The 57671-nt window shown below is 67.0% G+C and carries 50 protein-coding genes, 4 tRNA genes and 1 pseudogene (2 of these 55 running past the window's edge); 30 read left to right on the top strand and 25 right to left on the bottom strand.

Going from position 1 to position 57671, the window contains the following annotated elements; all coding sequences use genetic code 11:
* The 4 genes from MHEC_RS01185 to MHEC_RS01170 form a co-directional block, all read right to left on the bottom strand.
* Window positions 1-900, bottom strand: the 5' portion of a protein-coding gene (locus tag MHEC_RS01185) for a DUF7159 family protein (protein ID WP_201399412.1). 645 nt of this gene lie to the left of the window's left edge; 900 of the gene's 1545 nt are visible here — the first part of the coding sequence; the start codon lies at window positions 898-900; its stop codon lies beyond the left edge, outside the window.
* A 177-nt stretch (window positions 901-1077) separates the two neighbouring features.
* Window positions 1078-1168, bottom strand: a tRNA-Ser gene (locus MHEC_RS01180).
* A gap of 29 nt (window positions 1169-1197) precedes the next feature.
* Window positions 1198-1656 (bottom strand): nucleoside deaminase, encoded by a 459-nt coding sequence (locus MHEC_RS01175; protein ID WP_048892046.1) that lies wholly within the window; start codon window positions 1654-1656, stop codon window positions 1198-1200.
* Window positions 1653-2174: a tRNA adenosine deaminase-associated protein gene (locus tag MHEC_RS01170; protein ID WP_048892045.1), complete on the bottom strand. Its 522-nt coding sequence runs from the start codon at window positions 2172-2174 to the stop codon at window positions 1653-1655. Before MHEC_RS01170 ends, MHEC_RS01175 begins: the two co-directional genes overlap by 4 nt.
* Before the next feature lie 125 nt (window positions 2175-2299).
* Between MHEC_RS01170 and MHEC_RS01165 the strand changes: the two genes are divergently transcribed.
* Entirely contained in the window at window positions 2300-3244 is a 945-nt protein-coding gene (locus tag MHEC_RS01165; protein WP_235434823.1) for a prephenate dehydrogenase, read from the top strand.
* Here MHEC_RS01165 and MHEC_RS01160 read toward each other — a convergent pair.
* The 5 genes from MHEC_RS01160 to MHEC_RS01140 are packed head-to-tail and all read right to left on the bottom strand — an operon-like array spanning window position 3207 to window position 7360.
* Window positions 3207-3812, bottom strand: a complete 606-nt coding sequence (locus tag MHEC_RS01160; RefSeq protein ID WP_071700215.1) for a putative glycolipid-binding domain-containing protein — start codon at window positions 3810-3812, stop codon at window positions 3207-3209. The two genes, MHEC_RS01165 and MHEC_RS01160, sit on opposite strands and share 38 nt — an antisense overlap.
* A gap of 54 nt (window positions 3813-3866) precedes the next feature.
* Window positions 3867-4619, bottom strand: coding sequence for an ABC transporter permease (locus MHEC_RS01155; protein ID WP_048892043.1), 753 nt, complete (start codon window positions 4617-4619; stop codon window positions 3867-3869).
* Window positions 4616-5302: an ABC transporter permease gene (locus MHEC_RS01150; RefSeq protein ID WP_048892042.1), complete on the bottom strand. Its 687-nt coding sequence runs from the start codon at window positions 5300-5302 to the stop codon at window positions 4616-4618. The genes MHEC_RS01155 and MHEC_RS01150 overlap by 4 nt, the downstream gene beginning before the upstream one ends.
* A gap of 2 nt (window positions 5303-5304) precedes the next feature.
* The gene (locus MHEC_RS01145; protein ID WP_048892041.1) at window positions 5305-6399 is read right to left on the bottom strand and encodes an ABC transporter ATP-binding protein; all 1095 of its coding nucleotides are present in this window, start codon (window positions 6397-6399) and stop codon (window positions 5305-5307) included.
* A 19-nt stretch (window positions 6400-6418) separates the two neighbouring features.
* Complete coding sequence (locus tag MHEC_RS01140; RefSeq protein WP_048892040.1) at window positions 6419-7360, bottom strand: ABC transporter substrate-binding protein; 942 nt, start codon at window positions 7358-7360, stop codon at window positions 6419-6421.
* Window positions 7361-7472: 112 nt separating this feature from the next.
* Here MHEC_RS01140 and MHEC_RS01135 point away from each other — a divergent pair, with 112 nt between their 5' ends.
* Complete coding sequence (locus MHEC_RS01135; RefSeq protein ID WP_048892060.1) at window positions 7473-7826, top strand: LapA family protein; 354 nt, start codon at window positions 7473-7475, stop codon at window positions 7824-7826.
* A 3-nt stretch (window positions 7827-7829) separates the two neighbouring features.
* On the opposite strand, the gene MHEC_RS01130 is transcribed toward MHEC_RS01135, so the two are convergent.
* Together MHEC_RS01130 and MHEC_RS01125 are read right to left on the bottom strand one after the other, a co-directional pair.
* Window positions 7830-8438, bottom strand: coding sequence for a histidine phosphatase family protein (locus MHEC_RS01130; protein ID WP_048892039.1), 609 nt, complete (start codon window positions 8436-8438; stop codon window positions 7830-7832).
* A 250-nt stretch (window positions 8439-8688) separates the two neighbouring features.
* Entirely contained in the window at window positions 8689-9372 is a 684-nt protein-coding gene (locus MHEC_RS01125) for a class I SAM-dependent methyltransferase (protein WP_048892038.1), read from the bottom strand.
* 46 nt (window positions 9373-9418) lie between these two features.
* Here MHEC_RS01125 and MHEC_RS01120 point away from each other — a divergent pair, with 46 nt between their 5' ends.
* The 6 genes from MHEC_RS01120 to MHEC_RS01095 all read left to right on the top strand — a co-directional run bounded on the left by MHEC_RS01120 (window position 9419) and on the right by MHEC_RS01095 (window position 14639).
* Window positions 9419-9874 carry a MarR family winged helix-turn-helix transcriptional regulator gene (locus tag MHEC_RS01120; protein ID WP_053094019.1) on the top strand — a complete coding sequence of 152 codons (456 nt, stop codon included), beginning with the start codon at window positions 9419-9421 and terminating at the stop codon, window positions 9872-9874.
* A gap of 65 nt (window positions 9875-9939) precedes the next feature.
* A complete protein-coding gene (locus MHEC_RS01115; protein ID WP_048892036.1) occupies window positions 9940-10980 on the top strand; it encodes a phosphotransferase family protein in 1041 nt (346 codons plus the stop codon).
* A gap of 1 nt (window position 10981) precedes the next feature.
* The gene (locus MHEC_RS01110; RefSeq protein ID WP_048892035.1) at window positions 10982-11746 is read left to right on the top strand and encodes an SDR family NAD(P)-dependent oxidoreductase; all 765 of its coding nucleotides are present in this window, start codon (window positions 10982-10984) and stop codon (window positions 11744-11746) included.
* Window positions 11747-11761: 15 nt separating this feature from the next.
* On the top strand, window positions 11762-13069 hold the full coding sequence (locus MHEC_RS01105; protein WP_048892034.1) for an acyl-CoA dehydrogenase family protein: 1308 nt from the start codon (window positions 11762-11764) through the stop codon (window positions 13067-13069).
* Complete coding sequence (locus tag MHEC_RS01100) at window positions 13066-13668, top strand: TetR/AcrR family transcriptional regulator (RefSeq protein WP_048892033.1); 603 nt, start codon at window positions 13066-13068, stop codon at window positions 13666-13668. The genes MHEC_RS01105 and MHEC_RS01100 overlap by 4 nt, the downstream gene beginning before the upstream one ends.
* A complete protein-coding gene (locus MHEC_RS01095) occupies window positions 13668-14639 on the top strand; it encodes an NADPH:quinone oxidoreductase family protein (RefSeq protein WP_048892032.1) in 972 nt (323 codons plus the stop codon). The genes MHEC_RS01100 and MHEC_RS01095 overlap by 1 nt, the downstream gene beginning before the upstream one ends.
* A gap of 94 nt (window positions 14640-14733) precedes the next feature.
* On the opposite strand, the gene MHEC_RS01090 is transcribed toward MHEC_RS01095, so the two are convergent.
* The 7 genes from MHEC_RS01090 to MHEC_RS01060 all read right to left on the bottom strand — a co-directional run bounded on the left by MHEC_RS01090 (window position 14734) and on the right by MHEC_RS01060 (window position 19468).
* Window positions 14734-15177, bottom strand: a complete 444-nt coding sequence (locus MHEC_RS01090) for a lipoprotein LpqH (RefSeq protein ID WP_071700218.1) — start codon at window positions 15175-15177, stop codon at window positions 14734-14736.
* A gap of 261 nt (window positions 15178-15438) precedes the next feature.
* Window positions 15439-16938, bottom strand: coding sequence for a sensor histidine kinase (locus MHEC_RS01085; protein ID WP_048892030.1), 1500 nt, complete (start codon window positions 16936-16938; stop codon window positions 15439-15441).
* Window positions 16916-17620, bottom strand: coding sequence for a response regulator transcription factor (locus MHEC_RS01080; protein ID WP_048892059.1), 705 nt, complete (start codon window positions 17618-17620; stop codon window positions 16916-16918). Before MHEC_RS01080 ends, MHEC_RS01085 begins: the two co-directional genes overlap by 23 nt.
* A 153-nt stretch (window positions 17621-17773) precedes the next feature.
* A complete protein-coding gene (locus tag MHEC_RS01075) occupies window positions 17774-17929 on the bottom strand; it encodes a DUF6131 family protein (RefSeq protein WP_099869396.1) in 156 nt (51 codons plus the stop codon).
* Window positions 17930-17999: 70 nt separating this feature from the next.
* Window positions 18000-18158: a DUF6131 family protein gene (locus MHEC_RS01070; RefSeq protein ID WP_099869398.1), complete on the bottom strand. Its 159-nt coding sequence runs from the start codon at window positions 18156-18158 to the stop codon at window positions 18000-18002.
* A complete protein-coding gene (locus MHEC_RS01065; RefSeq protein WP_048892029.1) occupies window positions 18155-18406 on the bottom strand; it encodes a hypothetical protein in 252 nt (83 codons plus the stop codon). Before MHEC_RS01065 ends, MHEC_RS01070 begins: the two co-directional genes overlap by 4 nt.
* Before the next feature lie 138 nt (window positions 18407-18544).
* Window positions 18545-19468 carry a class I SAM-dependent methyltransferase gene (locus MHEC_RS01060; protein ID WP_048892058.1) on the bottom strand — a complete coding sequence of 308 codons (924 nt, stop codon included), beginning with the start codon at window positions 19466-19468 and terminating at the stop codon, window positions 18545-18547.
* Between the two features lie 106 nt (window positions 19469-19574).
* Between MHEC_RS01060 and MHEC_RS01055 the strand changes: the two genes are divergently transcribed.
* Window positions 19575-19922 carry a nuclear transport factor 2 family protein gene (locus MHEC_RS01055; protein ID WP_048892057.1) on the top strand — a complete coding sequence of 116 codons (348 nt, stop codon included), beginning with the start codon at window positions 19575-19577 and terminating at the stop codon, window positions 19920-19922.
* Between the two features lie 176 nt (window positions 19923-20098).
* Complete coding sequence (locus MHEC_RS01050) at window positions 20099-21097, top strand: phosphotransferase family protein (RefSeq protein ID WP_048892056.1); 999 nt, start codon at window positions 20099-20101, stop codon at window positions 21095-21097.
* A 268-nt stretch (window positions 21098-21365) separates the two neighbouring features.
* On the opposite strand, the gene MHEC_RS01045 is transcribed toward MHEC_RS01050, so the two are convergent.
* A tRNA-Arg gene (locus MHEC_RS01045) sits at window positions 21366-21438 on the bottom strand.
* Window positions 21439-21483: 45 nt separating this feature from the next.
* Window positions 21484-21572 (bottom strand) — tRNA-Ser (locus MHEC_RS01040).
* Window positions 21573-21701: 129 nt separating this feature from the next.
* Here MHEC_RS01040 and MHEC_RS01035 point away from each other — a divergent pair.
* The 4 genes from MHEC_RS01035 to lipE all read left to right on the top strand — a co-directional run bounded on the left by MHEC_RS01035 (window position 21702) and on the right by lipE (window position 25554).
* Window positions 21702-22784, top strand: coding sequence for a pyridoxal phosphate-dependent aminotransferase (locus tag MHEC_RS01035; RefSeq protein WP_048892055.1), 1083 nt, complete (start codon window positions 21702-21704; stop codon window positions 22782-22784).
* On the top strand, window positions 22781-23260 hold the full coding sequence (locus tag MHEC_RS01030) for a DUF4334 domain-containing protein (protein ID WP_048892028.1): 480 nt from the start codon (window positions 22781-22783) through the stop codon (window positions 23258-23260). Before MHEC_RS01035 ends, MHEC_RS01030 begins: the two co-directional genes overlap by 4 nt.
* A gap of 86 nt (window positions 23261-23346) precedes the next feature.
* Window positions 23347-24171 carry a crotonase/enoyl-CoA hydratase family protein gene (locus MHEC_RS01025; RefSeq protein WP_048892054.1) on the top strand — a complete coding sequence of 275 codons (825 nt, stop codon included), beginning with the start codon at window positions 23347-23349 and terminating at the stop codon, window positions 24169-24171.
* A 129-nt stretch (window positions 24172-24300) separates the two neighbouring features.
* Entirely contained in the window at window positions 24301-25554 is a 1254-nt protein-coding gene (lipE, locus tag MHEC_RS01020) for a lipase LipE (protein ID WP_048892053.1), read from the top strand.
* 113 nt (window positions 25555-25667) lie between these two features.
* Here the strand turns inward: lipE and MHEC_RS01015 are convergent.
* Window positions 25668-25754: transfer RNA gene (locus tag MHEC_RS01015), tRNA-Ser, on the bottom strand.
* Window positions 25718-26185, bottom strand: a pseudogene (locus tag MHEC_RS01010) (MarR family winged helix-turn-helix transcriptional regulator). The gene MHEC_RS01015 and the pseudogene MHEC_RS01010 overlap by 37 nt, the downstream one beginning before the upstream one ends.
* Window positions 26186-26250: 65 nt before the next feature.
* Between MHEC_RS01010 and MHEC_RS01005 the strand changes: the two are divergent.
* A complete protein-coding gene (locus MHEC_RS01005) occupies window positions 26251-27228 on the top strand; it encodes an NAD(P)H-quinone oxidoreductase (protein ID WP_200902189.1) in 978 nt (325 codons plus the stop codon).
* Between the two features lie 57 nt (window positions 27229-27285).
* Here the strand turns inward: MHEC_RS01005 and MHEC_RS01000 are convergent, their stop codons facing one another.
* On the bottom strand, window positions 27286-28482 hold the full coding sequence (locus tag MHEC_RS01000) for a cysteine desulfurase-like protein (RefSeq protein ID WP_048892027.1): 1197 nt from the start codon (window positions 28480-28482) through the stop codon (window positions 27286-27288).
* A gap of 108 nt (window positions 28483-28590) precedes the next feature.
* On the opposite strand from MHEC_RS01000, the gene MHEC_RS00995 reads away from it, so the two are divergent.
* The 15 genes from MHEC_RS00995 (at window position 28591) to embB (ending at window position 52167) form a co-directional block, all read left to right on the top strand.
* Window positions 28591-30567: a DUF6541 family protein gene (locus tag MHEC_RS00995; protein WP_048892026.1), complete on the top strand. Its 1977-nt coding sequence runs from the start codon at window positions 28591-28593 to the stop codon at window positions 30565-30567.
* Window positions 30568-30586: 19 nt separating this feature from the next.
* Window positions 30587-31105, top strand: a complete 519-nt coding sequence (locus MHEC_RS00990) for a bacterial proteasome activator family protein (protein ID WP_048892025.1) — start codon at window positions 30587-30589, stop codon at window positions 31103-31105.
* Between the two features lie 10 nt (window positions 31106-31115).
* On the top strand, window positions 31116-31934 hold the full coding sequence (gene wzt / locus MHEC_RS00985; RefSeq protein ID WP_048892024.1) for a galactan export ABC transporter ATP-binding subunit Wzt/RfbE: 819 nt from the start codon (window positions 31116-31118) through the stop codon (window positions 31932-31934).
* Window positions 31931-32839: a galactofuranosyltransferase GlfT1 gene (gene glfT1 / locus MHEC_RS00980; RefSeq protein WP_048892023.1), complete on the top strand. Its 909-nt coding sequence runs from the start codon at window positions 31931-31933 to the stop codon at window positions 32837-32839. Before wzt ends, glfT1 begins: the two co-directional genes overlap by 4 nt.
* Complete coding sequence (gene wzm / locus MHEC_RS00975) at window positions 32836-33666, top strand: galactan export ABC transporter permease subunit Wzm/RfbD (protein ID WP_048892022.1); 831 nt, start codon at window positions 32836-32838, stop codon at window positions 33664-33666. Before glfT1 ends, wzm begins: the two co-directional genes overlap by 4 nt.
* Before the next feature lie 69 nt (window positions 33667-33735).
* On the top strand, window positions 33736-35010 hold the full coding sequence (locus tag MHEC_RS00970; RefSeq protein ID WP_048892021.1) for a hypothetical protein: 1275 nt from the start codon (window positions 33736-33738) through the stop codon (window positions 35008-35010).
* Window positions 35011-35251: 241 nt separating this feature from the next.
* A complete protein-coding gene (locus MHEC_RS00965; protein WP_048892020.1) occupies window positions 35252-35734 on the top strand; it encodes a GreA/GreB family elongation factor in 483 nt (160 codons plus the stop codon).
* Between the two features lie 59 nt (window positions 35735-35793).
* Window positions 35794-36210 (top strand): GtrA family protein, encoded by a 417-nt coding sequence (locus MHEC_RS00960; RefSeq protein WP_048892019.1) that lies wholly within the window; start codon window positions 35794-35796, stop codon window positions 36208-36210.
* 33 nt (window positions 36211-36243) lie between these two features.
* The gene (locus MHEC_RS00955; RefSeq protein ID WP_048892018.1) at window positions 36244-37623 is read left to right on the top strand and encodes an FAD-binding oxidoreductase; all 1380 of its coding nucleotides are present in this window, start codon (window positions 36244-36246) and stop codon (window positions 37621-37623) included.
* A complete protein-coding gene (locus tag MHEC_RS00950; RefSeq protein ID WP_048892017.1) occupies window positions 37624-38388 on the top strand; it encodes a decaprenylphospho-beta-D-erythro-pentofuranosid-2-ulose 2-reductase in 765 nt (254 codons plus the stop codon).
* A 4-nt stretch (window positions 38389-38392) separates the two neighbouring features.
* Window positions 38393-40357 (top strand): galactan 5-O-arabinofuranosyltransferase, encoded by a 1965-nt coding sequence (locus tag MHEC_RS00945; RefSeq protein WP_048892016.1) that lies wholly within the window; start codon window positions 38393-38395, stop codon window positions 40355-40357.
* Window positions 40357-43647: an arabinosyltransferase domain-containing protein gene (locus MHEC_RS00940; protein ID WP_048892015.1), complete on the top strand. Its 3291-nt coding sequence runs from the start codon at window positions 40357-40359 to the stop codon at window positions 43645-43647. Before MHEC_RS00945 ends, MHEC_RS00940 begins: the two co-directional genes overlap by 1 nt.
* 176 nt (window positions 43648-43823) lie before the next feature.
* Window positions 43824-45587, top strand: a complete 1764-nt coding sequence (locus tag MHEC_RS00935; protein WP_048892051.1) for a CocE/NonD family hydrolase — start codon at window positions 43824-43826, stop codon at window positions 45585-45587.
* Window positions 45588-45649: 62 nt separating this feature from the next.
* Entirely contained in the window at window positions 45650-48928 is a 3279-nt protein-coding gene (locus MHEC_RS00930; RefSeq protein WP_048892014.1) for an arabinosyltransferase domain-containing protein, read from the top strand.
* Window positions 48929-48942: 14 nt separating this feature from the next.
* Window positions 48943-52167, top strand: a complete 3225-nt coding sequence (gene embB, locus MHEC_RS00925; RefSeq protein ID WP_048892050.1) for an arabinosyltransferase EmbB — start codon at window positions 48943-48945, stop codon at window positions 52165-52167.
* Between the two features lie 122 nt (window positions 52168-52289).
* Here embB and MHEC_RS00920 read toward each other — a convergent pair whose 3' ends face one another.
* Entirely contained in the window at window positions 52290-53840 is a 1551-nt protein-coding gene (locus tag MHEC_RS00920; protein ID WP_048892013.1) for an acyl-CoA carboxylase subunit beta, read from the bottom strand.
* Window positions 53837-57671: the 3' portion of a polyketide synthase Pks13 gene (gene pks13 / locus MHEC_RS00915; RefSeq protein WP_048892012.1), read on the bottom strand. 1409 nt of this gene lie beyond the right edge of the window; only the last 3835 of its 5244 coding nucleotides appear in the window; its start codon lies beyond the right edge, outside the window — the gene reads right to left on this strand; it ends in the stop codon at window positions 53837-53839. Before pks13 ends, MHEC_RS00920 begins: the two co-directional genes overlap by 4 nt.

Genomic DNA, 57671 nt, shown 5'->3' with positions numbered 1-57671 from the left:
GGCGGTGTAGGCGTTGGCGGTGCTGTCGGGATCGGCGCTGTAGGCCAGGGCTTGGGTCATGTCGCCGTCGTCGTGATCGGCCGCGCCCTGCGCGAAGCCCGCGTATCCGGGCGCAGCCATCACGGCCTCAGCCGGTGCCGCCGCGCCCGGCTCGACAACCCCGGTGCCGGGAACTTGTGCGTAAGCCTGTGCGACGGTGGATGATTCGAACAACGGCGCATGCGCCGAGGCCAGCGCCGCGCCACGAGCCAGCGCCATGTCCGGTTCGTCGGGCGCGTTCACCACAAGGGTGGTCGCCGCCTCCAACTGCGGTTTGATCATGGCGACGTCGACATCGGAGCCGACAACGAACAGGCCCTGCGGGCGCGATTCCAACGCCTCTGCAGCGGCGGCCATCTCGCTCAGCTGTCGTACGGCTTCGGCGTCGTCGGCCGACAATGGCCGTTTCTGCATCTCGGTGATAGAGCCGTCGGCGGTGTCGACAACCGCCAGCGTCGCGGTATCCGGTTCGACGAAAAGCAGCGCGGTCTGGTTGTACCCAACCGCGTTCCCGACCGATTGGGTCAGCGCGGCCGCGGACAGAAACGCCGAGACCAGCATCACGTTTTCCATCTTGTGGGCGGCCAGCAGGTCACGTAGCGCCGCCGCCTCTGCGGGGTCAGTCCACGTCACCCCGGTGGAGGTCAGTTGGTGGCCGCCCTGCGTCGCACTTTCCCGGGTGCCCAGAATCGCCGACACCACCTGATTTGGCGCCGTCAAGGTTGCCAGATCTTGATTGTCTCCGTCAGTGCTGACCGGGATGCTGTCTTCCTCAACGGTGGCGCCGTCGGCGTTTTCGCCTTCGACCAGCACCATGCGGACTGTTTCGGGTGCCATCGACACGCCCAGTACGATGTCCACCGCTCCTCCGAAAAGTTTGCTGGCTCCCCCACGCGGATATCCGCCAAGGATACCCTGTCCGGCGACGACCATAAACTTCGTCAGCTCGGGATGGCGCCGACCTCATTCCGGCGATTAGCTGACGTTGGGGTGCCACGAAACGCGTCGCGGGGGCCCGGCATGCTTAGCCGAAAATGTTGGCGGTGGCGGAGGGATTTGAACCCTCGGACGGGGATTACCCGTCACACGCTTTCGAGGCGTGCTCCTTAGGCCGCTCGGACACACCACCGCCGAGCAGCTTACCCAACCCGGCGCCGATCACCGCAATCGCTGGCGGGTGAAGAAGTCCTCCAGCAGCGCGGCGCATTCGTCGGCCAGCACGCCGCCGCGCACCGCCGGGCGGTGGTTAAGCCGCCGATCCCGCACCACGTCCCACAGCGAGCCGACCGCTCCCGTTTTCGGTTCCCACGCCCCGAACACCAGCCGGGCCACCCGCGCCATCACGGCGGCACCCGCGCACATCGTGCAGGGCTCGACGGTGACCGCGAGCGTGGTGCCCTCCAGCCGCCAACCGCGGCCGAGCACGGTGGCCGCGGCCCGCATCGCCAGAATCTCGGCGTGCGCGGTCGGATCGCCGAGGGCTTCGCGGGCGTTGACCGCCCGAGCCAGCTCCGTTCCGTCGGGACCGACGATCACCGCGCCGACCGGCACGTCACCCGGACCGGCGGTGGCGGCGACCGTGAGCGCGGAACGAATCAAATCCTCGTCGCTGGTCACCGACCCAGGCGCTCGAGCACCGCTGACAACTCCTCGGCGAAACCCATCTCCTCGGCGATGCGGGCCAACTGCTCATCGGCGTACAGGTCGGTTTCGTCGAGGATGACGCCCAGCACGGCCTCGGGGAGACCGACGTCGGACAGCACGCCGAGGTCGCCCTCCTCGAACGGTTCGGCGTCCTCGAGATCTTCCGGGTCGATCTCGGCATCGAGGTTTTCCAGCACCTCGGCGGCGATGTCGTAGTCCAGCGCCGCGGTCGCGTCCGACAAGAACAGCCGGGTGCCCGACGGTGCCGGGCGCACGATGACGAAAAATTCGTCGTCTACGTCAATCAGCCCGAAAACAGCTCCGGCGCTGCGTAGTTCGCGCAACTCGGTCTCAGCGGCAGCCAAACTGGTCAAGACCTTGGGACGCATGGGAGAACAACGCCATTTGCCGTCCTCGCGAACGACGGCAACGCCGAAGCCGTCCGGCGTGTCCGCGGAGGGGCCCTGCGCGGAGGCCCGTTGTGCTCCCATGGCCGCATACGCTAGTCGCTCTGCAGGCCGCTTGACCAGCCAATGCCAGCACATCTGAGAGCCTGAACCGGCGTCGAACCGCCAGGCCAAAAATGTGCCAACCTGGAACTGTGGCGAAGACACCGGTGTGCGTGCTGGGGCTGGGATTGATCGGTGGCTCGCTGATGCGGGCGGCCACGGCGGCTGGATACGAGGTCTTCGGCTACAACCGCTCGGTGGAGGGTGTGCAGGCGGCGCGATGCGACGGCTTCGACGCCACCACCGACATCACCGAAGCGCTGAAGCGGGCCGCGGACGTCGACGCGCTGATCGTGCTCGCCGTTCCGATGCCGGCCTTGCCGAGCATGCTCGCGCACATCTCTGAATCGGCGCCCCTTTGTCCGCTGACCGACGTCACCAGCGTCAAAAGTGCGGTCCTCGAAGAGGTCACCGCGGCCGGGCTGCAGGCCCGCTTCGTTGGCGGGCACCCGATGACGGGCACCGCGCATTCCGGGTGGTCGGCCGGCCACGGGCGGTTGTTCACCGGCGCTCCCTGGGTGATCGCCGTGGACGACCACGTGGACCCGGTGGTGTGGTCGATGGTGATGAACTTGGCGCTCGACTGCGGCTCGGTCGTGGTACCCGCGCGATCCGATGAGCACGACGCCGCCGCGGCCGCCATCTCGCACCTGCCGCACCTGCTCGCCGAGGCACTCGCCGTCACCGCCGGCGAGGTTCCGCTCGCCTTCGCCCTGGCCGCTGGCTCCTTCCGCGACGGCACCCGCGTCGCGGCCAGCGCACCGGATCTGGTGCGGGCGATGTGCGAGGCCAACTCCGAGCACTTGCTGCCGGCCCTGGACCGTGTCCTCGAACTGCTCACCCGGGCCCGCGATGCCCTGGCCGCCAACCATTCGGTGGCCGAGCTTGTCGACGCCGGCCACGCCGCGCGCACCCGCTACGACAGCTTCCCGCGGCCGGAAATCGTGACCGTCGTCATCGGCGCGGAGAACTGGCGCGAGGAATTGGCCGCGTTGGGTCGAGCCGGCGGGGTAATCAGATCCGCTCTGCCAAGCCTGGGTAATCGACGATGAACCCGTCGGCGTCGACCGTGATGGTGGTCTCGGCGACCGGCGAGCGCAACTTGATGCCCTCGGTGTTTCCGCGGCCGGAGCTGGCGTAGCTGACGGTAGCCGAGTCGACTGACATCTCCGGCAATCTCACATAAACCATCGGCACGGTGATGGATTCGGCATGCTCATGCAGCCCGCACCGGCGAATCGGCAACGCGTTGAAGAACGGGCTGAACACCACGTCGACGTCAAGAGCGCCGTCGTAGGCCGCGCGTGATTCGCCGCGGTGATCGGTTACCAGCCACATGTTCTCCTCGTCGCGGGCAATGGAGAGCTGACGTTCCCGCTCCGCCAGCGTCACCGTCAGCCCGAGCCGCTTGGTGGCGCCCGTCTCGTCGGTCTGCAAGTCGTAGTAGGCGCCGAACGCCGGGTTCGATGCCGTTGCGGCCGCGACAATCCGCCCATTGGCCTTAATCCGCTTGCCGGACAACTGGATCCGCACCGACTCCATGCGCGAGGCGTCGTGCGCCCGCCAGGTCAGTATCGCCGGCCAAGGGCTTTTCGTGGTGTCCGACGGGGCTGGGTTCACGCGTATACGGTAAGCGACCGGTCTTCTCGGTCGTAGCCCGGTGGCGGGCTTGGCTCATCCGGTCTCGGGCACCGGCTCATGCCCGCGGCTCATTGCGTCACCGACCGCGACCTGCGGGGCGCGCCGGCCGTTGACTGGGGGCCTGCTGAGCCGGCCGGTACCAGGCACCGACAGCCACACCGCAAATGCCAGCGCCGCATCGAGAATCAGCGCCAGCGCGGCCACCATCACCGCACCAACCACCGCGATGTGAAACTGCCGTACTTTGATCCCGTCGATCAGGTACCGGCCCAGCCCGCCCAGACTGGCGTAGGCGGCCACCGTCGCCGTGGCAACCACCTGAAGCGTCGCGGTGCGTAGGCCTCCGATAATGAGCGGCAGCGCGTTGGGCACCTCCACACGCAATAACACCTGGGTTTCGGTCATCCCCATCGCGCGAGCGGCATCGACCACCGTGCGGTCGACGTTGGCGACACCGGCGTAACTGCCGGCCAGCAGGGGCGGGATTCCCAGAAGCATCAATGCAACGATCGGCGGCACCAGGCCCAGCCCCCACGACAACACGCCCAGCAGCAACACCCCGAGTGTCGGCAGGGCGCGCAGCCCATTGACGATGCCCACCACGACAATCGTGCCGCGACCGGTGTGTCCGATGACCAGCCCGGCGGGGATCGCGATCGCCGCCGAAACCGCCACTGCCGCAGCGGTGTACTCCAGGTGCTCGAGTGTGCGGGCGGCCAACCCGACCGGCCCGAGCCAGTTGTCCAACGTCAAGAGGTATGCCAACGCCTGGGTTAGGTACGTCATCGCGCACCCCCGACGATCGGTGCCCGGATCTGGCGTCGACCGCCCCGGCGCGACACACGCTCCCACGGCGTGGCCAACCGGCCGGCGAGCATGATCAGCATGTCGAGCGCCACCGCCAGCGCGAAGATGGCGATGATGCCCGCGACGATCTGGTCGCTCTTGTTGGCCTGATACCCCTCGGTGAACCAGGTGCCGAGCCCGCCGATGCCGATGACGGCGCCGACTGAAACCATCGAGATGTTGGTCACCACGACGACACGCAGCCCAGACACCAGCACCGGGATCGCCAGCGGCAGTTCGACTTTCAACATCCGGCGGATCGCATTGTGCCCGACCGCGGTGGCGGCGTCGCGTAGCTGTGCCGGCACCGCATCGAGCGCTTCGAGCACGGCACGTACCAAAAGCGCGGTGGCGTACAGGGTCAGCGCGACAACGACATTGGCCTCGTCAAGGATGCGGGTCGGGATGATCAGCGGCAACACCACGAACAGGGCCAGCGACGGGATGGTGAATACGATGCTGGCGGTGACCGTTGTGAGCCGTCGCAGCACCGTGGTCCGCCGCACCAGCACGCCCAGCGGCAACGCGATCGCCAACCCGAGCAGCACCGGGGTCAGCGACAGCCGCAGGTGGATCACGGTCAGCGTCCAGGCGGTGCTGAGGTGGGTCATCAAATAGTGCACGGTTAACCCCGCCGCCGGGATTCCACCACCGCCAGCACGTCGGCGGCCAGCACCCCCCCGATCGCCTTGCCGGCATCGTCGACGGCCACACCGATCGCCGACGGCGAGGACAACGCCGCGTCCAGCGCCTGGCTCAGGTTCCCGTGTGGCCGAAACAGGGAACCGACGGGGGTGATGCTGTCGGACAACGACGCACCGCCCCGGTGGCGCTGCACGCCGTCGGCATCGATCCAGCCCACCGGTGCTCCACGACGGTCGATGACCAGCGCCCAGCCGTCGCGCAGCCGGGCTTCGGCGACGTCGGACTCGCCGATCCGCGGGATGTCATGCAGCGGCAGCCCGGTCGAGTCGACAAACTGCAGCCAGCGATAGCCGCGGCCCAGCCCGACGAATCGCGACACGAAATCGTTGGCCGGACGCGATAATACGTGAGCTGGTTCGTCGTACTGCTGCAGCGAGCCGCCGGGCCCGAACACCGCCACCAAATCCGCCAGCCTGACCGCCTCGTCGATGTCATGTGTGACGAACACGATGGTCTTGTGCAATTCGCTTTGCAAGCGCAATATTTCGCGCTGCAGCTCCCGGCGAACCACCGGGTCGACAGCCGAAAACGGCTCGTCCATCAACAAAATCGGTGGATCGGCGGCCAACGCCCGGGCCACTCCGACGCGCTGTTGCTCACCGCCGGAGAGCTGCGCCGGATAGCGGGTGGCCAGCTTGGTATCCAGGCCGACCTGTTCAAGCGCCTGGTAAGCGGCGTGGCGCGCGGCCCGGCGGGACTGGCCTTTGAGTATCGGGACGGTCGCCACGTTGTCGATCACCCGCTGATGCGGCATCAGCCCCCCATTTTGGATGACGTAGCCGATACCTAGCCGCAGCTTCACCGGATCGAGGGTGGACACGTCCGCGCCGTCGACCGTCACGGTACCCGAGGTCGGGTCGATCATCCGGTTGATCATCCGCATCGACGTGGTCTTGCCGCAGCCCGACGGCCCGACGAAGACCGTCAGCGCGCCGCGCGGAACTTCCAGGGTCAGGTTGTCGACGGCCACGGTGGCCTCGCCATACACCTTGGTGACCTTGTCGAAACTGATCAAGTCGAGCCCAATCCCGGTGTCATTGCCTGATCGGATGGTCGAAGCCGTTGTCTCGCACCCAATTCCGTGCTGCCTCGTCAGGATCGACCCCGGAATTGCCCGACACCGAGGCGTTGAGGCCGGCCAGTCCGACGGTGGTCAGCTTGGCTGACACCGCGTCGAGCACGTCTTTGAGGTGATCCGACTTTTTTTGCGAATTGACAAGCGGCACAATATTTCCTGCCAGGAAGTTATGCTCCGGGTCCTCAAGCACCACCAGGTGGTTCTGCGGGATGGCCGGTGACGTGCTGAAGATGTTGGCGGCGGTAACGGTGCCGTCCACCAGCGCCCGCACCGTCACCGGCCCGCCGCCGTCGCTGATCGCGACGAAGTTGGCCGGGCTGATATCAAGCCCGTACTTCTGCCGCAGCCCGGGCAACCCGGCCGGTCGCGTCTGGAACGCCGACGGGGCGGCGAGCTTGACCTCCGCTGAATGCGGCGCCAGGTCGGCGATGGTTTTCAGGTTCCACATCGCGGCCGTGGCCGCGGTGACGGTGACCGTGTCGGTGTCTGAGGCCGGTGAGGGTGTCAGGATCGACAAATCGCCGGGCAGCCGCTTGTACAGCTCCAATTCGACAGCGTCCAGCATGGTGACCGTCGAGTCCGGTTGAAAGTACAGCAGCAGGTTGCCGATGTACTCGGGCACCAAGTCGATGGAATGGTCTTTCAGCGCCGGAATGTAGGTCTCGCGGCTGCCGATCCCCAGTCGGCGTCCGACATCGAAACCGTTGGCTTGCAAGGCTTGTGCATAGACTTCGGCGACGATCTTCGATTCCAGGAAGTCGGCGGAGCCCACCACGATCGATTTCATGCTGCCCGACACCGCCCCGAGCGGGTTGGGGTTGCCGCAGGCCGCCACCAGCCATGTCGCCACGGCAAATACCGCCGTCGCGCTCCGCGCGCGCCGCCGCAGCATCGTCATATCTGCCGACATTAGCCGCAGAAACTCTGCGACCGCGCTGCGACTTACGGTGCGGCCGGGTTTCCGGCGCGTTTGGTTTCATTCTGTGCGGGAACGGGCAAAGATGAACACCATGAGCAGCGATCGACCCGCACCACCCGAACAGCCCCACCAAAAGACACCGCCATCCGGCCAGGTGCCCGCCGCACCGTCGGCCCCGGAGTCGGTCAGGTTCACCCGGGCCGCCGCGGTGTGGACGGCGTTGACGGTCGGCATGCTGATTTTGATCGTGCTGCTGATCTTCATCGCACAGAACACCACGTCCGCGCAGTTCGCGTTTCTCGGTTGGCGGTGGACGTTGCCGCTGGGGGTGGCGATCCTCTTGGCGGCGGTGTGCGGCGGGCTGATCACCGTGCTGGCCGGCACCGCGCGCATCTATCAGCTGCGCCGGGCGGCACGCAAGGACGTCATGGCCCGCCGCCGGTAGCGGTCATCGTCGCTTGTTGCGGGGCAGCAGGTCCCATACGTGGGCGGTGCAGTTGACCGTCACCACGGTGGCCCGCCCGGACCGGGAGAACAGCAGCCGGGTCACCGACGCATAGTCGATCGGAAACGACAGCAGCCGCCGGGTGCCCAAAATCTCGTGCAACACCACGTTGATGACCCCGCCGTGGCTGAACACGGCCACGGTGTCGTCGTGCTCGGCGGCGGTGACCACGTCGTCGACAGCGGCGCCGACCCGGGTGCGGAAAGCGTGTTCGTCGACCGAACTGGGCAGGTGCCCGTCGGCCATGCGCGCCCATTGCTGGGGATTCTCGTCGCGGATGTGCTCGATCGGGATGTACACCGGCAGGTCGCGGTCGTATTCGGCGAAGCGGTCGTCGACGTCGACCGCTAGCTTGCGGGCCGCCGCCACCGGTTCTGCGGTCTGGATGGCGCGCCGCTGCGGACTACTGACCACTCGGCAGATCGGATAGTTCGCCAGCGCGTCGGGCAGTCGGGCGGCCTGGGCCAGCCCCTCGGCGGAGAGCTCCGGATCCGACCCTTCACCTTGTGCGCTCCGACGCGGCAAGGCATGCCGGACCAAAAGCAGTTGCATCGTCTTCCTGTCGTCGTGCAGCAGGCCGACCTCCTCCGGCCGCCTGCAGTGCCGGGAGGCCGATACGGTGGCCGCCGAGACGGGCCTGCGCGAGGCGCCACGCCAAGATTAATGCCAACGATAGCGACCTGGATTTTCCTCCGGCACAGTTCTTCGAGGCGTCGAACACGACAACGACGGCCACGTGCTACGTCCCGGATTGCTGCGCGGCACCCACAATCTCAAACGCTGAAGATGGGCCGCGCGCCCGTCAGCCCAGGTGCGCCGATAGCAGCCAGGCCGCAACGGATTTCCGGCCGTCGGGTGCGTCTTCGATCTTCATGCGCGGCGCACCCGGTATCTCGGTGTAGCCTTCGGGCCAATTGGCATAGATGCGGGCCGGCTTGATCTCGTCGATGACCCAGTATTTCGAGACCACCTGGCGCAGTTCGTCTTCGGTGACCGCAAACGGTGGGCCCTCCGGGACCGCGGCCTTGTCGAAGACCAGCACGAAATACGACGCGCCCGGTTCGGCGGCACGCACGATCGATTGCTGGTATCCCTCCCTGGCCTCGACCGGGATGGAATGAAACAGGGTGCTGTCGACAATGGTGCCGAACCGTCCGTCGTACCCGGTGAACGAGCTGATGTCGGCGACTTCGAAACTGGCGTTGGTCAGGCCGCGCCTCTCCGCCTCGCGGCGGGCCAAGTCGATGGCGGTCGGTGACGAGTCCAACCCAACCGTGGTGTAGCCGCGTTCGGCGAGATAGAGCGAGATGGCGGCTTCGCCACAGCCCGCATCCAGCACCTCACCGTGAAACTTGCCCTGCTCGATCAGCGCGGCCAGCTCAGGTTGGGGCTCGCCGATGCTCCACGGTGGGCGCACTCCTTGGCCCAGGCGTGCGGATTCCCCGCGGTAAACGTCATCGAATTCGAAATCTACCGGTTGAGTCATGGCATCCTGTCTATCAATCTACTTGATATATGTCAAGATATTTGATATGATGGACCACGAAGATCAGCCGCTGGGCTACCTGCTCTATCGCGTGATGTCGGCACTGCGACCCCAGGTGACGGCGGAGCTGGGGCCACTCGGGCTCGGGTTACCGGAATTCGTGTGCCTGCGAATCCTGTCGATGTTTCCCGGCCAATCCAGCGCCGAGCTCGCCCGCGCCACGAACGTGTCACCGCAAGCGATGAACCTGGTGCTGCGCGGACTGCAGGACATGGGCGCGGTGACCCGGCCGGCCACCGTATCGTCGGGCCGCGCGCTGCCGGCCCGGCTGACCAGCCAAGGCAGGGCGCTGTTGAAGCGCGCCGAGGCGGCCGTGCGGGTTGCCGACGAGCGGTTGTTGGCTCAACTCGCGCCCACCGAACGCCGCGAGTTCAAACGGCTACTGCACGCGGTGGGTTCGCCGCCGCTCGCCGGCACCGCCCAGGCTGCGGGCCCGGGTTAGCAGACCGTCGTCGACTCCGGCGCAGCGGAGAATGCTATTCTCTGCCAAGAGAGTGAGGTGTTACCGTGGCCGGGAGCGAACCCCAACTGGACGCGGGTGTCTTGGGCCGCTGGCTCGACGAGCACGGCGCCGCCGGCCCTGGCGAAGAGCCGATACTGGAGCAACTGGGCGGCGGCTCGCAAAACACCCTGTACCTGATCCGGCGCGGCGGGCAGCGCATGGTGTTGCGGATGCCTGGCGCCCGCGCCGACAAGGCCCGCATCGACGGGCTGCGCCGTGAGATCAAGCTGGTGCGGGCACTGTCCGGCACCGACGTGCCCCATGCCGGGCTGATCGCCGCCGACGATGCCGGAGATCTGCTCGGCCTGCCCTTCTACGTCATGGAGGCGATCGACGGGTGGAGCCCGATGCAAAACGGCTGGCCGGCACCCTTCGACACCGACCTGGCAGCACGACGCGGGCTGGCTTTCGAACTTGTCGGCGGCGCGGCCAAGCTGGGCAGGGTGGACTGGCGGGCAAGGGGTTTGGAGGGCTTCGGCCGGCCCGAGGGTTTCCACGAACGGCAGGTCGATCGCTGGCTGGCATTCCTGGACACCTATCGGGTACGCGAGCTTCCCGGCCTCGACGTGGCCGCCGACTGGCTGCGCCGCAACCGGCCCGGCCACTACGTCCCCGGCATCATGCACGGCGACTACCAGTTCGCCAACGTGATGTTTGCGCACGGCGCGCCGGCCAAGCTGGCGGCGATCGTGGACTGGGAGATGACCACCGTCGGCGACCCCCTGCTGGACTTGGCATGGTGTCTGCTGGGCTACGACGGCGAACACCCACGCACCGACGGCTTCTATCTCGACCTGACCGGCATGCCGAGCCGCAGCGAATTGCTCGAGCACTACGAGACGATCAGCGGGCTATCCACCGACAACATCGACTACTACCTGGTGTTGGCCAACTGGAAGCTCGGCATCGTGCTGGAGAAGACCTACGCCGCCGGGGTGAAAACCGGCAAAGTCGATCCCAAAATCACCGAAGCTTTCGGGCCGATGATCCTGCAGTTGATCGCGACGGCCGCCGAACTGGCCCGCTCGCTGCCGACGAAAGGCTGAAATGGGCTACGCCGACCGGCTTTTCGACCTCACCGATCGTGTCGCTTTGATCACCGGCGGCAGCCGGGGGCTCGGGCGGGAAATGGCGTTGGCCGCTGCCCGCTGTGGCGCCGACGTGGTGATCGCCAGCCGCAAGATGGATAACTGCGTGGCCGCCGCCAGGGAGATCGAGGCCGAAACCGGGCGCAGCGCGATGCCCTATGCCGTGCACGTCGGGCGGTGGGACGAACTCGACGGCCTGGTCGAGGCCACGTACGACAGGTTCGGCAAAGTCGACGTGCTGATCAACAACGCCGGCATGTCACCGATCTACGACAAGCTCACCGATGTCACCGAGAAGCTGTTCGACGCCGTGGTCAACCTCAACCTCAAGGGCCCCTTCCGGTTATCGGCATTGGTGGGTGAGCGCATGGTCGCCGCCGGTCGCGGATCGATCATCAATGTGAGCACGGCGGGCTCGCTGCGTCCAACGCCCGACATCGTGCCCTATGCCGCGGCCAAGGCCGGCCTCAACGCGATGACCGAGGCGCTGGCCAAAGCGTTCGGGCCGGCAGTGCGTGTCAACACGCTAATGGCCGGTCCGTTTTTGACCGACGTCAGCAAGGCCTGGAATTTGGAGCAGGCGACGCAGAATCCGTTTGCTCACCTCGCCCTGCAGCGTGCCGGTGATCCGCCCGAAATCGTCGGCGCCGCATTATTTCTCGCGTCGGATGCGTCCAGCTTCACCACCGGCTCGATCCTGCGGGCCGACGGCGGGATCCCCTAGCTGAGAGGACTGGACATGGCATGGGATTTCTCCACCGAACCGGAATTCGAAGAAAAACTGGACTGGATCCGCAAGTTCGTCCGTGACGAAGTGGAGCCACTCGAGGTGCTGTTCCCCGGCTGCGAATTTCTGCCGCTGTCCGAAGAGCGCCGCAAAATCGTCGACCCGCTCAAACAGCAGGTCCGCGAGCACGGGCTGTGGGCCCCGCACCTGAGCCCGGAACTCGGCGGACAGGGCTTCGGCGCCGTCAAGCTCACCCTGATCAACGAGATCCTGGGCCGCAGCCCCTGGGCTCCGATCGTGTTCGGAACGCAAGCACCCGACACCGGCAACGCGGAGATCCTGGCCCGCTTCGGCACCCAGGAGCAAAAGGACCGGTACCTGGCCGGGCTGCTGTCCGGGGAGATCTTCTCCTGCTTCTCGATGACCGAACCCCAAGGCGGCGCCGATCCACGCGTGTTCACCACACGAGCCGTGCGCGACGGCGACGACTGGGTCATTACAGGCCGAAAGTACTTTTCTTCCAACGCATCTGTTGCCTCGTTTTTCATTGTCGTCGCGATCACCGACCCCGACGTGCCGGTCCATCGCGGCGCCTCGACGTTCCTGGTCCCGGCGGGCACCCCAGGGCTGGTCATCGAAGCCACTCACCATTTGGCCGGTGCCCACCCGCACGAGCCGGGGCATTCGCTGGTGCGCTACGACGGGGTCCGGGTGCCCGCCGACGCGCTGCTCGGTGAACCGGGCCAGGGCTTCATGATCTTGCAGACCCGGCTGGCCGGCGGCCGGCTACATCACGCGATGCGCTCCATCGGCGTCGCCCAGCGGGCCATCGATATGATGGCGCGGCGCGCGAAAAGCCGCTTCACCCAAGGCAGTTCGCTGGCTGACAAGCAGCTGGTGCAGGCTTTCATCGCCGACTCCTATACCGAGCTGATGCCGTTTCGGCTGGCTGTCCTGCACGCGGCATGGCTGTGTGACACCGCCGGGGAGCACGCCGCCCGCACCGAGATCGCGGTCTGCAAGATCCTGGCCTCGCAGGTGCTCAAATCGATTGGCTTGCGGGCGATCCAGGTGCACGGCGCCTTGGGACTCACCGACCAGCTGCCGTTGACCGGCGTGTTGCTCGGCGGTGTGGCACTGGGTCTGGCCGACGGGCCCACCGAGGCGCACAAAGTGAACCTGGCCCGGATGCTGCTGAAGAACTACCAGGCCGAGGACCCGGAATGGCCCAGCGAGCTGCTGGACAAGCGTATCGAGGCCGCCAACGCCAAGTACGGCGATCTGCTGGACCGTATTCCGGCGCTGCCGGATTCATCATGACCAGCCGAATCGCCGCAGCCGTCGAACGCGCCCTCGACGACCGTCAGCGTGAAGCCACCGAAGAAGTCGAGCGCATCCTGGCCGCCGCGGTGCGGGTGATGGAACGCGTGGCACCCGAGCCCCCACGGGTCAGCGATATCGTCGCCGAAGCGGGGTCGTCGAACAAGGCGTTCTACCGCTACTTCGCCGGCAAGGACGACTTGATCTTGGCGGTCATGGAGCGCGGCGTGGCGATCGTCGTGTCCTACCTTCAGCACCAGATGGCCAAGGAATCCAGGCCGGAGGGCAAGATCGCGCGTTGGATCGAGGGCACGCTCGCGCAGGTCGCCGACCCTCATTTGATCAGCATGAGCCGTGCGGCGGCCGGGCAGCTGCCGGCCAGCGCCAACGTCGACGAGGAGATCTTGCGGCCGCTGCGCGATCTGCTGACCGAGCCGGTCGCCGCTCTGGGCGGTGACGACCCGAAGCGGGACGCTGACGCGGTGTTTTTGTGCACCGCCGCAACGCTGCGACGGTATGTCGGATCCACCGATCGTCCCGGACCCGACGACATCGAGCATCTGGTGCGATTCTGCCTGCGCGGCTTAGGAGTACGGTGATGCGAGCGGTCGTGTGCCGTCGATACGGGCCGCCGGAAGACCTGGTTCTCGACGAGGTGGCCGACCCGACGCCCGGACCGGGGGAACTGGTGGTTCGAGTGCGCGCAGCGGCAGTGAACTTTCCCGACGTGCTGCTGATCGCGGGGAAGTACCAGGTCCAGATCCCGGTGCCGTTCACCCCGGGCAGCGAACTGGCCGGAGACGTGGTCGCCGTCGGCGATGGCGTCGCGCTCGCCCCGGGCGACCGGGTGATCGGAACCACATTCGTGGGCGCGTTCGCCGAGCAGGCGCTGCTGCGCGCCGAGTCGGTGACGCTGGTGCCTAACGGCGTCGACTATGCCACCGCGGCCGGTTTCGGTGTCACCTATCGCACCGCCTATCACGCGCTGCGTTCGGTTGCCCAAGTGGCGCAAGACGATTGGGTTGTCATTCTCGGAGCGGCGGGCGGAGTGGGACTGGCGGCAGTCGATTTGGCGGTCGCGATGAAGGCTCGGGTGCTCGCGGCGGCGTCAAGCCCGGAGAAGCTCGACGTGTGCCGCCGGCGCGGCGCCGAGGCGCTTGTCGACTACGACCGAGAAGATCTCAAACAGCGGATCCGGGACGTCACCGGCGGCGGTGCACAGGTGGTGCTCGATCCCGTGGGAGGACGGTACTCCGAGCCGGCCTTGCGCAGCCTTGCTCGTGGCGGCAGGTTCATCACGCTCGGCTACGCCGCGGGCTCGATCCCCGCTATTCCGCTGAACCTGGTGATGCTGAAAGGAATTACGCTGCAGGGCATGGAAATCCGGACATTCGGCACCGACCATCCCGACCAGGCCGACCGAGACGTGCGAGAACTGCAGCAGATGTTCGTCGCAGGCCGGATCAAGCCCTACATCGGTGCACGGTTTCCTTTAAGCGACACCGCCGCTGCATTACGGTATGTCGCGGACCGCAAAGCGGTGGGCAAGGTGGTGATTGACGTCGATTGATCACTGGGCAGGTATGTGCGTCGGCGTGTCGAAAGGCCATACAAGATGACGGCGGCGCCCCCGCGGACGCCGCCGTCATCTTGCCGGGATCCGGCTATGGGCAAGTCACATCGACCTCGAAGGGCTTGCTGATCATCCCCGCCATCGGATTGGACGGGTTCATGCCGGTTGCGGTACCGCTGAACTTGTAGCCATTGCCGTCCTTCGTGGCTTGAGCGCTGGCGCCGGGACTGCCCTGCTGATAGGCAAGGGGCACGCCATTGATCGTGCCCAATGCGATCTGATGGATAGCGGGCGGATCGGCGTCGGTGGCTTGCACCGCCACAGTGTTGGGCGAACCGGGCTGACCGATGCCGATCTGGAGCTGGCCGCCCGCTTTTTGGCAAGTCACGGGACCGTTGACGTTCTGGTCCTGGCCGTCGACCACCACTTTCGCGTGGCCCGAAGTGCTGACTTTCTGCCCACCCCCGCTTGAACAACCCGCCAGGGCCGCGACGATCATCGCCGCGCCGCCTGCAACCACGAACCAACGCTTCACCGCTATCTCCTTTGTGTCATGACCCATCAGCTTCGGTGGGCCGTCGCAAGCAGTATGGTGTCCGATTGACCAGCGGTCTTGCGAATGGCCAAAATACTGCCCCGTGCAAAACGTGCGGTTTCGACCCGTCACTGCGTCCCGGGCGAGCCTCGCTGCCAATGCGATAACTGCATTGCAATGTTACTTATTGCAACCTCTTTGTGCTCCTTGGTGATTCGGTGACAAGCGTCGGGCCCGACTCGCTATGGCCGCGATTGCCGGTCACTGGCGGTGGTTAGCGAGAGGCAACTGCACGGTGAACTCGGTATGGCCCGGAGTGCTCCGCACCGCGATCGTGCCGTCGTGGGCTTTGACCACGGCCGAGACGATGGCCAGTCCCAGGCCGGTGCTGCCGCCCTTGCGCGAGCGTGAGGTGTCGCCGCGGGCGAACCGCTCGAATATCTCCGATTGCAACGGTTCGGGGATGCCGGGGCCGTTGTCGATCACTTTGAGCACGACGTGGGCCCGCTCGGTGGTCAGCCGTGTCGTCACTACCGTTCCCGGGCCGGTGTGAATGCGGGCGTTGGCAAGCAGATTCGTCATGACCTGGTGCAGTCGCGCGGCATCGCCGGCCACAACGACCGGCTCGGGAGGCAGGTCAAGTTCCCATTGGTGATCGGGCCCGGCGACATGCGCGTCGCTGACGGCGTCCACCGCCACCCGGGAGAGGTCGACGGGTTTGCGCTCCAGGGGCCGACCCGAATCCAACCGGGCGAGCAGCAACAGGTCCTCGACGAGCCGGGTCATGCGCTCGGTCTCGGATTGCACCCGGCTCATCGCGTGTGCGACCGCGTCGGTGTCGGTGCGCATGCGCTGGGCCAGCTCGGTGTAGCCGCGGATCGCGGCCAACGGGGTGCGAAGTTCGTGGCTCGCGTCGGCGACGAACTGGCGCACCCGGGTCTCGCTGGCCTGCCGCGTCGACAGCGCGGTCGCGATGTGGTCGAGCATCCGGTTTACCGCCAGCCCGAGCTGGCCCACCTCGGTGTAGGGGTTGGCGTCGGGTTCAGGCACCCGCACCGGCAGCGCCACCTCGCCGCGATCCAGCGGCAGGTCGACGACTTCGCCGGCAGCTTGTGCCACTCGTTGCAAAGGCGCCAGCGCCCGCCGGATGATCAGCGCGCCAGCCGTCGTCGCGGCGACCAATGCGATCACGGTGACCACCGCGAAGATCACCAGCATCCGGATCAAGGTGGAGTCGACGGCCGACATCGGCAAGCCGGTGACGATGACGTCGTTGCCGTGCCGCGCCGGCGCCGCCACCAGGCGGTATCGGCCCAGCCCATCCAGCTCGCGGGTGACCGGGGCCCGGTCGGTCGCCATGGCCCGTAGCTGGGCCTCGGCGGTGCCGGTCACCGCCGCACGGGATCCGGTGCTGGTCAGGTAACCGGCATTGACACTGCCGTCTGTGCCGACAACCGCGGCCACCATGCCGACGGGCTGGCCCGGGGCGTCGAGGAACCGCGGGCCGGGGCCCGGCATCGGCACCCGCGGATGCCGCCACGGCGCCGGCGGCGGCAGGTGTTCGCCGTAGGTGATCGCCGAGCGATGGGAGGCGCCCTGCAGCTGCTGGTCGAGCTGTCCCACCAGGTAGCGGTGCAGCGCCACCTCGGTTACCGCGCCGATTCCGACACAAACCAGGGCCAGGACGACGATTTGACCGACCAGCAGGCGCAGCCGCAGCGACCAGATTCGCCGCATGCTAGCCGGCCGGCTTGAGGACATAGCCGGCGCCGCGCAGCGTGTGGATCATGGGCTCACGCCCGTTGTCGATTTTCTTGCGCAGATAGGAGATATACAGCTCGACGATGTTGGACCGGCCGCCGAAGTCATAACTCCACACCCGGTCCAGGATCTGCGCCTTGGAGAGCACCCGCTTGGCGTTGCGCATCATGAACCGCAGCAGCTCGAACTCGGTGGACGTCAACGCAATAGGGTCGCCGCCGCGGGTCACCTCATGGCTGTCTTCGTCGAGCACCAAATCGCCCACCACGATCTGGGCGCCGCTGTCGACCGTCGTCACCCCGGTGCGTCGCAGCAACGCGCGCAGCCGCAGCACCACCTCTTCGATGCTGAACGGTTTCGTGACGTAGTCGTCTCCGCCCGCGGTCAGCCCGGCGATGCGGTCCTCGACCGCGTCTTTGGCCGTCAACAGCAACACCGGCAGCTGCGGATTCTGTTCACGAAGTTTGCGTAAGACGTCCAGCCCGCTCATGTCGGGCAGCATCACGTCGAGAACCACGACGTCGGGCCGCTGGCCGCGGGCGGCGGTGATCGCAGACGACCCATCACCGGCGGTGCTGACGTTCCAGCCCTCGTAGCGCAGCGCCATCGACACCATTTCGGCGAGCACGGTTTCGTCGTCGACGACCAGCACATTGATCGGGTTGCCGTCGGCACGGCGCATCACCACACGCTCGCCGGACGCGTTGGATTGGCTCACAGCCTCCCACTATCCGCGCGGGGATGAGTCGATGCTGTGGCAATCCTGTGCGTCAGCTGTGAGGACTGGCCGTCCCGGGCGCGGGCAGCCCCGGTTCGGCTGCGGTGCGCGACGGCGTTAGTACCAATACCGTCTGCCGGCCACCGGGCGCCCGACCGCGCCCAGTATCCACAGGACGGCGCCGATCACAAGCAAGATAATGCCGAGCGTCCACAACAACTGGATGCCGAACACAAAGCCCAGGATGAGCAGAATCACTCCGAGAACAATCATTGCCACTCCATTTCGATGATGCGTTCGATGTCGTGCATCGAACCCGGACTAAAGACCAGACGCCTCGGAGCTAGAACCAATAGCGCCTGCCGGCCACCGGACGCCCGACGGCCCCCAGCACCCAGAACACTGCACCGATCACCAGCAAGACGATGCCCAGCACGAACAACCAGTGAACGGTTTGGAACACCAACCCGAGAACGACCAAGATGATCCCGAGCGCAATCATGCGGACTCCATTCCAACGGGGAATTCGGTCCCGACCGCAGGCATCGAACTGGGCTGTGGCAACTTGCACGTGACCTTCGGGTTGACGCCGGCGTAGTTCAAGGGCCCGGCCAGCACGGTGAGCGCCACAGTTCCCGCGGTAGCACAGCTCGTGTCGCCACCGGTGAAGTAATCGCGTTTCCAGGCTGCGAGCACTCCGATCAGCAGCCACACCAGCACAACCGCGCTGATGACCCCGCTGTAGCGCATGGTGACCTCCGCAGCTTTCAGGCGAATCTATGTCAACCAGCGATACCCGCGCAGCAAAACTTCAAACATCACCGCCCGGTGCTCGACAGCCCAAACCGGCGGGCACGGCTTTGAGAAGGTGCGTCAGTGTGTGGCTCGCTAGCGGGCCAGCCGTTGCGCACGAACGAAAACCGTTGGCGGCAACGCTTCCTCGTCAGGAATGCTGCGGGCATAACGAGCCAGCATCTCCGCCATGGTCACCGACGACGCGTCCCAATTGTGTTGGCGTAGCCAGTCGGCGAGGTCGGTGCGTTCCTCGGGGTACCACAGCTCCTCGACGTCCGGTACCTCGGTGCCGGTGAGCCGTCTCGCCTCGGTCCGCAGCCGCTGCGCCCGTTGCCGTTGGCGTTTCAGCCGCTCAGGATTGAGGAAGTCGCCCGCGGGTGAGTTGGCCGCCAGCCGACTGCCGGCGGGACTCAGCGCATGCACACGCTGGATCAGCAGATCCTGAGCCGCGGCCGGCAAATAGCGCAGCAACCCCTCCGCCAACCAGGCGCTCGGCTTCGATGCGTCAAACCCCGCCTCTTGCAGAGCTTTTGGCCAATCATGGCGCAGATCGACGGGGACGCTGACCTGACGCGCCCCCGGACGAGCGCCATGCCGTTGCAAAGTCCTCGACTTGAACTGCAGCACCTTCGGTTGGTCCAACTCGTAGACCGTGACCCCGGCCGGCCACGGCAACCGCCACGCGCGCGCGTCCAGCCCGGCCGCCAGGATCACCATCTGCCGCACACCGCTGTGCGCCGCATCGAGAAAGAACTCGTCGAAAAAAGCTGTGCGCACGGCCATGAAGTCCACCATCGCTTGTCGCCAGGCCCGCACATCCGGTTCCATGTCGCCGAGGGGGCCCGAGTACATGCTCCAAAGCCCTTGACCCGCAGCGTCGACAAACAGCCGCGCGAACGGGTCAACGATCAGCGGGTCGTCGCTGTCGGTCTCCGCCGCCCGGGCCGCGGCGACGCCCAACGCCGTCGCTCCCACACTTTCGGTGATGTCCCAGGTATCGTCGTCGGCTCGCGCCATCGTGGTTACCTCCATTTCGGACGTTACGCTTCCGGCCTGAACGCACGCTGGCCCGTCGCTGGGCGTACCCTCCGTCCACGTGCAGGCCGGCAGGAAGGAGGCGGCGATGACGCGCACTCCCCGGGAAGTGTTTGCACACCATGCCCGGGCGTTGGCGGCGGGCGACCTCGACGAGATCGTCGCCGATTATGCGGATGACGCAGTCCTGATCACACCAGACGGTGTCATGCGGGGAAAGGACGGCATCCGTGCGGCATTCACCAGGCTGCTCGACGACGTGCCCAATGCCGCTTGGAACCTCAAAACCGAGATCTATGAGGGTGACGTCTTGTTCCTGGAGTGGGTCGCTGATGCTGCGGTCACCCGGGTCGACGACGGGGTCGATACTTTTGTGTTCCGCGACGGCATGATTCGTGTTCAGACGGTCCGCTACTCCGTGCACACCAAGAGTTGAACGACGGCTGGTGCTCGGCACGCCACCGGGCCGCGCCTGCGTCCTCGATGAGCTCGGCCAGCTCGGTCATACGGCGATCCCCGCAGACTCCCGCCGCCCGAGGCACCTGCGTGCACCGCCGTTACCCGGCCTGGCGTAGCTTCTGCGGCGTGGACCTGAAAGCGGTAGCGGACTGGATGTCAGCACAGGGCTTGGGCGAAGGGCCGCTGGAGGACGTCGCCGAGATCAGCGGCGGAACACAGAACATCATGCTGCGGTTCAGCCGCTCGGGCCGCGAGTACGTGCTGCGACGCGGCCCACAGCACTTGCGCCCGCGCAGCAACATGGTGATCCTGCGCGAAACCAGGGTGCTGGCCGCGCTCGCCGACACCGACGTGCCGCATCCGCACCTGATCGCGACCTGCGACGACACCTCCGTGCTCGGTGACGCCGTTTTCTACCTGATGGAGCCGGTCGACGGGTTCAACGCCGGCCAGGAGTTGCCGGAGCTACACGCCAATGATCCGAATGTGCGGTTCCAGATGGGGCTGTCGATGGCCGACGCGTTGGCCAGGCTCGGCGCCGTCGACCACGTTGCCGTCGGGCTGGCCGACTTCGGTAAACCAGAGGGATTCCTGGAACGCCAAGTGCCGCGCTGGCTTTCGGAACTGGAATCCTATCGGGAGTTCGAGAACTATCCCGGACCGGACTTACCCGGCGTCGACGACGTCGCCAAATGGCTGGAACAGCACCGGCCGTCGTCCTGGTCGCCGGGGATCATGCACGGCGACTACCACGCTGCCAACGTCATGTTCTCGCGCACCGGGCCAGAGGTCGTCGCGATCGTCGACTGGGAGATGTCGACGATCGGCGATCCGCTGCTGGACCTGGGCTGGCTGCTGGCCACCTGGCGCCAGTCAGACGGGTCGAGCGTGTTCAGCCACACGCTCACCGAAATGGGTGGGCTCGCGAGCACCGACGATCTCTTGGAGCGCTATGCCCGCAACACCACCCGCGACCTGTCGCACATCACCTGGTACACGGTGCTGGCCTGCTTCAAGCTCGGCATCGTGATCGAGGGCACGCTGGCACGCGCGTCCGCAGGCAAGGCCGCCAAGGAGGTTGGTGACCAGTTGCACGCGGCGGCGGTGTGGTTGTTCGAGCGTGCGCTGAGCTTGATGGACGGATCGCGCTGACCAGACATTGCGGCGACTGTGACGTTCGCCGCATCCGGCGGATAATGAGGTCATTGCGGGCCCGTTTCGCGCACGGCGATCAGCGCATCAGGATTCGACGTGGATGTTGGGGTGATCCTGTTCTTGCTGGTGGTGGCCATCTGGATGTTCGCCATCTGGCGTGACTACGACGCACGCCGCACCCATCGCAAGGGCTAGCGCTGAGCGCTTAGCGCGCCGGACAGTTCGCCAAGCGGCCCGGCCAGCGACACGGCGTGCCAGGAGCCGGCGCGCCCGAAGGGATTCGAACCCCCAACCTTCTGATCCGTAGTCAGATGCTCTATCCGTTGAGCTACGGGCGCCCGTTGTGCAGTTATCTATCTCGGTGGCTGAAAGATCAGCCGCGGCGGAGGCGAGAGGATTTGAACCTCCGGTCCCCGTTTCAGAGGACAACTCATTAGCAGTGAGTCCCATTCGGCCGCTCTGGCACGCCTCCTTGGACGTTCTGAGGGTACCTGAAAGCCGCTCGACAACAACGCGGGCCGTCGCGCGCAGCGAGGCGACTGGCCCGGTGCTGCTGAACCGCCCCGGCGCAGCGCGCATAGGCTCGGCATATGCTGTCGACGTGACCGCCCGCCTGCGCCCCGAGCTGGCGGGCCTTCCGGGCTATGTGCCCGGCAAAACCGTGCCCGGGGCGATCAAGCTGGCCAGCAACGAGACGGTGTTCGGGCCGCTGCCCAGTGTGCGGGCGGCCATCGGACAAGCCACCGACATCGTCAACCGCTACCCGGACACAGGCTGCACGGAGCTCAAGTCGGCGCTGGCCAGACACCTCAACATGGTCGGCGACACCGGCGGATGGGCGCCCGAGCACATCGCGGTGGGTTGCGGTTCGGTCAGCCTGTGCCAGCAGCTGATCCAGATCACCGCGTCGGTGGGCGACGAGGTGCTGTTCGGCTGGCGTAGCTTCGAGCTCTACCCGATTCAAGTGCGGGTGGCCGGCGCCACCGCCGTGCCGGTACCGCTGAGTGACCACACCTTCGACCTGCACGCCATGCTCGCCGCGGTCACCGACCGTACCCGGCTGGTCTTCGTGTGTAACCCCAACAATCCGACGTCGACGGTCGTCGACCCCGACGCGTTGGTTCGCTTCGTCGAGGCGATGCCCTCGCATGTGCTGATCGCCATCGACGAGGCCTACATCGAGTATGTCCGCGACGGCATGCGGCCCGACAGCCTTGGGCTGGTCCGTTCGCACAGCAATGTCGTTGTGCTGCGCACGTTTTCGAAGGCGTATGGGTTGGCCGGCTTGCGGATCGGCTACGCGGTGGGCCACCCGGACGTGATCGCCGCGCTGGACAAGGTGTACGTGCCGTTCACGGTAACCAACGTCTCACAGGCGGCGGCAATGGCCTCGCTCGAGGCAGCGGACGAACTGTTGGCCCGCACCGACGCCGTGGTCGCCGAGCGCGCCCGGGTCAGCTCCGGGTTGCGCGATGCCGGGTTTACCTTGCCGTCCTCGCAAGCCAACTTCGTCTGGTTACCACTGCAGGCGCACACCTTTGACTTCGTCGACCAGGCCGCCTCTGCGCGCATCGTGGTCCGCCCGTACGGCAGCGACGGTGTCCGGGTCACGATCGGTGCGCCGGACGAAAACGACGCGCTGCTGCGCTTCGCGCGCAGCTGGATTCAAGGAGGTCCCCGATGAACGACGGACTGGCCCGCAAGAAGTTCACCGAGTTCAAAGAGCGCAACGGCCGAATTTCCGACGCCGAGCTCGACGAGTACTGGGCCAGCCTTCAGCCGGCCACTATCGCGGACATGATCGGCGAATGGCGGGGCGGCGAGTTCGACACCGGGCACCGGATGAACGGCCGGCTCGACAAGGCCCGCTGGTTCGGCAAGACCTTCACATCGGCCACCGACGTGCAGCCCCTGGTGTGCCTGGACGCCGACGGCAAAAAGTTCTCCAACGTCGAGCTGGGCAAGGGTGAGGCCAGCCTGTGGATGGAGCAATTCCGCGGCGAGATCACCGCGACAATGGTCTACGACGGTCAACCCGTCCACGACCACTTCAAGAAGATCGACGACGACGCCGTGATGGGCATCATGAACGGCAAGGGCGTGCTGGACTTCCGCGATGGGGTGGGCCGCTACTACTACTTCTACCTGGAGCGGGTCTAGCAACTCCTCGAGCGTGACGCTGCTGTCACGCTCGAGCGCGTCAAGGCGTGCCCGGGCCCGGGTCGCAGATCGGCTACGGTCTGACTATGGGCGAGCGATACGAATCCCTCACCGTCGAGACAAAAGACCAGATTGCGCAGGTGACTCTGATCGGGCCCGGCAAGGGCAACGCGATGGGCCCCGCGTTCTGGTCGGAGCTGCCCGTGGTGTTTGGCGCACTGGACGCCGACCGTGACGTGCGGGCGATCGTCATCACCGGGTCGGGGCGCAACTTCAGCTACGGCCTCGACGTGCCGGCGATGGGCGGGTCCTTTACCCCGCTGCTGACCGGCGATGCGCTGGCCCGTCCCCGCGCCGACTTTCACGCCGAGATTCTGCGCATGCAGCAGGCGATCAGCGCGGTGGCGGAGTGCCGCACCCCGACGATCGCGGCGGTGCACGGCTGGTGCATCGGCGGGGGCGTCGACCTGATCTCCGCGGTCGATATCCGCTACGCCAGCGCCGACGCCAAGTTCTCGGTACGCGAGGTCAAGCTGGCGATCGTCGCCGACGTAGGCAGCCTCGCGCGGCTGCCGCTGATCTTGAACGACGGGCACCTGCGGGAACTCGCGCTGACCGGCAAGGACATCGACGCGGCCCGCGCCCAGAAGATCGGGCTGGTCAACGACGTCTACGACGACGCCGACGCGTGCCTGGCCGCTGCGCATGCCACCGCCGCCGAGATCGCCGCCAACCCACCGCTGGCCGTGCGGGGCATCAAGGATGTGCTTGACCAGCAACGTGTTTCGGCCGTCTCGGCCAGCCTGCGCTATGTCGCTGCCTGGAACGCGGCTTTCCTGCCGTCGAAGGACCTGACCGAGGGCATCAGCGCGACCTTCGAAAAGCGCCCGCCGCAGTTCACCGGCGAATAGCCCGATTCGGCGTGGCCGCGGCCGGGAACAATGTCTGCCTGTCGCGTGATCGACCCGGACGATCGCCAGCACCGACGACACCGCGGGTTGGCGCGCACCGCGCCGAGCCGCCCACGTACCCTGGCGGACGTGACCGACCCAGGTTCGCTCCAAGGCAGGATCCGCGTCCCGGCTGACCTCGACGCCGTCACGACCATCGGGGACGAAGACCACTCCCGGATCGACGCCGCCGCTGTGGAACGGATCTGGCAGTCGGTGCGGCACTGGTATCAGGCCGGCATGCATCCCGCGATCCAGTTGTGCTTGCGCCACAACGGAAAAGTCATCCTGAACCGCGCGATCGGACACGGTTGGGGCAACGCGCCGACCGACCCGCCCGACGCCGAAACGATACCGGCCACACCGCAAACACCGTTTTGCGTGTATTCCGCGGCTAAGGCTATCACCAGCACTGTCGTCCACATGCTGGCCGAGCGTGGGTATTTTTCGCTGGACGATCCGGTCTGCCGGTATCTGCCCACGTATACCGGTCACGGCAAAGAACGCACCACGATTCGGCACGTGATGACCCACAGCGCCGGTGTCCCGTTCGCCCCCAAACGCAGACCCGACGTCACTCGCGTCGATGACAGCGAATACGCGCGCCAGCAACTGGGCGAACTGCGGCCGCTGCACCGGCCGGGGATGATCCATATCTATCACGGTCTGACATGGGGCCCGCTGATACGCGAAATCGTCTCGGCCGCCACCGGCAAGAACATTCGCGACATCCTGGCCGCCGAGATTCTCGATCCACTCGGCTTCCGGTGGACGAACTACGGCGTTGCGCCACAAGACATTCCGCTAGTCGCGCCAAGCCATGCCACCGGAAGGCCGCTGCCTGCGCCGATCGCCGCGGCGTTTCGCAAGGCGATCGGCGGTACGGTGCATCAAATCATCCCGTACACGAACCGACCAGAGTTCCTCACCTGCGTGCTGCCGTCGTCCAATACCATCTCGACCGCTGACGAACTGTCCCGGTTCGCCGAAATGCTGCGCCGCGGAGGGGAACTCGACGGCGTGCGGATTCTGCACCCGGACACACTTCGCGCCGCGGTGGCCGAACGCCGACGGTTGCGACCCGACGTCGCCAGCGGCGGAAAGCCGCTGCGCTGGGGCACCGGCTACATGCTGGGCTCGAAGAGGTTCGGGCCGTTCGGGCGCAACGCTCCGGCCGCGTTCGGTCATACCGGCCTGGTTAACGTCGCGGTCTGGGCCGACCCGCAGCGCAACCTTGCGGCCGGTCTGATCAGCAGCGGCAAGCCGGGCCGCGATCCCGAAGCCAAGCGGTACGTCGCTGTTATGGACCGCATCACAGCCGAAATCCCTTGCAGGACCCAATAAAAGTTTGTCCCCCAGCATGCGGCTATCCGTGAGCGTCGCGAAACCGAAGCTGCGGTCGTGAATCTCAGTCCACTAACAGCCGTGGCTTCTGTCTCGCGCAACGACGCAACGAGCGGTGGCGGAGGGATTTGAACCCCCGGACGGTGTTAGCCGTCTCTCGCTTTCAAGGCGAGTGCATTAGGCCGCTCTGCCACGCCACCGCCGACAAGCGTAACGGTGCGCTAGACCCGGGCCATCTTCGCCAGCAGTTCCCCCCCATCGCCGCCATCTGGGCCCGGGACAGCTGCCCCGCAAAGTGGGTCCGCACCCCTCGTGCGTAGGTGACCATGGCTCGGCGCACCGCGGCGCGGCCGTCGTCGGTGACGGTGGCCACCACGCCCCTCCGGTCCTCGAGGCTTGGTCCGCGACGCACCAGGCCCTGGGCATCCAGCCGACGGATTTGTCGGGTCTAACGGCTGGGCAGCGAGAATGTCCAGCGCCCGCACATCCAGCAGCGACAGCTGACGCGGATCAGCGCCGCATACAACCGCAGGGCACAGTCCAGGAAGTTCTGCCACGCCTGCTGTTCGGCGATACCAAGCCCCGGCATGTCACCGGGCGTCCGGCCGCCGATCAGACTTCGGCTTGCCATCCCGTAATGCTATGCGACACATGGTCTCCGGCACAGCCAAACCCGCTGGTAGTAGCCTGTCCACCATGCACGCGATCGTCGCCGATTCCACCGGTCAACTCGTGTGGCAGGAAGTGCCCGATGTGCAGCCGGGGCGCGGTGAGGTCCTCATCAAGGTCAGCGCGGCCGGCGTCAACCGGGCCGACGTGTTGCAGGCCGCCGGCCACTATCCGCCGCCGCCGGGAGCCAGCGAGATCCTCGGTATGGAGGTGGCCGGCGTCGTCGCCGCGGTCGGCGACGACGTTGTCGATTGGACCGCCGGGCAAGAAGTCTGCGCTTTGCTGGCGGGCGGCGGGTATGCCGAATACGTCGCAGTTCCGGCTGGTCAAATCATGCCGATTCCCGACGGCGTGTCCCTTCGCGACGCCGCCGGGCTGCCCGAGGTGGCCTGTACCGTGTGGTCGAACCTGGTGTTGACCGCCGATTTGACCGCCGGCCAGCTACTGCTGATCCACGGCGGCGCCAGCGGGGTGGGAACCCATGCCATCCAGGTCGCCCGGGCGCTGGGCGCCCGCGTGGCGATCACCGCCGGGTCACCGGCCAAGCTGCAATTGTGTCGCGACCTCGGCGCCGAGATCACCATCGCCTACCGCGACGAGGACTTCGTCACGCGGGTGCGGGAAGCCAGCGACGGTGCCGGCGCCGACGTGATCCTCGACATCATGGGGGCGGCCTACCTGGACCGCAACCTCGATGCGCTGGCTGCCGACGGGCAGCTGATCGTCATCGGTTTGCAGGGCGGGGCAAAGGGCGAACTCAACCTCGGCAAGCTGATCAGCAAACGGGCACGGGTCATCGGCACCGCGCTGCGGGGTCGACCGGTCTTAGGGCCGAACGGCAAGAGCGTCATCGTCGAGGCGGTGGTCAAGTCGGTGTGGCCGATGATTGCTGACGGGCGGGTCCGCCCGGTCATCGGCGCTGCGATGCCGATTCAAAAGGCCGCGGACGCACACCACCTGCTCTCCTCGGGGCGGGTGGCCGGCAAGATCGTGCTGACCCTGTAGCGCGAGCAGACGCAGAATCGCACATTCGGGCGCCGAATCGTGCGATTCTGCGTCTGCTCACCCCAAAGAGGCGAGCGCGCGCACCAGCTGATCGACCTCGGCTGCCGTGGAGTAATGCGCCAGTCCGACGGTGACCGCACCACCGACGTCGTTGACCCCGATGACGTCGAGCACCCGCGAGCTGGCATTCGAGATCGCCAGAACCCCGTTGTCCGCCAACCGCCGTACCACATGCTCCGCCGGCACATCGTGGACGGCGAAGCTCACCACCGGAATCCGGACCTCGGGCCGACCGATCACCATCACCAGCGGCAACGACCGCAGCGACACCATCAGGTAGTCGAAAACCCGACTCATGTACGAGCCGGCCGATTCCATCGAATACGCCAGTCTTTGACGTCTGGTTCCCCTGGCGGCTTCGTCGAGTGAGGCCAGGTATTCGATACTGGCGACCACACCGGCGAGCAAACCGTACTGATGCACTCCCATCTCCAAGCGCGCCGAGCCGGTGGCGCGCGGGTCGGTCGAAACCGAACCGAACGAATTGATCAGCGCCGGATCGCGAAACACCAGGGCCCCGATCGGCGGACCGCCCCACGCGACCGCGTTGACGGCCACCACGTCGACGTCGGCCTCTTCGATGTCGAGCAGCCGGTACGGCGCCGCCGCGGAGTGGTCGACCACCACCAGGCCGCCGACGTCGTGGATCAGCTTGGTCAGCGTGCGCAACTCGGTGACCGTCCCCAGCGTGCCCGACGCGGAGGTGACGGCGATCAACCGAGTCGACCTGCCGATCAGGCTCTCCCACTGCCAGTTCGGCAGCTCGCCAGTTTCGATGTCGACCTCGGCCCATTTGATCTTGGCGCCGAATCGGTTTGCTGCGCGCAGCCAGGGAGCGATGTTGGCTTCGTCGTCGAGACGGGTGACGACGATCTCGTAACCGAGCCCGGCCCGCGACGACGACGCCCCCGCCAACGACGACAGCAAAACCGCCCGGTCGGCGCCCAGCACCACCCCGCGCGGATCGCCGTTGACCAGATCGGCCACCGCCTGCCGCGCCGCGTCCAGCACGGCCGCACTGCGCCGGGCCGACGGATGGGGGCTGGCGGTACTGGCCACCGAGTTGCGGAACGCCGTCGACACGGTGGTGGCGACATGCTCGGGAATCAGCATTCCCGCCGGGGCGTCGAAGTGCACCCAGCCGTCTCCCAGCGACGGGTGCAGTCCACGCACCCGGGCGACGTCGAATGCCATGCCAGCCACCTTAGAATTCCGCCAGTCCGCAAACCGCGACACTAGCGAGGCGCCCAGATACGTCCCCGCCGTCCCGAGCCGGGTCACCCGGCCAGCCATACTAGTGCAGTGGGGCTGACAATCGGAATCTTTGCCGCATTGTTGTTGCTGATAGCCCCCGGAGCAATCGTCGCGCGCAGCGCGCAGCTAACTTGGCCGATCGCGGTGGCCGCCGGCCCGGCGCTGACCTACGGAGTGATCGCGCTGGCCATCATTCCGTTCGGTGCGCTCGGAATCGTCTGGAACGCATGGACGGCCCTGGCCGCTCTGCTCGTCGTCACCCTGATCGTCGCGGTCTTGCGGGTCTGGCTGGACCCCTATCGCGACGTCGACGGCGAATCCCGCGCGGTCACCGGATGGCCGGCGCTCACCGTGGCCGGCGGCGTGCTGGTGGGAGCGGTGCTGATCGGCTGCGCCGCGGTTCGCGGCATCCCGCACTGGCAGTCGATCCCCAGCACCTGGGACGCCGTCTGGCATGCCAACACCGTGCGCTTCATCCTCGACACCGGCCAGGCGTCCTCGACCCACATGGGTGAGCTGCGCAACGTCGAAACCCACGCCCTGCTGTACTACCCGTCGGCGTTTCATGCCCTGGCGGCGGTGCTGGCGCAGCTGACCGGCGCCGCGCCCACCACCGCCTACACCTTGAGTTCGCTGGCCGCCGCGATCTGGCTGTTTCCGGTCAGCGCGGCGCTGCTGAGCTGGCGGATGCTGCGCACGCGGACCAGCCGGTGGCGCACCGCCGGCGCGGCGGCCACCGCGGCAGCACTCTCGGCGTCGTTCACCGCGGTGCCCTACGTCGAGTTCGACACCGCGGCGATGCCCAACCTGACCGCCTACGGCCTCGCGGCACCCACGTTTGTGCTGATCGCTTCCACACCACGGCACCGCGACCGCATCCCGGTAGCGGTCCTGGCGCTGGTGGGGATCTTCTCGGTGCACATCACCGGCGGGGTCGTGGTGCTCATGTTGCTGGCGGCCTGGTGGCTGCTGGAGACGCTGTGGCAGCCGGTGCGCGGCCGGGTGGCCGACGTCGCGGCGCTGGCGGCGGTCGCGCTGCCCAGCGGGCTGGTGCTGCTGCCGCAATTCCTCAGCGTGAAACAGCAGGAAGACGTCATCGCCGGGCATTCCTTCCTGACCTACCTGAGCAAGAAGCGCGGGCTGTTCGACGCCGTGTTCCAGCACTCCCGCCACCTCAACGACTTCCCCGTCCAGTACGCGCTGATCGCGCTGGCCGCCATCGGCGGACTCATCTTGTTGGTCAGACGGATCTGGTGGCCGCTGGCGGTGTGGCTGGTGCTGATCGTGGCCAACGTCGACGCCGGGACACCGCTGGGCGGGCCGATCGGAACGCTGGCCGGAGGGTTGGGCGAGTTTTTTTACAAAGACCCGCGCCGGATCGCGGCCGCGACCGCGCTGCTGCTGGCGCCGATGGCCGGCATAGCGTTGTTTACGCTGGTCATGGTCGGGGTCGCGGTCGCCGAGCGGCTTGCCGGCCGGGTCCTGACCCGCCCGGTGGCGACACCGGTGTGGGGGGCGAGCGCGGCGGTGATTCTCGTGGCCGTCAACCTGGCCAGCGCCTGGCATTACTTTCCCCGGCACCGGTTTTTGTTCGGCGATAAGTACGACTCGGTGATGATCGACCAGCGCGACCTGGAGGCCATGGCGTACCTGGCCCGACTGCCCGGGGCGCGTGACACGCTGATCGGAAACGCCAACACCGACGGCACGGCGTGGATGTACGCGGTGGCCGGCCTGCATCCGCTGTGGACGCACTACGACTACCCGATGCAGCAGGGCCCGGGATATCAGCGCTTCATTTTCTGGGCCTACGCCGACGACGCCGACACCGATTCACGGGTCCCCGAAGCGGTCCGGATACTCAACATCCGCTACATCTTGACCAGCTCGCCAACCGTGAGAGGGTTCGTTATGCCCGACGGACTAGTGTCGTTAGATAGGTCCAAGTCGTGGGTGAAGATCTACGACAACGGCGAGGCCCGCATCTACGAATGGCGCGGCCGGCCCGCCATGACAAGCTCCTAGAACCAAGGGTGGTGACTGCATGAGTACCGGTAACGGCGACGACAACGTCGAGATCATCGGCGGCGTCGATCCACGCGCGATGGCGACACAGACTGACGAAGACTCCGAGGAGCAGTCGCTGACCGATCTGGTCGAGCAGCCGGCCAAGGTGATGCGGATCGGCACGATGATCAAGCAGCTGCTCGAAGAAGTGCGGGCTGCGCCGCTGGACGAGGCCAGCCGCAATCGGCTGCGGGAGATCCATGCCACCAGCATTCGGGAGCTCGAGGACGGGCTGGCACCGGAATTGCGGGAGGAACTCGACCGGCTGACGCTGCCGTTCAGCGAGGATGCCGCCCCGTCGGACGCCGAGCTGCGCATCGCCCAGGCGCAGCTGGTCGGATGGCTGGAAGGGCTGTTTCACGGCATCCAGACCGCGCTGTTCGCCCAGCAGATGGCGGCCCGCGCGCAGCTCGAGCAGATGCGCCAGGGCGCGCTGCCGCCGGGCGTCCACCGCCCCGGCGGGCACGGACAATCGGGCACCGGCCAATACCTGTAAGCAGTTAGCGGTGTCCGGGCCTCACTCGCCTCATATTGAGACGCACAACGCGTGGGTGGAGTTTCCCATCTTCGATGCCAAGTCGCGGTCGTTGAAGAAAACCTTCCTCGGCAAGGCCGCCGGCGGCACGATCGGGCGCAACACCTCCAACGTGGTGATCATCGAAGCGCTGCGCGATATCACGATCTCGCTGAGCCTGGGCGACCGGGTGGGCCTGGTGGGCCACAACGGGGCGGGTAAATCGACGCTGCTGCGCCTGCTTTCGGGTATCTACGAGCCGACCCGGGGTTCGGCGACGGTGGTCGGGCGGGTGGCGCCGGTGTTCGACCTGGGCATCGGAATGGATCCGGAGATCTCCGGCTACGAGAACATCATCATCCGCGGGCTGTTTTTGGGTCAGACCCGCAAGCAGATGATGGCCAAGGTCGACGAAATCGCCGAGTTCACCGAGCTGGGTGATTACCTGTCGATGCCACTGCGCACGTATTCCACCGGGATGCGGGTGCGGCTGGCGATGGGGGTGGTCACCAGCATCGACCCGGAGATCCTGCTGCTCGACGAGGGCATCGGCGCAGTGGACGCCGACTTCTTGAAGAAGGCGCAGCCGCGGCTGCAGCGTCTGGTGGAGCGGTCCGGAATCCTGGTTTTTGCCAGTCATTCCAACGAGTTTCTGGCCCGGCTGTGCAAGACCGCGATGTGGATCGAGCACGGCACCATCAGGCTGACCGGCGGCATCGAGGACGTGGTACGGGCCTACGAAGGCGAGGACGCGGCCCGGCACGTGCGGGAAGTGATGGCCGAGACCGCAGGTGAAGAGATCCCGGGATGACCGAATCGGTGTGCGCCGTCGTGGTCACCCACCGCCGCCCGGACGAGCTGGCGAAGTCGCTTGATGTGCTGACCAGCCAGACTCGGCTGCCCGACCAGCTGATCGTCGTCGACAACGGGCACGACGATCGCGTCCGCGAGCTGGCGGCCGGTCAACCGATCCGGACGACCTACCTCGGATCACGCCGAAACCTCGGCGGCGCAGGCGGATTCGCGCTCGGAATGCTGCATGCCCTGGCACAGGGTGCTGATTGGGTGTGGCTGGCCGACGACGACGGGCACCCGCAAAACTCCGATGTGCTGGCCACACTGCTGGCCTGCGCGGGAAAGCACGGACTGGCGGCGGTGTCACCGATGGTGTGCGACATCGACGACCCGCAGCGGCTGGCGTTTCCGTTGCGCCGCGGTCTGGTGTGGCGCACGCGAGTAAGCGAATTGCGCACCGGCGACGGGCGGGATTTGTTGCCGGGCATCGCGTCATTGTTCAACGGGGCGCTGTTTGCCGCGTCGACGCTGGAGGCGATCGGCGTTCCCGATGTGCGGTTGTTCGTCCGCGGCGACGAGGTGGAAATGCACCGTCGGCTGGTGCGCTCTGGCCTGCCGTTCGGGACCTGTCTAGACGCGGTGTACCTGCATCCGTGCGGATCGGAGGAATTCAAACCGATTCTTCGCGGTCGGCTGCACACCCAATACCCCGAGGATTCCACCAAGCGCTTCTTTACCTACCGCAACCGCGGTTATCTGCTGTCCCAGCCGGGATTACGCCGGCTGCTGCCGCAGGAGTGGTTGCGCTTCGGCTGGTTCTTTCTGGTGTCCCGCCGTGACCCGGCCGGCTTGCTGGAGTGGTTTCGGTTGCGGCGCTTGGGTCGTCGCGAGCAGTTCCGCCGACCGGAGGGGTTTTCGTGACGCGCGCTGGCGACGCTGCCCAGTCCAGGTCGTTGGCTCGCGCCTGGCGCGATCTGACCGATGGCTGGCGCCGCCACGAGCTGTGGCTGCACCTGGGCTGGCAGGACATCAAGCAGCGGTACCGTCGTTCGGTGCTGGGCCCGTTCTGGATCACGATCGCCACCGGAACCACCGCCGTCGCGATGGGCGGCCTCTACTCCAAGCTGTTCCGGCTGGATCTGGCGGTGCATTTGCCCTATGTGACACTCGGTCTGATCGTCTGGAATCTGATCAACGCCGCGATCCTGGAGGGCGCCGAGGTGTTCGTCGCCAACGAAGGATTGATCAAACAACTGCCGACGCCGTTGAGCGTGCACGTCTACCGGCTGGTGTGGCGGCAGATGATCCTGTTCGCCCACAACATCGTCATCTATGCCGTGATCGCAATCATCTACCCGAAGCCGTGGTCGTGGGCCGACCTGTCGGTCATTCCGGCGCTGGCGCTGATCGTCCTGAATGCCGTGTGGGTGTCACTGTGTTTCGGCATTCTGGCGACCCGCTACCGCGACATCGGCCCGCTGTTGTTCTCCGTCGTGCAGCTGCTGTTCTTCATGACGCCGATCATCTGGAACGACGACACGCTGCGTCAGCAGGGTGCTGCGCGGTGGTCGAAAATCGTTGAGCTCAATCCTTTATTGCATTACCTCGACATTGTACGAGCGCCGCTGTTGGGTGCTCACCAAGAGCCGCGGCACTGGGTGGTGGTAGTGGCGCTGACGGTTGTCGGCTGGGTGCTCGCCGCGTTCGCGATGCGGCAATACCGCGCCCGGGTGCCGTACTGGGTGTAGGGGGATGTGCCGCGGGAGCACGCCGTGCAGGTGTTGCCAATGGTCGCGCGAGTTCCGCAGGAGTAGGCGATGAGCTTGACGATCTCCGACCACGAGCGGGCCGCGCTCGCCGACTCGGCGCGATTTCCGTTGCTGGCAGCGATCACCGGGCGGCGATCGCGCCGCTTCCCGGTCGGTGGCCGGATTCCCGGCGGGGCGTTGGCATTCACCAGCCGCAAGCCTCCGCAGCCGTTGTCAGAGGTGGAACGCGCGCTGGTGCTTGCGGTTGCCGGCGGTGTCACCGGCTGGCATTACGGCATTCCGTACAATCCCGACTACGCCCCCGCGCTGCCGAACTATTCGGGCAGCGCAACCGGGCGGACATTCCCGTCGGCAGCCGGATTCCATACCAGTCAACTGTTTTTCACCGACGACACCGGAACCTATCTGCTGCCCACCCGCGATCAGCCGCCGCGCGCGTTCACCGGCATCGAGGAGTGGATCAGCCACACCGCCGATTCGTATGTCCGGATTTCCGAGCACCGCCTGCAGCTGCCCCGCGAGGAGCCCTACATGGAGGGTCACAACATCTGGGTCGCCAACCACCCTGGCAGCCTTCTGGCGTTCCCGGTGGCAGACCTGGCCGAGCATTTGCTCTCCAATCTCTGGTTTTTCGCGGCCAACGGCTATCTCGTGTACGACGACGTCAACGACCGCAATATCCCAGGCACGGAACGGTTTTCGTCACTGCGCCGCGCTGGCGACCAAATTCCGCTGTCCGTCGTCGAGCAGTACACGCTGACCGAGGCCAGCGCCGAATTGGCTACCGCGGCAAACAACGGTGTCCTGGTCTTGCAGGCCATGGGACTGGGCGGCTGGATGTACGACGGCCTGGACGCGCTGTCGGTGCTCGGCGGATCCGGTGACCCAAGGGCACCTGGGCTGGGCTTTGTCGCACACCATGACCACCGCTGGCCGCTGCCGAATGTCACCGGGCTGCCCGGCTATTTCGAAACACTGAGCCCACCGCACGTGCCGTCGGTGGAAGCCGGCGTCGCAAAGTTCGTGATGCGCCGCTTCGGGCCCGGTGGGCCGTTTCACCGGGAGACTCCCGGCCCATGGGCCGACAACCCGAAAGTCCGGTCCTCGGCGCTGCCACCCGACGGGATCGCCGAGCTCGTCACCGTCGAGGCGTCCTACATCTACGACGCGTTCGGCAAGCTGCCGGGCACCGTGCCCACCGTGTATGTGCTGATGTACCTGCAGGCCCAGCACATCGACACCGACTTCTACGACGAGCTCTTCGCGCCGGGTGCCTACCTGCCCACCCACGCCGCGCACCAGGCCCGCTGGCATGGCCGGTAGGCGGCCGGGCACGCTGCGGCCGCGGTCACGTCCATTCGCAGGTTTGGCACATCCGTGCCCGCCATGCGTGCTAGGCATTCAGCATGTCGATGAGCGGGGGGCATGGCACCGACAGCATCGAGCTGGTAGCTTCGCGGCGGCGCCAAGCCGATTCCCGGCGCCATAATGGGCGCACGGCAGAACGACAACCTGGGCGCTTCGCGGCAACAGCCGCGGTGGCCCTACGAGACAGGCCAGCATTGTGAGCGAGCACGACGAATCAACAAGGCTTGCGGATGAAGCGCGTGATCGCATCGCCGCAGAGTTGGCCCGGCTGCGGCAGCGCCGCGATCGGCTGGAGATTGAGGTCGAAAACGACCGCGGCATGGTCGGCGACCACGGTGACGCCGCAGACGCCATCCAGCGGGCCGATGAACTCGCGGCCCTCGATGAGCGCATCAACGAACTCGACCGGGTGCTGCGGGCCGGGCCGGTGTCCGATGGCGGCGCCACACTGCCGCCCGGAACGGAGGTGACCTTGCGGTTTCCGGACGGTTCCGTGGTCACCATGCTGGTGATCTCCATCGTCGAGCAGACCCCCATCGGCCGCGAAGCGGAGACGCTGACCGCTGGCAGCCCACTGGGGCGAGCCCTGGCCGGGCATAAGCCGGGAGACAAAGTCACCTATTCGACGCCACAGGGGGAAAACCAGGTCGAGCTGCTCGACGTGAAGTTCCCCAACTAAGCGCGGGCGGCCGCCCGGCCCGCCGCAGACCGGCCGCTAGGCCCCGTAAACTGCCCGCGATGACCGAGATCGCCCCGCCGGCCGCGCAGCTCAGCCTGACCACCCAGGTGTGGCGGTTCATCGTCACCGGCGGTCTGTCAGCGGTTGTCGACTTCGGCCTGTATTTGGCGCTGTACAAGGCGGCCGGGCTGCATCTGGACCTGTCCAAAGCCACCAGCTTCGTCGCCGGCACCATCACCGCCTACCTGATCAACCGCCGGTGGACGTTTCGGGCGCCGCCGAGCACCGCCCGGTTCGTCGCGGTGATGGCGCTCTATGGGCTGACCTTCGCGGTGCAGGTCGGGCTCAACCACCTCTGCCTGGCGCTTCTGGATTACCGAAACTGGGCGGTCCCGCTCGCGTTTGTGGTGGCCCAGGGCACGGCCACCGTCATCAACTTCGTCGTGCAGCGGTCGGTCATCTTTCGGCTGCGCTGAGCCCGCCGGGACAGGCGGTACCCTCTGTGACTGATGCCCGCGAGCTTTCCCACGACCACCAAGCGGCTGACCGGCTGGGGCCGCACGGCGCCGTCGGTGGCGCAGGTGCTGTCCACGCCGGACCCTGAGCTCATCGCCGAGGCGGTGGCCCGGGTGGCCGACGCCGGCGGTCGGGGCATCATCGCCCGCGGGCTGGGCCGCTCCTACGGCGACAACGCCCAAAACGGTGGCGGGCTGGTGATCGACATGACGCCGCTGAACACCATTCATTCGATCAGCGCCGACACCCGGCTCGCCGACGTCGACGCCGGCGTCAACCTCGACCAGTTGATGAAGGCGGCGCTGCCGTTCGGGCTGTGGGTTCCGGTGCTGCCCGGAACCCGGCAGGTGACCGTCGGCGGGGCAATCGCCTGCGACATCCACGGCAAAAACCACCACAGCGCCGGAAGCTTCGGCAACCACGTGCGCTCGATCGACCTGCTGACCGCCGACGGCCAAATCCGTCACTTGACGCCCGACGGCGACGATGCCGAACTGTTCTGGTGCACCGTCGGCGGCAACGGGCTCACCGGAATCATCTTGCGCGCCACCATCGAAATGACTCCCACCGAGACGGCGTATTTCCTCGCCGACGGTGACGTCACACGCGGCCTCGACGAGACCATCGCCCTCCACAGCGATGGCAGCGAGGCCAACTACACGTATTCGTCGGCGTGGTTCGACGCAATCAGCCCACCGCCGAAGCTGGGCCGTGCCGCGATATCCAGGGGCTCGCTGGCCCGGCTTGACCAGCTGCCCGACAAGCTACAGCGCAATCCACTGAAATTCGATGCGCCACAGTACTTTACACTGCCCGACGTCTTTCCGAACGGTCTGGCCAACAAGCTGACCTTCGGGGCGGCCAGCGAGTTGTGGTACCGCAAATCCGGTACCTATCGCGGCAAGATCCAAAACCTGACGCAGTTCTACCATCCGCTGGACATGGTCGGCGAGTGGAATCGTGCCTACGGGCCAGCCGGTTTCGGCCAATACCAGTTTGTGGTGCCCACCCAGGCGGTCGAAGAATTCAAGGGGATCATCAGCGATATCCAGAAGTCCGGGCATTATTCGTTTCTCAACGTGTTCAAGCTTTTCGGGCCGGGCAACCAAGCGCCGCTGAGCTTTCCGATCCCCGGCTGGAACGTCTGCGTCGACTTTCCGATCAAGCCCGGCCTGGACCGGTTTCTCAACGAACTCGACCGTCGCATCCTAGAATTCGGCGGCCGGCTCTACACCGCCAAGGACTCCCGTACTACGGCCGATACTTTCCACGCCATGTATCCTCGCATCGACGAGTGGATTGCGGTGCGCCGCAAGGTCGATCCCTTGCGGGTCTTCGCCTCCGACATGGCGCGTCGTTTGGAGCTGTTGTAGATGGTGCTGGACGCCGTAGGTAATCCACAGACCGTCCTGCTGCTCGGCGGCACGTCCGAAATCGGTTTGGCCATCTGCGAGCGTTACCTGCAGAACGCCCCGGCGCGTATCGTGCTCGCGGCGTTGCCCGACGACCCGGGCCGCGACGATGCCGTCGCACAGATGAAAGCCGCTGGAGCCAAGTCGGTGGAACTGATCGACTTCGACGCGCTGGACACCGATAATCACCCGACCGTGATCGAGCAGGCCTTTGCAGGCGGTGACGTCGACGTGGCCATCGTCGCGTTCGGGTTGCTCGGTGACCCCGAAGAACTCTGGCAAAACCAGCGCAAGGCCGTGGAGATCGCCGAAATCAATTACACTGCAGCAGTTTCGGTGGGGGTGCTGCTCGGCGAGAAGATGCGCGCCCAAGGGTTCGGCCAGATCATCGCGATGAGCTCGGCCGCCGGTGAGCGGGTGCGACGATCCAACTTCGTCTACGGATCCACCAAAGCCGGCCTGGACGGCTTTTACCTCGGTCTCGGTGAAGCCCTGCGCGAGTATGGCGTTCGTGTGCTGGTCATCCGGCCCGGCCAGGTACGTACCCGGATGAGCGCCCACCTCAAAGAAGCACCGCTCACTGTCGACAAGGAATACGTCGCCGACCTGGCCGTCACCGCGGCCGCGAAAGGTAAGGAATTGGTCTGGGCGCCAGGAGCATTCCGCTACGTGATGATGGTGTTGCGTCATATACCCCGGCCGATCTTCCGTAAGCTCCCCATCTGAGCAGATGGCGAGCGCCGAGAACGCACTGGCCAGCATCGGTCAGATGCTGACTGCCGCCGCGATCGCCACCGTGGTCGCGGTGGTGTCGCTGACCGCGATTGCCGGGGTGAACTGGCCGGCCTACCCGTCGTCGAACCAGCTACACGCGTTGACCACGGTCGGTCAGGTCGGTTGCATCGTCGGGTTGGTGGCCACCGGCTGGCTGTGGCGGCGCGGCGGGCGGGTGCTTCGGCTGTTGGCCCGGCTGGCGGCGCTGGCGTTCGTGTCCGCGTTTTCCGTTGTCACGCTGGCCATGCCGATGGGCGCCACCAAGCTCTACCTGTTCGGGATCTCGGTGGACCAGCAGTTCCGCACCGAGTACCTGACCCGGCTGACCGACAGTCCTGCCCTGCGTGACATGACGTATCAGGGTCTGCCGCCGTTCTATCCGCCAGGCTGGTTCTGGATCGGCGGGCGTCTGGCCGCGCTCACCGGAACGCCCGGTTGGGAGATGTACAAGCCGTGGGCGATCGCCTCGATCACCGTCGCCGTCGCGGTGGCGTTGGCGCTGTGGTGGCAGCTGATCCGCTTCGAGTTCGCGCTGATCGTCGCGACCGCGACGGCCGCGGTGACCCTGGCCTACAGTTCGCCGGAGCCGTACTCGGCGATGATCACCGTGCTGCTGCCGCCGGTGCTGGTGCTGGCCTGGTCTGGTCTGCGCGCACGCGACCGTGACGCTGCGGTCACGGTCGCGACCGGGCGTGACGATGGCGTCACGCCCGGTCAGCCGACCCGCTCCGGCGGCTGGGCGGCGGTGATCGGGGCCGGCATCTTTCTCGGGTTCGCCGCCACCTTCTACACGCTGCTGTTGGCCTACAGCGCGTTCACCGTGGCGCTGATGGCAATGCTGTTGGCCGGCGCGCGCTGGCGGCAGGGCATCAGGGCCGCCGCCGACCCGCTGCTCCGGCTGGCGGTCATCGCGGTCATTGCCGCCGCCATCGGCGCGATCACGTGGACGCCCTTTCTGCTGCGTGCGGCCCGTGACCCGGTCAGCGACACCGGCAGCGCCTATCACTACCTGCCGGCCGACGGCGCCGAGCTGAGCTTCCCGATGCTGCAATTCACCCTGCTCGGCGCCCTGTGCATGCTGGGCACCCTGTGGCTGGCGGTACGGCTGCGGTCATCGGTGCGAGCGGCTGCCCTGGCGATCGGTGTGCTCGCCGTCTATCTGTGGTCGCTGCTGTCGATGCTGACCACGCTGGCGCGCACCACGCTGCTGTCGTTTCGGCTGCAGCCGACGCTGAGCGTGCTGCTGGCCGCCGCCGGGGCGTTCGGCTTCATCGAGGTCACCCAGGCCCTGGCACGGCGCGGGCGCGACCGCGCCTGGGGGCGCAGCGTCATCCCGGTGGCCGCCGTGGTGGGTCTCGCCGCGGCGATCGCCTTCAGCCAGGACATCCCCGACGTGCTGCGGCCCGACCTGACCATCGCCTACACCGACACCGACGGCCACGGCCAGCGCGGGGACCGCCGTCCGCCCGGCGCCGAGAAGTACTACCCGGCCATCGACGCCGTCATCACCGGGACCACTGGCCGGGCACGCGATGAAATCGTCGTTCTGACAGCCGATTACAGCTTCTTGTCCTACTACCCCTACTGGGGCTTTCAAGGCCTGACATCGCACTACGCCAACCCGCTGGCCCAGTTCGACAAGCGCGCCGCTGCCATCAAGAGCTGGTCCAAACTCAGGACCACCGAGCAGTTCGTCCACGCGCTCGACACGCTGCCCTGGGCGCCGCCCACGGTGTTCTTGATGCGCCGCGGCGCCGACGACACCTACACGCTGCGGCTGGCCGAGGACGTCTACCCCAACCAGCCCAACGTCCGCCGCTACACCGTCGACTTCAACGCCGCCCTGTTCGCCGACCCGCGGTTCACCGTCACCACCATCGGCCCGTTCGTGCTGGCCATCCGCCGGGAGCCCAGCCACTGATGGCAACCGAAACGACACAGGTCGGACCACTACCATCTAGCTCCGTGACCGTCACGGGGGCGAACGCCCGGACCGCCCAGCACGACCAAGTGAACTGGGTCGACCGGACCGCCCACAACTACCGGGCCGCCCGACTGGTCGCCGTCGTCGCGGGCCTGCTCGGGGCGGCGCTGGCGATCGTGACCCCCTTGCTACCCGTCAAGCAGACCACGGCCCAACTGAACTGGCCGCAAAACGGGGTGTTCGCAAGCGTCGAGGCGCCGCTGATCGGATACGTGGCGACCGACTTGTCCATCACCGTCCCGTGCCAGGCCGCCGCGGGGCTGGCCGGCACCAGGACCGTGTTGTTGTCGACGGTGCCCAAGCAGGCGCCCAAGGCCGTCGACCGCGGACTGCTCATCGAACGCGCCAACGACGACCTGGTCGTCGTGGTCCGCAACACCCCGGTGGTGGTGGCGCCGCTGAACCAGGTGCTCAGCCCCGCCTGCCAACGGCTGACCTTCACCGCGCACGCCGACAAGGTCACCGGCGAATTCGTCGGGTTGCGCCAAGGCCCGCATGCCGACCATCCGGGCGCGCCGCTGCGCGGTGAACGCGGCGGCTACGACTTCCGGCCGCAGATCGTCGGTGTCTTCACCGACCTGTCCGGGCCCGCGCCGTCCGGCCTGGCCTTCTCGGCGACCGTCGACACCCGATACAGCAGCGCCCCGACGCCGCTGAAGATGGCCGCGATGATCCTGGGCGTGACACTGACCGTCACCGCGCTGATCGCCCTGCATGTCCTCGACTGCGCCGACGGGATCCGGCACCGCCGCTTCCTGCCACCGCGGTGGTGGTCGATCACCGGACTGGACGCCCTGGTGACCGCCGTCCTGGTGTGGTGGCAATTCGTCGGCGCCAACACCGCCGACGACGGCTACATCCTGACCATGGCCCGGGTGTCCGAGCACGCCGGCTACATGGCCAACTACTACCGCTGGTTCGGCACCCCCGAGGCGCCGTTCGGCTGGTACTACGACCTTCTGGCGTTGTGGGCGCACGTCAGCACGGCCAGCATCTGGATGCGCCTGCCCACCCTGCTGATAGCGCTGACGTGCTGGTGGGTGATCAGCCGGGAAGTGATCCCGCGGCTGGGCCACGCGGTCAAGCAAAGCCGCGCCGCGGCATGGACGGCGGCGGGCATGTTCCTGACGGTCTGGCTGCCGCTGAACAACGGGCTGCGACCCGAGCCGATCATCGCGCTGGGAATTCTGCTGACCTGGTGCTCGGTCGAGCGGGCGGTGGCCACCAGCCGCCTGCTGCCGGTGGCGATCGCCTGCATCATCGGGGCGCTGACCTTGTTTTCCGGCCCCACCGGAATCGCCTCGATCGGGGCGCTGCTGGTGGCGATCGGACCGCTGCGCACCATCGTGCACCGCCGCTCCAAACGCTTCGGGGCGCTGCCGCTGCTGGCCCCGATCCTGGCCGCGGTCGCGGTCACGACGATCCTGATCTTCCGGGACCAGACCTTCGCCGGCGAGCTGCAGGCCAGCATGCTCAAACGCGCCGTCGGGCCCAGCCTGAGCTGGTTCGACGAGCACATCCGATACGAGCGGCTGTTCATGGCCAGCCCCGACGGCTCGGTGGCCCGCCGCTTCGCGGTGCTGGCGTTGCTCGTCGCGCTTGCCGTGTCGGTGGCAATGTCGTTGCGTAAGGGCAGAATTCCGGGCACCGCGGCCGGGCCGAGCCGACGCATCATCGGCATCACCATCATCTCGTTCATCGCGATGATGTTCACCCCCACCAAGTGGACCCACCACTTCGGCGTGTTCGCCGGGCTGGCGGGCTCTTTGGGCGCATTGGCCGCCGTCGCAGTGACATCCGCGGCGATGCGCTCCCGACGCAACCGCACCATGTTCGCCGCGCTGGTGCTATTCGTGATGGCATTGTCGTTCGCCAGCGTCAATGGCTGGTGGTATGTCTCCAATTTCGGTGTGCCGTGGTCGAATTCGTTCCCCGAGTGGAAGTTCGGCTTTACTACCATGCTGCTGGGGCTCACGGTGCTGGTGCTGCTGGCCGCCGCATGGTTCCACTTCGTCAACAATGGCTCAGAGCGTGATAACAGCACCCGATTGACCCGAATCATCCAGGCGCCGTTGGCTATTGCTGCCTGGGTTCTGGTTATCTTCGAGGTGCTGTCGCTGACGTTGGCGATGACGGCGCAGTACCCGGCGTGGTCGGTGGGACGTTCCAACCTGGAGGCTCTGACCGGCTGGGGGACCGGCAAAACATGCGGATTGGCCAACGACGTGCTGGTCGAGCTGGATCCCAACGCCGGAATGCTGGCCCCCATTGGGGCACCGGTGAAGGACGCCCTGGGCAGCGCGTACTCAGAAGGCTTCGACCCCAACGGCATTCCCGCCGATGTGTCTGCCGACCCGGTGATGGAGCGCCCCGGCGACCGTAGTTTCTTAAGCGACGACGGACTGGTCACCAGCAGCGAGGCCGGCACCGAAGGAGGTACCACAGCGGCGCCGGGGATCAACGGGTCGCGCGCCCGGCTGCCCTACAACCTCGACCCCGCCCGCACCCCGGTGTTGGGCAGCTGGCGATCCGGCGTGCAAGTGCCGGCGGTGCTGCGCTCGGCCTGGTACCGGTTACCCCCGCGGGAGGCGGCCGGGCCGCTGCTGGTGGTGTCGGCCGCCGGCCGGTTCGACCCCGACGAGGTGCAGGTACAGTGGGCCGGTGACGATGGAAAGCCGGCAGGCACAACGAATTTCGTCGACGTGGGAGCGGCACCGGCGTGGCGCAACCTGCGCGCACCGATGACTGCGCTGCCTCGCAGCGCCACCCGGGTGCGGGTGGTCGCCACCGACGACGACCTGGCGCCGCAACACTGGATCGCGCTCACCCCGCCGCGGATGCCGCGGCTGCGCACACTGCAAGACGTGGTCGGCTCGCAGGATCCGGTATTGCTGGACTGGCTGGTCGGCCTGGCGTTTCCGTGCCAGCGGCCGTTCGACCATCGCAACGGAGTCATCGAAGCGCCGAAGTGGCGGATCCTCCCGGATCGCTTTGGCGCCGAAGCTAACTCGCCGGTGATGGACAACAATGGCGGCGGCCCGCTGGGGATCACCGAATTGCTGGTCCGGGCGACCACGGTGCCGAGCTATCTCAAAGACGACTGGTTCCGCGACTGGGGCGCCCTGCAACAGCTGACGCCGTATTACCCGGATGCGACGCCGGCCCGCCTCGACCTCGGATCGGCGACGCGCAGCGGTCTGTGGAGCCCCGGCCCGTTGCGGCATTAGCTTCCCAGCCCGTGCGCCCACCACACATCCAGGAGTAGCGAATGACCACGCTGCGGCTGCGACGCCGAACCACGCGAGCGCGGGCCCGCCGAGCCAATCCGCTACCGTTTTCGCCTCCGTGGACCCCGCGGCCGGCCGCATACCGGGTCGGTGTTCGGCACAACGTCGCGGTGCCCATGAGCGACGGAGTTGTGCTGCGGGCCGACATCCACTACCCGACGGTGCCGGAGACCGGGGAGCCCGCCGCCGGCCCGTTCCCGGTGCTGCTGTCCGTGACACCGTACGGCAAAAAGGCCCCTCCCCCGGCCGCCCAGATCGGCGGAGGTGCGACGCCCTACCTGATCAAGCGGGGCTACATCGAGGTGATGGTCGACGTCCGCGGGACCGGCGCCTCCGGTGGTTCCTTCGAGATGTTCGGACCCCGGCAGACCCAAGACGGGGTGGAACTGGTCAACTGGGCGTCGACGCTGCCGAACAGCAACGGCCGTGTCGGCATGTTCGGCACCTCCTACCTGGCGATCAACCAGCTGTTCACCGCGGCCGCGGTGGGCCCGGGTTCCCCGCTGAGGGCGATCTTCCCGGTGATGGCCGCACGCGACTTCTACCGCGACGCCGCGGGCATGGGCGGGGTGCCGCACCTGCGGACCGTGCGGGCCTACGGCGCCATCTATACCCTGCTGAACGTCTTGAACCCCACCCTGGAATTCTTCGCGCGGGGCGGGCACCAACGGCCGCGGGCCGGCGGCCTGTCCGCGGTGCGCCAGCGCGGCCGCGACCAGCGCCGGTACTTTCGACCACTGATCGCCGAAGCCATGGCCGGCGGCGAGGCCGCCTACGACGGACCGTTCTGGGATGCGCTGCGCCCAGCGGCCGTGCTCCCGCAGATCGTCGCCAACAATGTGGCGGTCTTCCTGGTCGGCGGGTGGCACGACGCGTTTCAGCGAGGAACGCCGCTCAACTACGCCGCGCTGCAGAATGCCTTCGCCGGCCGGCCCGACGAGTCACCGATGGAGCCGGGCCAGCCGGTGTCGGACCGGGTTCGGCTGTTGATGGGTCCGTGGTACCACGTCACAAATTTCGACGGTCTGCACCTCAACGCGCTGCAGCTGCGCTGGTTCGACCACTGGCTCAACGACGACGCCGGCGCGCGGATTTCCGGGCCCCCGTTCACCTTTCAGGCCATCGGAAGCCCGCAGTGGTTCCACGCTCGGGAGTTCCCGCTGCCCGACGCGACGCCCACCCGCTTCTACCTGTCCGAATCGGGGCGCCTGAGCCGCGACTGCACGCCGGAGCAGACGGTGGCGACCCTCGATTACGCCGCGCGTGGTCCGGTGGCCGGGCGAAGCTTGGAGCAGTGGACCCTTGGGATGAACAGCTTCATCACCGCCCAGCGCGGTCGGCGCATCCGCTATGACGCAGACAACCGGCGCCTGCAGCGTCGGGCGCTGACCTACACGACCGAGCCCTTCACTTCCGGCCTGCTGGTTGCCGGGCCGATCACGCTGACCGTGCATGCGACCGCCAACACCACCGAGACGCTGTGGGTGGCCCACCTCGACGACGTCGCCCCCGACGGAACAAGCCGCCCGCTGACGCAGGGCGCGCTGCTGGGTTCGCACCGCGCCCTGGACCCGGCCCGCACGTGGTATCTGCCCGACGGCAGCGTGCTGCGGCCACACCACGTCAGCACCCGCTCGGCGGCCACACCCGTCGCTCCCGGCGAGCTGACCCGCTACGACATCGAGATCTTCCCGACTGCCGCGCTGATCGCGCCCGGGCATCGGCTGCGCCTCATCCTGACCACCTACGACTTCCCGCACCTGGTGCCCGCCAAGCCGGCGCGCCGCGCCCTGCTCGGCGGGCGCTACCGGCTGCACCAGGGCGGACACACCCCGTCATACGTGCTGGTCCCGCTGGCTGACCCGGGCAGCGTGACCTGAATCGGCCGCCGCGCGGCGGCGCGCGTCGTCGACCAGCGCACCGTCGCATACGATCGAGCCTCGTGCCCCACGACGGTAATGAGCGATCGCCGCAGCGGATCGCACGACTCGTCGCCGCCGTCGCGGGGATAGCCGGCCTATTGCTGTGCGGTGTGGTCCCGCTGCTCCCGGTGCGACAGACCACCGCGACGATCCTGTGGCCGCAGGGCACCGCCGCCGACGGGCATGTCACCGGGATCACCGCCCCGCTGGTGTCCGGCGCACCACGAGCGCTCGACATCTCGATTCCCTGTGCGGCGAGCGCGACGTTGCCCGCCGACGGCGGGTTGGTGCTGTCCACGCTGCCCAGCGACGGATTCCAGACCGGCAAAAGCGGACTGTTCGTGCGGGCCAACAAAGACACCGTCGTCGTCGCGTTCCGGGACTCGGTAGCGGCGGTGGCGCCGCGACCCGCGGTGGCTGCCGGGGCGTGCAGCGTGCTGCACATCTGGGCCACCGCCGCCGGGGTGGGTGCGGACTTCGTCGGCATCCCGGGCGCCGCCGGTACCCTGCCACCCGAGAAGAAACCTCAGGTCGGCGGCATCTTCACCGAGCTGAAAGCCACGCCGCAGCCCGGGCTGTCGGCTCGTATCGACATCGACACCAGGTTCATCACGACCGCCACCGCCATCAAGAACGCCGCCATGGCCCTGGGCGCGCTGTCGGTGCTGGCGGCGATGGCCGCGCTGGCCATGCTGGATCGGCACGCGGGACGGCGCATGCCCCGCGGCCGGCGATGGCTGCGGGCCGGCCTGGCCACCTGGCTGGCCGACGCCGCTGTCATCGCCACGCTGCTGGTGTGGCACCTCATCGGCGCCACCTCGACTGACGACGGCTACAACCTCACCGTCGCCCGGGTCTCCCACCAAGCCGGGTATCTGGCCAACTACTACCGGTTCTTCGGCGCCTCGGAGGCGCCGTTCGACTGGTACCCCGCGCTGCTGGCCCACCTGGCCTCGGTCAGCACCGCCGGCGTGTGGATGCGGTTGCCCGCCACAGCGGCCGGAATCGGGTGCTGGCTGACCATCAGCCGGTACGCGCTGCCACGATTAGGTCCCGGCCGGGGAGGCCTGGTCGGCAACCGGGTGGCCGTGTGGACCGCGGGCGCGGTATTTCTGGCTGCCTGGCTGCCCTTCAACAACGGGCTACGCCCCGAGCCGCTGATCGCCTTCGGCACCATGCTCACCTGGGTGCTGGTCGAGCAGGCCGTTGCCACTCGGCGGCTGGTTCCGGCCGCGGTCGCGATCGTGGCCGCGATGCTCACCGCGACCTTGGCTCCCCAGGGCCTCATCGCCCTCGGTGCACTGTTGACCGGGTCGCGGGCCATCGCCGGGATCATCGCGCGGCGTCGGCCGACCGACGGGTTGCTGGCGCCGCTGGCGGTGTTGGCGGCGTCGCTGTCGCTGATCCTGGTCGTGGTGTTCCGCGCCCAGACACTGGCGACCGTCGCGGAGTCGGCGCGCATCAAATACGTGGTGGGACCGACCATCGCCTGGTATCAGGAGTTCCTGCGCTACTACTTCGTCACCGTCGAGTCGAACGTCGACGCCTCGATGACCCGCCGCTTCGCCGTGCTGGTGCTGCTGCTGTGCCTGTTCGGCGTGCTGGTGGTGCTGCTACGGCGTGGCCGCATCCCGGGTGTGGCCAGCGGCCCGGCCTGGCGGCTGATCGGCACCTGCGCGGCGGGGCTGCTGTTGCTGACGTTCACGCCGACGAAATGGGCCGTCCAGTTCGGCGCGTTCGCCGGGTTGGCCGCCGCACTGGGCGCGGTCACCGCGTTCACCCTGGCCAGCGTCGGACTGCACAGCCGTCGCAACCTGTCGCTGTATATCACCGCGCTGCTGTTCGTGCTGGCCTGGGCGACCTCCGGCATCAACGGCTGGTTCTACGTCGGCAACTACGGTGTGCCGTGGCGCGACATCCAGCCCGTCATCGCCAGCCACCCGGTGACGTCGATGTTTCTGACGGCCTCGATCGCGACCGGATTGCTGGCCGCCTGGCAGCACTTCCGGCTGGACTACGCCGGGCACACCGAGGTCAAACCCACCCGGCGCAACCGCATCCTGGCCTCCACCCCGCTATTGGCAGTCGCCACCATCATGGTTCTGGTCGAAGTCGGTTCGATGGCCAAGGCGGCCGCGGCCCGCTACCCCGTCTACACCACCGCCAAGGCCAACATCGACGCGCTGCGGTCCGGGCTTTCCGGCACCAGCTGCGCGATGGCCGACGACGTGCTGGCCGAACCTGACCCCAATGCTGGTCTGCTGCAACCGGTTCCGGGCCAAGCTTACGGTCCGGATGGCCCACTGGGCGGGGTGAAACCCGTCGGCTTCAAACCCAACGGCGTGGCCGAGGACCTGACCTCCGACCCGGTGGTGTCCAAACCGGGGCTGGTCAATTCCGACGCCTCGCCCAACAAGCCCAACGCCGCGGTCAGCGACTCGGCCGGCACGGCGGGCGGCTACGGCCCTGTCGGCGTCAACGGGTCGCGGGCGGCGCTGCCGTTCGGGCTCGACCCGGCGCGCACCCCGGTGATGGGCAGCTACGGCGAGAATGCCGTTGCCGCGCACGCTACTTCGGTGTGGTACCAGCTGCCGCCACGCACTCCGGACCGCCCGCTGGTAGTTGTCGCGGCCGCCGGTGCCATCTGGTCACACGAGGAGGACGGCACCCTCAGCTACGGCCAGCCGCTGCGGCTGCAGTGGGGCATCAGCCGTCCCGACGGCACCACCACGGCGCTCGGTGAGTTCGAACCGATTGACATCGGGCCGCAAAAGCCTTGGCGCAACCTGCGATTCCCGCTGGCATGGGCGCCGCCGGAGGCCAACGTGGCGCGGATCGTTGCCGACGACCCGAACCTCAGCTCAGACCAGTGGTTTGCCTTCACCCCGCCGCGGGTGCCGGTGTTGCAAACCCTGCAACAATTGATCGGCTCTCATACCCCGGTGCTGATGGATATCGCGACCGCCGCCAACTTCCCGTGCCAACGGCCGTTCTCCGAACACCTTGGGGTAGCGGAACTTCCGCAGTATCGCATACTGCCCGACCACAAGCAGACCGCGTCGTCGTCGAACCTGTGGGAGTCGGCAGAAGACGGCGGGCCGTTCTTGTTCACCCAGGCGTTGCTGCGCACCTCGACGATCCCGACGTATCTGCGCGGCGACTGGTATCGAGACTGGGGCTCGGTGGAAAAGTATTACCGGCTGGTGCCGGCCGATCAGGCACCTGACGCCGTCGTCGACCAGGGTGTGGCCACAGTGTACGGCTGGAGCCGCCAGGGACCGATTCGAGCACTGCCATGACCGCGCCGTCGGCGATGCACAGCGGCGCAGCCGAACCCGCCGCCACCCAGACCGTGGCCCGCGATATCCAGGTGACCCGCTGGGTCGCGACGATCGCCGGCCTGCTGGGTTTCTTCCTGTCGATCGCCACGCCGTTACTGCCGGTCGTACAGACTACGGCGACGTTGAACTGGCCGCAGCACGGGCAGCTGAACAACGTGACTGCGCCGCTGATTTCGCAGGTGCCGGTGACGATGACGGTCACCGTGCCGTGCACCGTGGTGCGCTCCATGCCGCCCACCGGCGGAATGCTCCTGGGCACTGCGCCCAAAAACGGCAAGGACGCCGCGCTTCAGGCGCTGTTCGTCAACGTCACCAGGGATCGGGTAGACGTCACCGACCGCAACGTGGTGATCGCCAGCGTCCCACGCGCCCAGGTGGTTTCACCCAGATGCCAGCGGATCGAGATCACCTCCTCGCACGCCGGCACCTTCGCCACGTTTGTCGGATTGACCGATCCGGCCGGCCGGCCGCTGCGCAGCGGGTTCGATGATCCGAACCTGCGCCCGCAAATCGTCGGGGTGTTCACCGACCTGGTCGGCCCGGCGCCGCCCGGGCTGACGTTCTCGGCCAGCATCGACACCCGATTCTCCACGCGCCCAACACTTCTCAAGCTGGCGGCGATCGTGCTGGCGATCGGCTCCACCGTCGTCGCGCTGGTGGCGCTGTGGCGCCTGGACCAGCTGGACGGTCGTCGGATGCGCCGGCTCATTCCGGCCACCTGGCGCGGCTTCACGCTGGTCGATGCCACCGTGGTTTTCGCGTTCCTGCTCTGGCACGTGATTGGCGCAAACTCCTCCGACGACGGCTACATCCTGGGCATGGCCCGCGTCGCCGACCACGCCGGCTACATGTCGAACTACTTCCGCTGGTTCGGCAGCCCCGAGGATCCGTTCGGCTGGTACTACAACCTGCTGGCGTTGATGACCCATGTCAGCGACCAGAGCATCTGGATCCGGTTGCCGGACTTGGTCGCCGGGCTGCTGTGCTGGCTGCTGTTGTCGCGTGAGGTGCTGCCGCGACTGGGGCCGGCGGTGGTATCCAGCAAGGCCGCGGTGTGGGCGGCGGCCATGGTGCTGCTGACGGCGTGGATGCCGTTTAACAACGGTCTGCGGCCCGAGCCGATCATCGCGCTGGGCTCGCTGATCACCTATGTGCTGATCGAGCGGTCCATGCGCTACAGCCGGATGACCCCCGCTGCCCTGGCGGTGGTGGCGGCGGCGTTCACTCTCGGTATCCAGCCCACCGGGCTGATCGCGGTGGCGGCGCTGGTGGCCGGCGGTCGGCCGATCTTGCGGATTCTGGTGCGCCGGCACCGGCTGGTCGGCACCTGGCCGCTGGTCGCGCCGCTGTTGGCGGCCGGGTTCGTGGTGCTGGCCGTGGTGTTTGCCGACCAGACGCTGGCAACGGTGTTGGAGGCCACCAGGATTCGCAGCTCGATCGGCCCCAGCCAAGCTTGGTATACCGAGAACCTGCGCTACTACTATCTGATCTTGCCCACTGTCGACGGCTCGCTGTCGCGCCGGTTCGGGTTCCTGATCACCGCCCTGTGCTTATTCGCCGCGGTGTTTATCATGTTGCGGCGCAAGCGAGTTGCTGGTGTGGCCCGGGGGCCGGCCTGGCGGCTGATGGGTGTCATCTTCGGCACTATGTTCTTTCTGATGTTCACCCCCACCAAGTGGGTCCACCATTTCGGGTTGTTTGCGGCGGTGGGTGCGGCGATGGCCGCGCTCACAACGGTTCTGGTGTCGCCGAAGGTGCTGCGCTGGTCACGCAACCGGATGGCGTTCCTGGCTGCGCTGATGTTCCTGCTGGCACTGTGCTTTGCCACCACCAACGGGTGGTGGTATGTGTCCAGCTACGGTGTACCGTTCAACAGTTCGATGCCGAAGATCGACGGAATCACCGTCAGCACAATATTTTTCGTGCTTTTCGCGCTGGCCGCCCTGTACGCGATCTGGCTGCACTTCGCTCCCCGCGACCGCGGGGAGGGCCGGGTGGCGCGGGCGCTGACCGCGGCGCCGGTGCCGATCGCCGCGGGGTTCATGGCCGTGCTGTTCGTGGCGACGATGGTGACCGGCATCGTGCGCCAGTACCCGACCTACTCCAACGGCTGGGCCAACCTGCGGGCGTTCACCGGTGGCTGCGGGCTGGCCGACGACGTCCTGGTGGAGCCGGACGCCAACGCCGGTTTCATGGCGGCGCTCCCGGGCGACTACGGCGCGCTGGGGCCGTTGGGCGGGGTCAACCCGGTAGGGTTCACACCCGACGGCGTGCCGGAACACACTGTCGCCGAGGCGATCCGGGAGCATCCTCTGCCCAAGCCGGGTACCGACTACGACTGGGACGCCCCGACCAGGCTCCAAAACCCGGGCATCAATGGGTCTCGTGTGCCGCTGCCTTACGGACTCGACCCGGCCCGTGTTCCGGTGGCCGGCAGCTACACCACCGGCCCGCAACAACAGAGCTTGCTCACTTCGGCGTGGTATCGGCTACCGGCGCCCGACAAGGGCCATCCGCTGGTGGTGGTCACCGCGGCGGGCAAGATCACCGGCAACAGCGTGCTGCACGGACACACCACCGGGCAGACCGTCGTGCTGGAATACGGCAAGCCCGGCCCGGACGGCTCTCCGGTGCCGGCCGGCCGGCTGGTGCCTGACGACTTGTACGGGGAACAGCCCAAGGCGTGGCGCAACCTGCGTTTCCCCCGCTCGGGCATCCCGGCGGACGCCACCGCCGTCCGCGTCGTCGCCGAGGACCTGTCGCTGACACCCGAAGACTGGATCGCGGTGACCCCGCCGCGGGTGCCCGACCTGCGCTCGCTGCAGGAATACGTCGGCTCGTCGCAGCCGGTGTTGATGGACTGGGCGGTCGGACTTGCCTTCCCGTGCCAGCGGCCGATGCAGCACGCCTACGGTGTCACCGACATTCCGAAGTTCCGCATCACCCCGGATTACACCGCCAAAAAGCAGGACACCGACACCTGGGAGGACGGCACCAATGGCGGCCTGCTCGGCATCACCGACCTGCTGCTGCGGGCCCACGTCATGGCGACCTACCTGTCGCGGGACTGGGGCCGTGACTGGGGTTCGCTGCGCAAGTTCGACACCATTGTCAACGCGCAGCCCGCTCAACTGGACTTGGGCACCGCCACCCGCAGCGGCTGGTGGTCGCCCGGACAGATCCGCATCAAGCCGTAGCGATTCCTGGCCGGGCGGCCGGCCCAACGCGGTGGTCAACGATCGGCGCGGCATGTCCTGGCGAGCAGACGCAGAATCGCACGATTCCTTGACCGAACGTGCGATTCTGCGTCTGCTCGCCGTTAAATCGGGATCAGCGCGTGCTTGCGCTGGACGTGCTGCACTTGCTTGTCCCGCAACAGGTGTAGCGCCTTGCGAAGCAGCAGCCGAGTCTGATGCGGCTCGATGACCGCGTCGATGAACCCGCGCTCGGCCGCGATCCAGGGTGTCGCCATATTGAGGTTGTAGTTCTCGATGAAACTCTGCTTGATCGCTTGCGCCTCAGGAGTATTCGGGTCGGGGAAGCGTTTCATCAGCAGCTGCGCCGCGCCCTCGGCGCCGATCACCGCGATCCGCGCCGTCGGCCACGCGAAGTTCAAATCCGCGGTCAGCTGCTTGGAACCCATCACCGCGTACGCCCCGCCGTAGGACTTGCGCACAGTGATCGTCACCTTCGGCACGTCGGCTTCGACGACCGCATACAGGAATCGCCCGCCGCGCTTGATGATTCCGCGCTTCTCCTGCTCTGCACCGGGCAGGAAACCGGGTGTGTCGACGACGAAGATCAGCGGCAGGTTCATGGTGTCGCAGAACCGGATGAACCGCGCCGCCTTATCGGAGGCCTCGTTGTCGATCGACCCGGACAACACCATCGGTTGGTTGGCGACCACGCCGACCGGTCGCCCGTCGACCCGGGCGAAGCCGGTGATGATGGCCTGCCCGGCCTGCGCGCCAACGTCGAGGAAATCCCCGTCGTCGAAGATTCGCAGCAAGATCTCGTGCATGTCGTAGACCGCGTTGTCGCTATCCGGCACGATCGAGTCGAGCTCAAGGTCGTGCGGCGTGATCTCCGGCTCCAGACCGGGATTGACGATCGGCGGGTCGTCGAAGCAGTTGGACGGCAGAAACGACAGGAAGTCGCGCACATACTGAAACGCCGCGGCTTCCGAGTCGACGACCTGGTGGATGTTGCCGTAGCGGGCCTGCGCCTCGGCACCGCCGAGCTCGTCGAGGGTGACGTCCTCGCCGGTGACTTCCTTGATCACGTCGGGCCCGGTGACGAACATGTAGCCCTGGTCGCGCACCGCGACGATCAGGTCGTCCTGGATCGGCGAATATACCGCTCCTCCAGCGCATTTGCCGAAGATAAGAGAAATCTGCGGGACCAGGCCGGTGAGCCGCTCGTGGCGGGCGCCCAGCTCGGCGTACCACGCCAGCGAGGTGACCGCGTCCTGGATGCGGGCGCCGCCGGAGTCGTTGATGCCGATGATCGGGCAGGCCACCTTCGCGCACCACTCCATCAGGTGAGCGACCTTGCGGCCGAACATTTCTCCGACCGTGCCACCGAACACCGTTTGGTCGTGGGAGAACACGCCGACGGGGCGGCCGTTGATGGTGCCGTGGCCGGTGACCACACCGTCGCCGTACAACGCGTTGGGATCTCCCGGCGTGCGGCACAATGCCCCGATCTCCAGGAAGCTGCCCGGATCGAGTAGGGCGTGGATGCGGGCGCGGGCGCTGGGGATGCCCTTCTTGTCGCGCTTGGCGGCGGCCTTCTCGCCTCCGGGTTCCTTTGCCAGCTCTAGCTTTTCGTGCAGTTCGGCGAGCAGCTCGGCGGTGGTCTTCGTGCTCATTTGCGCGCCTTCTGTTGGGCTTCGATCCTGCCCAGCACCTCGGTCATGTGTGCCCCTACTTTCGCGATGTACGGCTCGTCAATCGCTTGGATGTGCTCGCCGCCAATGTGCACGATCTCCAGATCGGATACGTACTCGCCCCAACCGCCGTCGGGCTGGCGGACGGCGTAGCGCGGCTCGAACATGATCGCGTCGTCGTGGTAACGGTCGGCCATGTACAGCGTGACGTGGCCGTCGTACGGCTGAATCTGCACGGTGTCCAGCGCCCGGTTGTCCAGGTAGGACGTGCGCTGGTGTTCGATGATCCCCCCGGGGATCTGCACGCCGCTGGCCTTGACCGCGTCGAGCACGAAGCGCACCTGACCCTCGTCGTCGAGCTGCTCGAGCTGCTCGTAGGGAATCTCGGGGATGGTCACGTTGAAGTTCCGTTCGGCGAAGCGGGCGTAGCGATCCCAGCGCCTGCGGATCTCCTCCTTGGTCTGCGGGATTTCCTCGCCGGGGCGCACGGTGTCGATCAGCCCGACGAACGGAACGTCGCACCCGAGGCGCCTGAGCCCGACCGCACAGGCGTAGGCCAGCGCCCCGCCCAGCGACCAACCGGCCAACACGAACGGCCCGTCGCCCTGCATCTGCACCAGCCTTGGCACGTAGCGCATCGCGCGTTCCTCGATCGAGCCCTCGACCCGCTCGAAGCCGTACATCGGGGTGTCCGCGGGCAGCCGGTTGAGCAGCGGCTCGTACACCACCGTCGACCCGCCGGCCGGGTGGAACACGAACACCGGGACCCTGCTCGAGCCCTCCGGACGTGCCCGCAGCGTGCGGACGAACCCGTCGACCTGCCCGGCCTCCAGATGCTCACGCACCTTTTCGGCCAGCGCCTCGATGGTGTCGGCGGTTTTGACGTCCTCGGCGGTGATCGGACCGTCGGCACGTTCGGCGAGGCGCTGCGCCATCTTGGCGGCGGTGTCGTCGTCGAGCTTGGGCAGCGGGTTGAAGATCCCGCCCGGGGACTTGCCGGTGACGATCGCCCACGTCGCGAAGGTCACCCGTTCGGCCGCATCGCGCGGCGGCACGTCGGAGCCCAGCACCTCGGCGACGGCCTGCTGGTTGAGCGCTGAGACGTCCACCTTGGCCGGCCCCGCAGGCTGATCCGGCGGAGGTGGCGGCGGTACTGCGGACGCTGTCGTCGGCTCAGCCTGGCTAGCCGGTGCCGGCGCGGCGGCCTGCGTGGCGCCGCTGAGCAGCCGCGCCTGCTCGGCGGCGATTTCGTCGGCGCTCTTGGTCTTCTGGTACTCGTGCAGCTGCTGCACCTCGTCGCGGTGCTCGACCGCGTACTCGATCAGCTTTTCGACGTTGTAGAGATTGGCGTCGCGGACAGCCTGCAATTGGATTGGCGGCAAATCGAAGTCGTACTCGACCCGGTTCTTGATCCGCACCGCCATCAGCGAGTCCAAACCAAGCTCGATCAGCGGCACCTCCCACGGCAGGTCTTCGGGCTCATAGCCCATCGCCGCCGACACGATCGTGGCCAGTCGGTCATGAATCGTCTCACCGGAATCCGGTGACCATTTGGTGAAGCCGGCCGGCATGTTGCGCAACGTCAGGCTGTCCTGCAGGGTTTCGGCCTCGGGCTCGTCCTCGACCGGAGGCGCCGGCGCGCTCACCGTCGGGGCCACCGCGGCCCCCGCACCCACTGCGGTCGGCAGCGCCCCAAAACCAGAACCGACCTGGCCACCGCGGCTGACCAGCGCGTCGTAGACCAGGGTGAACGACTCGTCGATGCGGGCGTGCACCTGCACCGACGCGCCTCCGGGGTGGCGGGTCAGCGTCGTCACCAGCCGAGCGCCCGCACCAGGCACCGCCCGCTGCTCGGAAGCGACCAACTGCGCATCCGGAAGTACTTGCGCGGCAGCGGTTTTCACCAACGCGGCCAGGTCGGTCTCGCCGCGCGGCGCATACTCCCACACGTGGCGGCCGTCGGGCAGCGCCACATGGGTGCCGGGCATGATCACCGAGCCGTCACCGGAGAAGTGCGCATCGAGCCAGTGCTCTTTGCGCTTGAACCGGGTCGGTGGAATGTTGGCGTAATCTTGCGGGCCCTGGGCGCGGCTGAACAGCGTGCGCATGTCCAGGTCGTGGCCGTGCACGTAGAGCTGCGCCATGGCCTGGGTCATCGAGTCGACCTCGTCCTGCTTGCGCGCCAGCGTCGGGATCAGTTGCGCGTCAGGCAAACCCGCGGCGGCTGTGGTGAGACCCACTTGCATCAGCGCGACCGGGTTGGGGGCGAGCTCCACAAACGTGGTGTGCCCGTTGTCGACGGCGTTGCGGATGCCGTGGGTGAAGTAGACCGAGTGGCGCAGGCCCTTCTTCCAGTACTCGACGTCGTGGATCGTCTCGCCGGGCTTGATGTAGCGGCCCTCGTGCACGGTCGAGAAGTAACCGATCGTGATCGGATGCGGCTCGATGCCCTGCAATTCGGCGGAGAGTTCACCCAGCAGCGGGTCCATCTGCGAGGTGTGGCTGGCACCCTTGGTCTGGAACTTGCGGGCGAACTTGCCTTCTTTTTCACAACGTTCGATGATCGCGTCGACCTGCGCGGGGGGGCCGCCGATCACGGTTTGCCCGGGCGCGGCGTACACGCACACCTCCAGGTCGGGAAAGTCGGAGAACACCGTCTTGATCTCGTCGGCGGAGTACTCGACGAGCGCCATCAGCCGGATGTACTCGCCGAACAGCATCGCCTCGCCCTCGCCCATCAGATGCGAGCGCGAGCAGATCGCCCGGGTGGCATCGGCCAGCGACAGTCCGCCGGCGAAATACGCGGCGGCCGCCTCACCGAGCGACTGGCCCACCACCGCGGCCGGGCGGGCGCCGTGGTGCTTGAGCAGCTCACCGAGCGCGACCTGGATCGCGAAGATGGTGACCTGGGTGGTCTCGATGCCGTAGTCGACGGAGTCGTCGAGGATCATTTCGACGATCGAGTAGCCGCGCTCGAATTGCACGTAGGCGTCGACCTTGTCGATCCACTCCGCGAACACCGGGTTGCGCAGGTAGAGGTTCTTGGCCATCTTGCGGTGCTGGGCGCCGAATCCGGCCAGCACCCACACCGGGCCGCTGGTGACCGGCCCGTCGGCGGAGTACACGTTCGGGGCTTGCTTGCCCGCGGCGACCGCGCGCAGACCCTTGATCGCCTCCTCGTGGTTGCGGGCCAGCACCACCGCCCGGGAGCGGCCGTGGTTGCGCCTCGACAGCGCCCGCCCGATCGACTCCAGCGACGACGCCTGCCCCTCAGGGCTTTCCATCCAGTCGGCCAGCTCCGCGGCTGCGGCCTTCTTACGGGAAGTCAAAAACGCCGAAACCGCAAGCGGGATAAGAGGAGTCACCGGCCCTGCTTCCTGAAGCTCTTGCAGCGCAACCTCTTTGAGCCGCTTCGCCTCGTCGGTCAGCCCGGGCAGTTCGGGTTCGTCGAATCCGGCCGGGTGCTCCTCGATGAACCCGCCGAACTCGTCGAAACGGCCCGCCGGGGTCTGCGCCTCCGGCTGGCCATTTGACTGCGCCACTTCGGCTTCCGCCTCGGGCTCCTCCCGCTCGACCACGTCGCGGGGCAGCACCTCGCGCAGCACCATGTGCGCGTTGGCGCCGCCGAACCCGAAGCTGGACACCCCGGCGATCGCATAACCGCTGTAGCGCGGCCAGTCGCCAACCGTGTCCAAAACCTTCAAGTGCACCGCGTCGAAGTCGATGTGCGGGTTAGGCCCGGCGTAGTTGATCGACGGCGGCAGCTTGTCGTGGTGCAGCGCCAGCACCACCTTGGCCAGGCTGGCCACCCCG

Origin of the sequence: Mycobacterium heckeshornense (assembly GCF_016592155.1) — a bacterium.
Classification (GTDB): Bacteria; Actinomycetota; Actinomycetes; order Mycobacteriales; family Mycobacteriaceae; genus Mycobacterium; species Mycobacterium heckeshornense.
This window is presented reverse-complemented; position numbering and strand designations above follow the sequence as displayed.

What these genes read in the sequence shown, in the direction of transcription:
- MHEC_RS01170 (WP_048892045.1), bottom strand. Translation starts at nt 2,174, where the DNA reads ATGGGAGCACAACGGGCCTCCGCGCAGGGCCCCTCCGCGGACACGCCG.
- MHEC_RS01155 (WP_048892043.1), bottom strand. Translation starts at nt 4,619, where the DNA reads ATGACGTACCTAACCCAGGCGTTGGCATACCTCTTGACGTTGGACAAC.
- MHEC_RS01140 (WP_048892040.1), bottom strand. Translation starts at nt 7,360, where the DNA reads ATGACGATGCTGCGGCGGCGCGCGCGGAGCGCGACGGCGGTATTTGCC.
- MHEC_RS01135 (WP_048892060.1), top strand. Translation starts at nt 7,473, where the DNA reads ATGAGCAGCGATCGACCCGCACCACCCGAACAGCCCCACCAAAAGACA.
- MHEC_RS01130 (WP_048892039.1), bottom strand. Translation starts at nt 8,438, where the DNA reads ATGCAACTGCTTTTGGTCCGGCATGCCTTGCCGCGTCGGAGCGCACAA.
- MHEC_RS01125 (WP_048892038.1), bottom strand. Translation starts at nt 9,372, where the DNA reads ATGACTCAACCGGTAGATTTCGAATTCGATGACGTTTACCGCGGGGAA.
- MHEC_RS01120 (WP_053094019.1), top strand. Translation starts at nt 9,419, where the DNA reads ATGATGGACCACGAAGATCAGCCGCTGGGCTACCTGCTCTATCGCGTG.
- MHEC_RS01110 (WP_048892035.1), top strand. Translation starts at nt 10,982, where the DNA reads ATGGGCTACGCCGACCGGCTTTTCGACCTCACCGATCGTGTCGCTTTG.
- MHEC_RS01105 (WP_048892034.1), top strand. Translation starts at nt 11,762, where the DNA reads ATGGCATGGGATTTCTCCACCGAACCGGAATTCGAAGAAAAACTGGAC.
- MHEC_RS01100 (WP_048892033.1), top strand. Translation starts at nt 13,066, where the DNA reads ATGACCAGCCGAATCGCCGCAGCCGTCGAACGCGCCCTCGACGACCGT.
- MHEC_RS01095 (WP_048892032.1), top strand. Translation starts at nt 13,668, where the DNA reads ATGCGAGCGGTCGTGTGCCGTCGATACGGGCCGCCGGAAGACCTGGTT.
- MHEC_RS01085 (WP_048892030.1), bottom strand. Translation starts at nt 16,938, where the DNA reads ATGTCCTCAAGCCGGCCGGCTAGCATGCGGCGAATCTGGTCGCTGCGG.
- MHEC_RS01080 (WP_048892059.1), bottom strand. Translation starts at nt 17,620, where the DNA reads ATGCGCCGTGCCGACGGCAACCCGATCAATGTGCTGGTCGTCGACGAC.
- MHEC_RS01075 (WP_099869396.1), bottom strand. Translation starts at nt 17,929, where the DNA reads ATGATTGTTCTCGGAGTGATTCTGCTCATCCTGGGCTTTGTGTTCGGC.
- MHEC_RS01070 (WP_099869398.1), bottom strand. Translation starts at nt 18,158, where the DNA reads ATGATTGCGCTCGGGATCATCTTGGTCGTTCTCGGGTTGGTGTTCCAA.
- MHEC_RS01065 (WP_048892029.1), bottom strand. Translation starts at nt 18,406, where the DNA reads ATGCGCTACAGCGGGGTCATCAGCGCGGTTGTGCTGGTGTGGCTGCTG.
- MHEC_RS01060 (WP_048892058.1), bottom strand. Translation starts at nt 19,468, where the DNA reads ATGGCGCGAGCCGACGACGATACCTGGGACATCACCGAAAGTGTGGGA.
- MHEC_RS01055 (WP_048892057.1), top strand. Translation starts at nt 19,575, where the DNA reads ATGACGCGCACTCCCCGGGAAGTGTTTGCACACCATGCCCGGGCGTTG.
- MHEC_RS01050 (WP_048892056.1), top strand. Translation starts at nt 20,099, where the DNA reads ATGTCAGCACAGGGCTTGGGCGAAGGGCCGCTGGAGGACGTCGCCGAG.
- MHEC_RS01030 (WP_048892028.1), top strand. Translation starts at nt 22,781, where the DNA reads ATGAACGACGGACTGGCCCGCAAGAAGTTCACCGAGTTCAAAGAGCGC.
- MHEC_RS01025 (WP_048892054.1), top strand. Translation starts at nt 23,347, where the DNA reads ATGGGCGAGCGATACGAATCCCTCACCGTCGAGACAAAAGACCAGATT.
- MHEC_RS01005 (WP_200902189.1), top strand. Translation starts at nt 26,251, where the DNA reads ATGCACGCGATCGTCGCCGATTCCACCGGTCAACTCGTGTGGCAGGAA.
- MHEC_RS01000 (WP_048892027.1), bottom strand. Translation starts at nt 28,482, where the DNA reads ATGGCATTCGACGTCGCCCGGGTGCGTGGACTGCACCCGTCGCTGGGA.
- MHEC_RS00990 (WP_048892025.1), top strand. Translation starts at nt 30,587, where the DNA reads ATGAGTACCGGTAACGGCGACGACAACGTCGAGATCATCGGCGGCGTC.
- glfT1 (WP_048892023.1), top strand. Translation starts at nt 31,931, where the DNA reads ATGACCGAATCGGTGTGCGCCGTCGTGGTCACCCACCGCCGCCCGGAC.
- MHEC_RS00970 (WP_048892021.1), top strand. Translation starts at nt 33,736, where the DNA reads ATGAGCTTGACGATCTCCGACCACGAGCGGGCCGCGCTCGCCGACTCG.
- MHEC_RS00960 (WP_048892019.1), top strand. Translation starts at nt 35,794, where the DNA reads ATGACCGAGATCGCCCCGCCGGCCGCGCAGCTCAGCCTGACCACCCAG.
- MHEC_RS00955 (WP_048892018.1), top strand. Translation starts at nt 36,244, where the DNA reads ATGCCCGCGAGCTTTCCCACGACCACCAAGCGGCTGACCGGCTGGGGC.
- MHEC_RS00950 (WP_048892017.1), top strand. Translation starts at nt 37,624, where the DNA reads ATGGTGCTGGACGCCGTAGGTAATCCACAGACCGTCCTGCTGCTCGGC.
- MHEC_RS00945 (WP_048892016.1), top strand. Translation starts at nt 38,393, where the DNA reads ATGGCGAGCGCCGAGAACGCACTGGCCAGCATCGGTCAGATGCTGACT.
- MHEC_RS00940 (WP_048892015.1), top strand. Translation starts at nt 40,357, where the DNA reads ATGGCAACCGAAACGACACAGGTCGGACCACTACCATCTAGCTCCGTG.
- MHEC_RS00935 (WP_048892051.1), top strand. Translation starts at nt 43,824, where the DNA reads ATGAGCGACGGAGTTGTGCTGCGGGCCGACATCCACTACCCGACGGTG.
- embB (WP_048892050.1), top strand. Translation starts at nt 48,943, where the DNA reads ATGCACAGCGGCGCAGCCGAACCCGCCGCCACCCAGACCGTGGCCCGC.
- MHEC_RS00920 (WP_048892013.1), bottom strand. Translation starts at nt 53,840, where the DNA reads ATGAGCACGAAGACCACCGCCGAGCTGCTCGCCGAACTGCACGAAAAG.